At 46.7% G+C, this 57,671-nt stretch carries 47 protein-coding genes; 9 read left to right on the forward strand and 38 right to left on the reverse strand.

What is annotated here, in order from left to right:
* Positions 1-403 precede the first annotated feature (403 nt).
* On the forward strand, positions 404-880 hold the full coding sequence (locus UQ64_RS13995; RefSeq protein WP_060624069.1) for an SRPBCC family protein: 477 nt from the start codon (positions 404-406) through the stop codon (positions 878-880).
* Here the strand turns inward: UQ64_RS13995 and UQ64_RS14000 are convergent.
* The 4 genes from UQ64_RS14000 to UQ64_RS14015 form a co-directional block, all read right to left on the reverse strand.
* Positions 872-1,681, reverse strand: a complete 810-nt coding sequence (locus UQ64_RS14000) for an SDR family oxidoreductase (protein WP_060624070.1) — start codon at positions 1,679-1,681, stop codon at positions 872-874. The two genes, UQ64_RS13995 and UQ64_RS14000, sit on opposite strands and share 9 nt — an antisense overlap.
* 137 nt (positions 1,682-1,818) lie before the next feature.
* Positions 1,819-2,685 (reverse strand): transglutaminase family protein, encoded by an 867-nt coding sequence (locus UQ64_RS14005; RefSeq protein ID WP_060624071.1) that lies wholly within the window; start codon positions 2,683-2,685, stop codon positions 1,819-1,821.
* Entirely contained in the window at positions 2,682-3,635 is a 954-nt protein-coding gene (locus UQ64_RS14010; RefSeq protein ID WP_060624072.1) for an alpha-E domain-containing protein, read from the reverse strand. The genes UQ64_RS14005 and UQ64_RS14010 overlap by 4 nt, the downstream gene beginning before the upstream one ends.
* A 72-nt stretch (positions 3,636-3,707) precedes the next feature.
* Positions 3,708-5,171, reverse strand: coding sequence for a circularly permuted type 2 ATP-grasp protein (locus UQ64_RS14015; RefSeq protein WP_060624073.1), 1,464 nt, complete (start codon positions 5,169-5,171; stop codon positions 3,708-3,710).
* A gap of 352 nt (positions 5,172-5,523) precedes the next feature.
* On the opposite strand from UQ64_RS14015, the gene UQ64_RS14020 reads away from it, so the two are divergent.
* A complete protein-coding gene (locus UQ64_RS14020; protein WP_060624074.1) occupies positions 5,524-6,411 on the forward strand; it encodes a DUF1835 domain-containing protein in 888 nt (295 codons plus the stop codon).
* Positions 6,412-6,532: 121 nt separating this feature from the next.
* Here the strand turns inward: UQ64_RS14020 and ftsY are convergent, their stop codons facing one another.
* The 12 genes from ftsY to UQ64_RS14080 all read right to left on the reverse strand — a co-directional run bounded on the left by ftsY (position 6,533) and on the right by UQ64_RS14080 (position 19,521).
* Positions 6,533-7,528, reverse strand: coding sequence for a signal recognition particle-docking protein FtsY (gene ftsY / locus UQ64_RS14025; protein WP_060624075.1), 996 nt, complete (start codon positions 7,526-7,528; stop codon positions 6,533-6,535).
* A 105-nt stretch (positions 7,529-7,633) separates the two neighbouring features.
* The gene (gene smc / locus UQ64_RS14030) at positions 7,634-11,203 is read right to left on the reverse strand and encodes a chromosome segregation protein SMC (protein WP_060624076.1); all 3,570 of its coding nucleotides are present in this window, start codon (positions 11,201-11,203) and stop codon (positions 7,634-7,636) included.
* A gap of 171 nt (positions 11,204-11,374) precedes the next feature.
* Positions 11,375-12,079, reverse strand: a complete 705-nt coding sequence (gene rnc / locus UQ64_RS14035) for a ribonuclease III (RefSeq protein ID WP_042127220.1) — start codon at positions 12,077-12,079, stop codon at positions 11,375-11,377.
* 12 nt (positions 12,080-12,091) lie between these two features.
* On the reverse strand, positions 12,092-13,330 hold the full coding sequence (fabF, locus tag UQ64_RS14040; RefSeq protein WP_082651126.1) for a beta-ketoacyl-ACP synthase II: 1,239 nt from the start codon (positions 13,328-13,330) through the stop codon (positions 12,092-12,094).
* Between the two features lie 219 nt (positions 13,331-13,549).
* Positions 13,550-13,783, reverse strand: a complete 234-nt coding sequence (locus UQ64_RS14045; RefSeq protein WP_036686493.1) for an acyl carrier protein — start codon at positions 13,781-13,783, stop codon at positions 13,550-13,552.
* Positions 13,784-14,007: 224 nt separating this feature from the next.
* Entirely contained in the window at positions 14,008-14,757 is a 750-nt protein-coding gene (fabG, locus tag UQ64_RS14050; protein WP_060624077.1) for a 3-oxoacyl-[acyl-carrier-protein] reductase, read from the reverse strand.
* A 52-nt stretch (positions 14,758-14,809) separates the two neighbouring features.
* A complete protein-coding gene (fabD, locus tag UQ64_RS14055; protein WP_060624078.1) occupies positions 14,810-15,733 on the reverse strand; it encodes an ACP S-malonyltransferase in 924 nt (307 codons plus the stop codon).
* Positions 15,734-15,770: 37 nt separating this feature from the next.
* Positions 15,771-16,760, reverse strand: a complete 990-nt coding sequence (locus tag UQ64_RS14060) for a beta-ketoacyl-ACP synthase III (protein ID WP_156417552.1) — start codon at positions 16,758-16,760, stop codon at positions 15,771-15,773.
* Between the two features lie 8 nt (positions 16,761-16,768).
* Positions 16,769-17,758, reverse strand: coding sequence for a phosphate acyltransferase PlsX (plsX, locus tag UQ64_RS14065; RefSeq protein ID WP_060624080.1), 990 nt, complete (start codon positions 17,756-17,758; stop codon positions 16,769-16,771).
* Positions 17,742-18,338 carry a transcription factor FapR gene (gene fapR, locus UQ64_RS14070; RefSeq protein ID WP_042127208.1) on the reverse strand — a complete coding sequence of 199 codons (597 nt, stop codon included), beginning with the start codon at positions 18,336-18,338 and terminating at the stop codon, positions 17,742-17,744. The genes plsX and fapR overlap by 17 nt, the downstream gene beginning before the upstream one ends.
* 425 nt (positions 18,339-18,763) lie before the next feature.
* Complete coding sequence (gene rpmF, locus UQ64_RS14075) at positions 18,764-18,937, reverse strand: 50S ribosomal protein L32 (protein WP_019911234.1); 174 nt, start codon at positions 18,935-18,937, stop codon at positions 18,764-18,766.
* Positions 18,938-19,008: 71 nt separating this feature from the next.
* Positions 19,009-19,521, reverse strand: coding sequence for a YceD family protein (locus UQ64_RS14080; RefSeq protein ID WP_060624081.1), 513 nt, complete (start codon positions 19,519-19,521; stop codon positions 19,009-19,011).
* A gap of 309 nt (positions 19,522-19,830) precedes the next feature.
* Between UQ64_RS14080 and UQ64_RS14085 the strand changes: the two genes are divergently transcribed.
* Positions 19,831-21,069: a nucleotidyltransferase gene (locus UQ64_RS14085; protein WP_060624082.1), complete on the forward strand. Its 1,239-nt coding sequence runs from the start codon at positions 19,831-19,833 to the stop codon at positions 21,067-21,069.
* On the opposite strand, the gene UQ64_RS14090 is transcribed toward UQ64_RS14085, so the two are convergent.
* Positions 21,059-22,096 carry a SepM family pheromone-processing serine protease gene (locus UQ64_RS14090; protein WP_060624083.1) on the reverse strand — a complete coding sequence of 346 codons (1,038 nt, stop codon included), beginning with the start codon at positions 22,094-22,096 and terminating at the stop codon, positions 21,059-21,061. The genes UQ64_RS14085 and UQ64_RS14090 overlap by 11 nt on opposite strands.
* A 152-nt stretch (positions 22,097-22,248) precedes the next feature.
* Between UQ64_RS14090 and UQ64_RS14095 the strand changes: the two genes are divergently transcribed.
* The gene (locus tag UQ64_RS14095; protein WP_060624084.1) at positions 22,249-23,475 is read left to right on the forward strand and encodes a nucleoside recognition domain-containing protein; all 1,227 of its coding nucleotides are present in this window, start codon (positions 22,249-22,251) and stop codon (positions 23,473-23,475) included.
* Here UQ64_RS14095 and coaD read toward each other — a convergent pair.
* The 8 genes from coaD to UQ64_RS14130 form a co-directional block, all read right to left on the reverse strand.
* On the reverse strand, positions 23,447-23,965 hold the full coding sequence (gene coaD, locus UQ64_RS14100) for a pantetheine-phosphate adenylyltransferase (protein ID WP_060624085.1): 519 nt from the start codon (positions 23,963-23,965) through the stop codon (positions 23,447-23,449). The two genes, UQ64_RS14095 and coaD, sit on opposite strands and share 29 nt — an antisense overlap.
* Complete coding sequence (gene rsmD, locus UQ64_RS14105; RefSeq protein ID WP_060624086.1) at positions 23,949-24,557, reverse strand: 16S rRNA (guanine(966)-N(2))-methyltransferase RsmD; 609 nt, start codon at positions 24,555-24,557, stop codon at positions 23,949-23,951. Before rsmD ends, coaD begins: the two co-directional genes overlap by 17 nt.
* A 569-nt stretch (positions 24,558-25,126) precedes the next feature.
* Complete coding sequence (locus UQ64_RS14110) at positions 25,127-25,585, reverse strand: DUF6773 family protein (RefSeq protein ID WP_060624087.1); 459 nt, start codon at positions 25,583-25,585, stop codon at positions 25,127-25,129.
* 385 nt (positions 25,586-25,970) lie between these two features.
* Positions 25,971-26,072: a sporulation protein YjcZ gene (gene yjcZ, locus UQ64_RS30860; RefSeq protein ID WP_156417553.1), complete on the reverse strand. Its 102-nt coding sequence runs from the start codon at positions 26,070-26,072 to the stop codon at positions 25,971-25,973.
* Positions 26,073-26,190: 118 nt separating this feature from the next.
* Positions 26,191-26,613 (reverse strand): hypothetical protein, encoded by a 423-nt coding sequence (locus UQ64_RS14115; RefSeq protein WP_060624088.1) that lies wholly within the window; start codon positions 26,611-26,613, stop codon positions 26,191-26,193.
* A 110-nt stretch (positions 26,614-26,723) separates the two neighbouring features.
* Entirely contained in the window at positions 26,724-27,008 is a 285-nt protein-coding gene (locus UQ64_RS14120) for a holin (protein ID WP_042127188.1), read from the reverse strand.
* A gap of 20 nt (positions 27,009-27,028) precedes the next feature.
* The gene (locus tag UQ64_RS14125) at positions 27,029-27,838 is read right to left on the reverse strand and encodes a glycoside hydrolase family 73 protein (protein ID WP_060624089.1); all 810 of its coding nucleotides are present in this window, start codon (positions 27,836-27,838) and stop codon (positions 27,029-27,031) included.
* Positions 27,839-28,418: 580 nt separating this feature from the next.
* Entirely contained in the window at positions 28,419-29,027 is a 609-nt protein-coding gene (locus UQ64_RS14130; protein WP_060624090.1) for a pentapeptide repeat-containing protein, read from the reverse strand.
* A gap of 124 nt (positions 29,028-29,151) precedes the next feature.
* Here UQ64_RS14130 and UQ64_RS14135 point away from each other — a divergent pair, with 124 nt between their 5' ends.
* Complete coding sequence (locus UQ64_RS14135; protein WP_060624091.1) at positions 29,152-29,532, forward strand: PilZ domain-containing protein; 381 nt, start codon at positions 29,152-29,154, stop codon at positions 29,530-29,532.
* Positions 29,533-29,631: 99 nt separating this feature from the next.
* Here the strand turns inward: UQ64_RS14135 and UQ64_RS14140 are convergent, their stop codons facing one another.
* Genes UQ64_RS14140 through UQ64_RS14160 form a run of 5 tightly spaced genes read right to left on the reverse strand, consistent with a single transcriptional unit; the run spans position 29,632 to position 33,141 of the window.
* On the reverse strand, positions 29,632-30,360 hold the full coding sequence (locus UQ64_RS14140; RefSeq protein WP_060624092.1) for a hypothetical protein: 729 nt from the start codon (positions 30,358-30,360) through the stop codon (positions 29,632-29,634).
* Complete coding sequence (locus UQ64_RS14145) at positions 30,354-31,055, reverse strand: ABC transporter ATP-binding protein (RefSeq protein ID WP_060624093.1); 702 nt, start codon at positions 31,053-31,055, stop codon at positions 30,354-30,356. Before UQ64_RS14145 ends, UQ64_RS14140 begins: the two co-directional genes overlap by 7 nt.
* A gap of 13 nt (positions 31,056-31,068) precedes the next feature.
* Entirely contained in the window at positions 31,069-31,443 is a 375-nt protein-coding gene (locus UQ64_RS14150) for a GntR family transcriptional regulator (protein WP_060624094.1), read from the reverse strand.
* Positions 31,444-31,445: 2 nt separating this feature from the next.
* A complete protein-coding gene (locus UQ64_RS14155; protein WP_060624095.1) occupies positions 31,446-32,192 on the reverse strand; it encodes an ABC transporter permease in 747 nt (248 codons plus the stop codon).
* Positions 32,185-33,141: an ABC transporter ATP-binding protein gene (locus UQ64_RS14160; protein ID WP_082651127.1), complete on the reverse strand. Its 957-nt coding sequence runs from the start codon at positions 33,139-33,141 to the stop codon at positions 32,185-32,187. The genes UQ64_RS14155 and UQ64_RS14160 overlap by 8 nt, the downstream gene beginning before the upstream one ends.
* 198 nt (positions 33,142-33,339) lie before the next feature.
* On the opposite strand from UQ64_RS14160, the gene UQ64_RS14165 reads away from it, so the two are divergent.
* Positions 33,340-33,711: a hypothetical protein gene (locus tag UQ64_RS14165; protein WP_060624096.1), complete on the forward strand. Its 372-nt coding sequence runs from the start codon at positions 33,340-33,342 to the stop codon at positions 33,709-33,711.
* Between the two features lie 241 nt (positions 33,712-33,952).
* Positions 33,953-34,162 (forward strand): hypothetical protein, encoded by a 210-nt coding sequence (locus tag UQ64_RS31690; protein ID WP_209445795.1) that lies wholly within the window; start codon positions 33,953-33,955, stop codon positions 34,160-34,162.
* Here the strand turns inward: UQ64_RS31690 and UQ64_RS14170 are convergent.
* The 7 genes from UQ64_RS14170 to UQ64_RS14200 form a co-directional block, all read right to left on the reverse strand.
* Positions 34,139-36,034, reverse strand: coding sequence for an RICIN domain-containing protein (locus tag UQ64_RS14170; protein WP_060624097.1), 1,896 nt, complete (start codon positions 36,032-36,034; stop codon positions 34,139-34,141). The genes UQ64_RS31690 and UQ64_RS14170 overlap by 24 nt on opposite strands.
* Before the next feature lie 409 nt (positions 36,035-36,443).
* Entirely contained in the window at positions 36,444-38,027 is a 1,584-nt protein-coding gene (locus UQ64_RS14175) for an extracellular solute-binding protein (protein ID WP_082651128.1), read from the reverse strand.
* A 99-nt stretch (positions 38,028-38,126) separates the two neighbouring features.
* The gene (locus UQ64_RS14180; RefSeq protein WP_060624098.1) at positions 38,127-39,062 is read right to left on the reverse strand and encodes a carbohydrate ABC transporter permease; all 936 of its coding nucleotides are present in this window, start codon (positions 39,060-39,062) and stop codon (positions 38,127-38,129) included.
* A gap of 15 nt (positions 39,063-39,077) precedes the next feature.
* Positions 39,078-39,998, reverse strand: coding sequence for an ABC transporter permease (locus tag UQ64_RS14185; protein ID WP_060624099.1), 921 nt, complete (start codon positions 39,996-39,998; stop codon positions 39,078-39,080).
* Between the two features lie 227 nt (positions 39,999-40,225).
* Positions 40,226-42,526: a helix-turn-helix domain-containing protein gene (locus UQ64_RS14190; RefSeq protein WP_060624100.1), complete on the reverse strand. Its 2,301-nt coding sequence runs from the start codon at positions 42,524-42,526 to the stop codon at positions 40,226-40,228.
* Positions 42,527-42,578: 52 nt separating this feature from the next.
* Complete coding sequence (locus UQ64_RS14195; RefSeq protein ID WP_060624101.1) at positions 42,579-43,598, reverse strand: LacI family DNA-binding transcriptional regulator; 1,020 nt, start codon at positions 43,596-43,598, stop codon at positions 42,579-42,581.
* Between the two features lie 248 nt (positions 43,599-43,846).
* Complete coding sequence (locus UQ64_RS14200) at positions 43,847-51,919, reverse strand: glycoside hydrolase family 2 (RefSeq protein ID WP_060624102.1); 8,073 nt, start codon at positions 51,917-51,919, stop codon at positions 43,847-43,849.
* An 821-nt stretch (positions 51,920-52,740) separates the two neighbouring features.
* On the opposite strand from UQ64_RS14200, the gene UQ64_RS14205 reads away from it, so the two are divergent.
* Together UQ64_RS14205 and UQ64_RS14210 are read left to right on the forward strand one after the other, a co-directional pair.
* On the forward strand, positions 52,741-53,577 hold the full coding sequence (locus tag UQ64_RS14205; RefSeq protein WP_060624103.1) for a sulfurtransferase: 837 nt from the start codon (positions 52,741-52,743) through the stop codon (positions 53,575-53,577).
* A 759-nt stretch (positions 53,578-54,336) separates the two neighbouring features.
* Positions 54,337-55,020, forward strand: coding sequence for a hypothetical protein (locus tag UQ64_RS14210; protein ID WP_060624104.1), 684 nt, complete (start codon positions 54,337-54,339; stop codon positions 55,018-55,020).
* A gap of 1,222 nt (positions 55,021-56,242) precedes the next feature.
* Here UQ64_RS14210 and UQ64_RS14215 read toward each other — a convergent pair.
* Entirely contained in the window at positions 56,243-56,926 is a 684-nt protein-coding gene (locus tag UQ64_RS14215) for a hypothetical protein (protein ID WP_060624105.1), read from the reverse strand.
* Positions 56,927-57,671: the final 745 nt, after the last annotated feature.

The raw sequence follows: 57,671 nt of genomic DNA on the forward strand, positions 1-57,671 counted from the left end.
GCACATTGTATTCGATTTTTCGCATACATTTGGCTCATTTACGTTACCGGCAGCACATTGTATTCGATTTTTCGCATACATTTGGCTCATTTACGTTACCGTCGGCACATTGTATTCGATTTTTCGCATACATTTGGCTCATTTACGTTACCGGCGGTACATTGTATTCGATTTTTCGCATACATTTATCCGTAGGCTCGACTAAAACATGCATTTCGGAGGATATAAGGTCCGCTTGGTTTTTAGAGTCTGACGGATGACTCCTCGTTTATTTCATGTCTCCTGCTTCTTCACGTTCACCCATCCTTCCTCTTTCTTCGGAGTTATCCACATTTTTTTGTATTGTATAATTTCCTAAACAATAAAAAAGGACTACAACAGTAGTCCAAAGGAGAAATATAACATGATAGCTAACCTCAAAAAAACAGATGATCATTATGTCGCTCATTTCGAACGTCAATTAAAGCATTCCGCATCAGAAATATGGTTCTTTCTGACAGAGAATGAGAAGCTTGCTTTATGGTTCACTGAATTACGTGTTGAAGACTTGCGTGAAGGTGGATTAATCAAGTTTGATATGCAAGACGGAACTTTTGAGGAAATGACGATTACCGCCCTACAACATGAATCTGTTCTTGAATTTACGTGGGCGGAAGATTCTATTCGCTTTGAGCTATATCCTAATTCAGAGGGCTGCTTACTCGTCTTGAAGGAAACGATCCAAACGCTCACTCCGCACACATCCCGAGATTTAGCTGGCTGGCATGTATGTCTGGATGTGATCCAGCATCTTTTGGATGGTACGACGCTGGATTCACGAGAGACTGAATGGAACGTTTGGTATGAACAATATCGGGAAGCAATCTCTAAATTAGGATAATAAGGACTCTGCTCCGTCAATCACAATTTGTGCACCTGTAATATGAATGGATTCATCAGAAGCCAAAAAAGATACTAGATCGGCAACATTATCCGGTTTACCCGGCCCGTCCGCCAGCGGCTGCGCACCATCGGGAAATTCAATCGGAATGACGATCGCTTCTACTTCCTCGTTCATCTCAGTGGTTTCATCTATATTAGTGGCAATCGCTCCAGGGCATATCACATTCACTCGAATCTTAAACTTAGCTAGCTCAAGTGCAGCCATTTTAGCAAAAGCCACCTGTCCAGCTTTGGTAGTGCTATATGTAGACCACCCAAAGCTGGCAAATCTAGTATTCCCATTGATGGAGCTGGTGATGATAATACTTCCTTTTCCTTTATCCTTCAGATGAGGGATCGTATATTTCAAGGTCAAAAAGGTCCCCGTCAAGTTCACCGACATCGTGCGCTCCCAATCACTCAAGCTAAGTTCCTCTATAGGTCCCACAACGCCATTAATTCCCGCGTTAGCGAATACTACATCTAAGCCACCGAAATGTTCGACCGTCCTGCGAACGGCTTCCTCCATCCCTTTTTCATCCGAAGTATCTACCTCTATGGCCAATGCACAATCCTTGCGAAACTTGTTTAGCTTATCCGCCAAAGATGAGGTACGTTCAAGATTCAAATCAAAAAGCGCTACATTAGCACCTTCCCTCGCCAGCTTAATAGCGGTAGCCCGACCAATTCCTGAGCCCGCTCCGGTAATAATTGCTGTCTTTCCAATAAATCTTTGTTTCTTAGCTATGTTTGGACTCATATGTAACTCTCCTTTAGGATCTCTAAGTGATGTACTATGGATCAAGATTACCCAAAACTATGTGCACTGGAATCATCTTCACAAAAAAACTCCCCGTTCAAAAGCTTGAACAGAGAATTTCATCTAGGTTGATCCATTTAATTGTCCAGCTTCCGCACATCCACTTTCACAGTCAGAGTGCCTGCTCCACCGCGATATACACCTTTTACAGGCACGATATCTTTGTAGTCCCGTCCGTGACCTAACTTAATGTAACGCCAATTGACCTCAACATTATTCGTCGGATCGAAACCAAGCCAACCTGTACCCGGAATGTGAGTCTCCACCCAAGCATGTGAGGCTTGCTCAAAATTAGCATTACTCCCTTGCAGATCACCCACAAAATGATATCCACTTACATATCTGGACGGCAGACCGACACTACGGCAGACAGCGATCATTAGATGGGCATAATCCTGACATACGCCGCGTTTAAGCTTCAGTGCTTTTTTTACCGTTGTATTTACGCTTGTGGCCTCAGGGTCATAGGTGAACTGATCATAAATCGTCGCTGATAATTTAACAATCCATTCATACATATCCTCAGCTTCATTAAAAGGGTGCTGTGAGGCAAACTCCACTAATTCAGGGGTCACCTCGGTATAACGAGTTGGCAAAATAAACTCAATATAACGATTCTGAAATCCCTCGTCATTCAACAATCTAATTTGTTCTTCAAGAGATGTTCTCGGGAGATCGGCACCTTGCGCTTTATCCAGCGTAACAACAGTAGCCTTGGTGTGGATGACCATTTCCGTGTGCGGCTTATTGACCGAATAGGCATGGACCCGATTCCCGAAGAAATCCTCGTAGGTTAATAGATTGGCTGGCGGATATATATCCACTTCATGGTGATAACAGGATTGGCGATAATTCGTGCGCGGCGTGAGTCTGATCTCATTGACACTGTCCGTAACCGGCTCTGGATAGCTGTATGTGGTGGTATGATTGATTTGAATCTTCATACAGACACTCCTTCTCGCCGAAAAAAGGCGCCCTCCATTGTTTTACCAAGTTTTTGACAGGATATCACAAGCGATTTAAGTACATCTTCCACCAGCTCGCCGGACATTTCTTCTTTTTCCATATAATCGAGCTCTGCTTTTAGCTTACCCGCTTGACGAATAACCTTCTCATGGCCTGAACCTTTCTCTGAGGAATCTAGTTCAAGCTTTGCTAAATGCTCTTCCAGCTGATGAAAAGAAAAACGAATGGAACGCGGAAATTTGGGATTCGCAATCAAAAAATCTAAAATGCTCTCCGGAGACATAGCATCTGCATAGTAACGGCGAAACGCCTGGTACCCACTAACGGATTTAAGCACCGCCTGCAACTGAGTATAAACCGCGTTAAGCTCCTTAAATCGGCATGAGGCAATGACCGCCTGCAAGATACGAGTTGTATTCTCTGCCCGCTCTAGAAACCGTCCGCTTTCAATGAAATGCCACTCATTCCCTCTAAGCATTACCGACTGCTCTGCTCCGAGAAACATGGCTGTACGCTCCTTAACCTGCTGATAGAACTGATGTGGGCTGCTCATAATATCTGCAACTGACCGCTCACCAAGCCATAGGTTGAAGCTGTTGACAACATCCCATAATTCACTTGGAAGCTGCTGACGGAGTGTTCGCAGATTATTTCTGGCATGATGTACACAAGAGAATAATGAATTTGAATTGCCTAAATCAAGTGTGATGAAAGATAGCACATCCTGCTCGGAAAAGGTTTCGAACTGCTGCATATATTCACCTCGAACGCCTAGCGCATCAATTAACCTTGACCATTTATGTCCTTCTTCATGAAAATCCTCTTCCTGCTGGATATGATAATGAACATTGATTAGCCGCGCATGATTCTCTGCCCTTTCAATATATCTGCCGATCCAGAACAAAGCTTCAGCATTTCGATTCAGCATCTCCAGCCACTCCCTTATTTAACAAATTGATGCTGCATTTTGTTAATCATCAACAAGGCTCACTAGGTTGCATTAAGCCATGACCCAAGTATCTTTTACGCCACCACCTTGCGAGGAGTTTACGACCAAAGACCCTTCTTTCATAGCCACCCGTGTCAATCCCCCAGGGATAACATGAGGCTTACGATCAGCACCCATTAATACAAAAGCTCGAAGGTCGATATGTCTCGGTTCCATTGTTCCACCTGACAATACCGGTGCTCTAGATAGAGACATGATCGGCTGCGCAATATAACGCTCCGGATCTGCAATAATCTTCATTCGGAATTCAGCGAGTTCTTCTTTCGTAGCTTCACTTCCGATCAACATTCCATATCCCCCGGATAAAGAGGTTTCTTTAACAACCATTTCAGATAGGCTCTCAAGAACATATAAACGTTCATCAGGCCTGCTTAGCAAATAGGTCGGGACATTTCCTAGAATCGGTTCTTCATTCAGATAATAACGAATCATATCCGGTACATAGACATACATCGCTTTATCATCAGCAACACCAGTCCCCGGGGCATTAGCAATCGCTACATTCCCTGCCCGATACGCATTCATCAGACCCGCCACCCCTAGAAGTGAATCCGGCTGAAATGCTAACGGATCGATGAAATCATCATCCAAACGGCGATATAGTACATCTACGCGGCGAAGTCCGTTCATCTCTTTCAAATATATTTTGTGATCCTTTGCAACCAAATCTCGTCCTTCAACCAAATGTATACCCATCTGTTGTGCTAGAAAAGCATGCTCATAATAAGCAGAATTGTATTCCCCAGGTGTAAGGAGGGCTATAACAGGGTCTGACTTTCGTGAGGGTGATAGACTTCGCAGAACTGATAAGAAACGATTCAAGCTATGATCAACATCTCGGATGGAGCTGGCAAAGGACAATTCAGGAAACAACTGATTCATCAGGGTTCTACCTTTAAAAAGATATGAAAACCCTGAAGGTGTCCGTAGGTTGTCTTCCAGCACATAATATTGCCCATCATGATGGCGGATCAGATCGATTCCCGAGGTTGTGATATAGGCTCCACCAGGCACTCGAAGACCAGCCATTTCTGGTCGGAAGTAACAGTTAGAGATGATCATACGCCTTGGGACAATACCATCCTTAACGATGTACTGCTCATGATAGATGTCATGAATGAATAAATTCAAAGCCGTGATACGCTGAATAATCCCAGCCTCTAGCCTCTCCCATTCATTCTTAGGAATAATGCGTGGAATCATATCGAAGGGGATCGTTCGCTCCATAGGATGATCCTGAGCCGGATTGTAAAGCGTAAAAGTAATTCCTTCCTCCATCATCCTGCGCTGCATCAAATTCTGCTTACCCTGCAGCTCTTCGGGGCTCATTCCGGAAAACATGCGATTCACATGTCTGTAGTGCGGCCGGACATTTCTCTTATCTGCGTACATTTCATCGAAAAAATGTTGCAGCGGATACGGAGACAGACCTGGCAGAGGATCTAATTTGGACATGAGCCCGACTCCTTTCGATAAATGTTATCTTTACTAACAACATATACGGTAATTTCTGAAAATATCCATGAAATCATTGTTTTGTATTCCCATAATACGTAAATCCTATTGCCGATGTCAATATATATAACAGAGAAATGTAATCTCTGAATATTTCCGCGGTTTGGAATCGCTTCCTTTCTCTCTTATATAGGTTGCCGGAGCTGAAAAGTAGTTTCTTCATTGAATTGTATGCAGGAAGTATGACAAGCATTACTATTATGAATTTTTCATATGTTGTATTTTTTGTATAGTTATCTAGAAGGGTGATTTCATTTTTATGGTATAATTTGGAGCGTTAGGAGAGTGACAAATGGAACACAAATATACTATGTCAATGGAGCAAGAAGAGGTTAGGCGGAATCACATTTATCTGTTATTTGGCTTATCAGAAGCTGGTTCGATGAAGGTAGCACTTAGTCGTTTAGGTTGTCGTCATTTAATAAGAGTACTTTCATTTAATGAGACCTTCACCGCTGGACCGCTGCACAAATTACATAGAGAGGAAGGATATTATACCCGAGAGTTATGGTTTCAGGAACGATTTCCGGATCAGGGTTATCAGCTCAATCCCCAGCATAAACTAGAAGCCATGATTCGGACACTGAAAGAAATTCCTGAGGACAAAAAAATCACTATTTGGTGCGGGGACAACTCCCATGATCAGACCGGCTTACGGTTTGCACTTTTTATTCTCAGTGAGAGGAAGCAACCCATTCATGTTATAAATCCAATCGAAGCTTATGGGGAGATTCCCGAGATTGCCGAACAATTTAGTATTGGCTTATCTCCCCAGTCTCTAGGTCAGCTCCCAAACGAAGCTGTGCAAACTATTATCAAAAACACCGAAAATACGCAACCCCTTACTTCCGCGCAAAGAAAACAGTATGAACTGGAGTGGCAAGAAATCAGCAGCACAGAGGATATGCTTCGAATCTGGTCCAATGGTCAGTTAACAAATGTTCCCGAAACATACTATGACGAAGAAATTCTATCCTTAATTCTGCAACTGCAAAAGAATGAACAGGGTGATCATTACGTAAATGCTGGACTTATTGTAGGAGCAATTATAGAGCAGTGGAATTTATTTATCAGTACCTCATTTATAGAATATCGCTTCTGGAGGCTTATTAGTGAAGGAAAACTGTTATTTAAAGGGATACCTTACGCGATGCATTTGTACTTTTTAAGAATTCCTTAGAGGTTACTACATTAACAACTAACATGCATTTTATAAAAAAGGAATGCCCTCATAAACTAAATATAGCTTCGAGGACATTCCTTGTAAATATGACTTCCTTATAATCATGCGTCGGTATGGATTACACTTGCTCTTCTGATTCTTCCTCGGCAATTAATCCGGCAAAAAGAGCATGCACGAACTGCTGAGAATCAAATGGCTGCAAGTCTTCCATCTTTTCTCCAAGCCCTACGAGCTTCACTGGTAAGTTCATTTCCTGACGAATGGCTACTACAATTCCGCCTTTAGCTGTACCATCCAGCTTCGTCAAGACGAGCCCTGTTACCCCACTCTTTTCACCAAATAGCTTGGCTTGAGTAAGCGCATTTTGACCTGTGGTCGCATCCAGCACCATCAGTACTTCATGCGGAGCACTAGGAATTTCTCTTTGAATGACACGGAAAATCTTGTTGAGCTCTTCCATCAGATTGCTCTTATTCTGAAGTCTGCCTGCCGTATCGCAAATCAAGATATCTACATTCCGCTGCTTAGCCGCTTGAACAGCATCGAACATAACAGCGGCTGGGTCAGAGCCAGCTTGTTGCTTAATTACGTCTACGCCTGCACGTTGACCCCAAACTTCGAGCTGTTCAATCGCTCCGGCACGGAATGTATCCCCTGCGGCCAAAAGAACTTTTTTACCCTCTTGTTTGTAACGATGTGCTAGTTTACCGATCGTAGTCGTCTTGCCTACTCCATTTACCCCAACGAACAAGATAACTGTGATGCCATCCGGATTTTCCTTCAGGCTGTTATCGTCATCGCCGCGCAGCAATTCCATGAGCTTACGGGACAAGATGGGCTGCAGCTCAGCTGCATCTTCAATTCGTTTTTGCTTCACTTCGGCGCGCAGATCCTCGACAAGTGTCATTACTGTATTAACACCTACGTCCGCACCAATCAAGATTTCTTCCAGCTCTTCGTAGAACTCTTCATCTATTTTTTTACGGCGGATAATCAGGTCTGCTACCTTCTCGACAAAGCCTTTACGGGTTTTCTCTAATCCGTCGCGGAATTGTTTGGTTACACTTTCCGTTTTGCCGGAAATGCTTTCTTTTAACTTCCTGAAAAAGCTCATTTGTTTCCTCCTAAAAGTTTTGTATAGGAACTCTTACTTGATTTAACTTCGTACAAAACTTGCCTCGGAAGCAGATACTTACAAAAATCATCATTTCGACAGCTGTTAAGCGATCTCTGCTTCCTCATCCTCTAAACGTACAGAGACAAGCTTGGATACTCCGCCTTCTTCCATCGTCACCCCGTAGAGCACATCTGCCTCTTCCATCGTTCCTTTGCGGTGTGTAACGACGATAAATTGTGTTTGTTCCGAGAACTCACGCAAATACTGAGCAAAACGTACAACATTCGCTTCATCTAGCGCCGCCTCTACCTCATCCAGAACACAGAACGGAACCGGCTTCACTTGCAGAATAGCAAACAACAGAGCCATCGCAGTTAAGGCGCGTTCCCCACCGGAAAGGAGCTGCAGGTTTTGAAGCTTTTTACCTGGTGGCTGGGCCACGATATCTATACCTGTTTCAAGCATATGCTCTGGATCTAGCAGCATGAGATCAGCTCGTCCACCACCGAACAACTTCGAGAACACCGTACCGAATTGTTTACGGATGGCGTCAAAGGTCAGCTTGAAGCGTTTGGACATTTCATCTTCCATCTCACGGATGACTTGATACAGGGTAGTCTTAGCTTCGACCAGGTCATCTTTTTGTCCACTGAGGAAGGTATAACGTTCATGAACACGCTGATATTCTTCAATAGCACCTAAGTTGACTTCACCCAGTGCAGAAATACTGCGTTTCAGACGCTGTACATCCGCTTGTGCCGCAGGTACATCTTCGGGCACAGGATAACGTTGCTTCGCTAGTTCATAGCTTAGCTCGTAGTCATCACTCAGCTTACGAAGAATATTATCAAGCTCAACATCAAGACGACCCACAGAAACTTCAGTGGAACGCAGCTTGTCCTCCACGACTCTAAGTGCCTGACGTTGATCCTTGGTCTTGCCCTCCTCTAGTTCAAGCTTACGGGTTAACGCTGAACGTTCCGCCCGAGCTAAATCCAAAGTACCGGCTGTCTCTTCCTTCTTCAGACGATAACTATTCAAATCTTCTTTCTGTTTCACAGTTTCCAAAGCATTACTAGCCAAATCCTGTTCGATCGTATGTAACAGATTTCGATTCTGGCGCAGCTCTTTATCCTGTGAACCCGCATCTTGTCTTAGACGACGTAATTGCTCCTCCAGGGAGAAGATCTCCTGATCGAGCTTGCCTTCCGAAACTTTCATACTGGTCAGCTTACCTTGCAACTCTTCTTTAGCTGATTCATTCGCTTTACGCGCCGATTCGGCATTACGGATACCCTCATGAGCTTCCTTCTCTTCCTTCTCGAGACGTTCAAGCTCAGCAGAGGCTTGTTTCCGAGTCTCCTCAAGCGTGCGGACCTCACTTTCAAAGCCACTACGTTCCGCGCCTGTGCTCTCCACTTGTTCCAGTACATGCCGAAGCTCTTGTTCAAGTTGCTTCAAATCACCAGAAACGCGTTGCTCTTCCAGTCTTTTCTCATCACCATCACGGCGCAGGTCCTCTAGCTTCACGCTAGCGTTCTCCTGCTCTTCACGAAGTCTGGCTATACCTTGTTTCAGCTTAACAATCTGACGTTCGCTCTCTTCAATCTCACTACTCAGCTGATCCAACTGGCGTTTACGACTAAGCAAGCTATTGTTCTTCTTATGCTGGCTACCACCAGTCATGGAGCCCCCGGCATTTACTACATCACCCTCCAGCGTAACCACACGATAACGGTACTGGCATCTAGCGGCGATACGGTTTGCCTGTTCCAGGCTCTCAGCAATAACTACATTGCCAAGCAAACTGCCAACAATACTTGCATACTTATCATCGTATCCAACGAGTTCGGAACCAATTCCAACAAAACCTTCAGCGTCTTCCACCATTCCACGGTCACTACCGGAAATCTGACGCGGGCGGATAACATCGAGTGGTAGAAAAGTAGCTCGTCCCAGTTGACGTTGCTTTAGAAATGATATCGCTTGACGAGACACGCTCTCATTATCCATAACAACATGTTGCAGCGACGCACCGAGCGCAGTCTCGACAGCCATTTCCAGCTTCTCCGGAACGGAGATGAGTTCAGCAACTGCACCATGCACCCCGTTAAGCTGTCCTTTACGAGCCCCTTTGAGTACTTCTTTAACCCCTAGCATAAAGCCATCGAAATCATCCTGCATTTCTTTCATGGTTTCATGACGAGAGACTTGCGCTTCACGCTTCTGTTCCCACTTCCGCAGGCCTGACTGAGTCTCTTCAATCAGCTTCTGACGTTTACTAAGTTGTTCACTTTCAGTAATATAAGCACCACGAAGATTGCTTAGTTCTTTTCCAAGCTGGGCAATCTTGTCTTTTAGCCCTTTCTGGCTAGCAGACAATTCTTCATGCCGTGCAGTCCATTTGCCGCTTTCTTCTTCACTGCGGCTCATACGGCGTTCCAGATTCTCCTTCTGTTGATCCGCGTAACGAATTTCGTTACGTGCATTCGCCATAAGGTTCATTAACTCCAGGAGAGCACTTTTCAGCTTCTCCTCCTGGCTCTGACTAATACCGTCAGCCACACCTTCAAGCCTTGTTTCTTCCTCTTCGATCTGTTTCCGAAGCTCAACAAGCTTAAGCCGGGACGCTTCGAGCTTAGATTCTAAATCCCCAAGCTCACGCTGGCGATCCGCAGACCGCTCACCTACAGAACCTAATGTGAGCATTAACTGTTCACGGTTGCTCTCTAGATTACGCTTGCGCTCCTTCAGTACTTCCCCATAACCTTCGCTCTTCTCATAAGCTTCACTATAACGGAGCAATTGCTCTTGCTGCTTCTCGATCTGTTCTTCTAACGCGCGCAGTTCAGCACGTCCGCTTTCCAGCTTGGCATCATGGGCAGAGACAACTGTAGATAGCTCCAATTGCTCATCCTTTAAAGTTTCTAGCTTAGCGTTTCCTTCCTGCCAAGCCGTATGAATCCCCTCAATCTGGTGCACATAGACTGAGATCTCCTGATGCTTCAGTTGTTCCCGAAGTTCTTTAAAACGAATGGCCTTCTCCGATTGATCCTTAAGAGGACCAATCTGATCCTCAAGCTCACTAATCAAATCGTGAATCCGAAGCAAATTTTGCTCGGTGTCGTCGAGCTTTCGACTTGCATCTTTTTTACGCGATTTATATTTTACAATACCCGATGCCTCTTCAAAGATGCCTCGCCGATCCTCGGAACGAGTACTCAGAATCTCTTCGATCCGACCCTGTCCGATAATCGAATAAGCCTCACGCCCGATACCGGTATCCATGAACAGCTCTGTGATATCCTTCAGTCGGCAGGATTGCTTATTAATTAAATATTCACTCTCACCGCTACGATGAACACGCCGAGTCACTGTAACTTCGCTAAAATCCAGCGGTAGTGTGTGATCCTCATTATCGAGCGTAAGTGATACCTCGCCATAATTCACAGCTTTACGCGCGTCACTACCGGCAAAAATAATATCTTCCATCTTGCCGCCACGCAGTGATTTAGCACTCTGTTCGCCGAGTACCCAGCGTATGCCGTCAGAAATATTGCTCTTGCCGCTTCCGTTCGGACCCACTACGGCCGTTATTCCGCGCACAAATTCCATTTCTGTTTTGTCGGCAAATGATTTAAAACCAGCTAATTCTATCCGTTTCAAAAACATACTTGCCTATCACCTCTGACCCATTATACCATAGCGTTTATTAGCCTAAAATAGCTTCAAAATGAAGCTTGGACTATTCTTTCGAAAAAGAGCAGCAACGGTCTGAGCTCCGCCTAAACGCCGGTATTCAGACCTTTGCTGCTCTCCTCCGCTTGTCCACATGATGCAAAATCAAGCACCATCTTCTTTCAGATGCAACAGTGCAGCTGCTGCAGCCTGCTGCTCTGCTTCCTTTTTCGAGCGGCCGCTCCCTTTACCAAGTGAACGGTTAGTCATTAACACTTCAGAGACGAATTCACGCTCATGCGCGGGTCCCCGTTCTTCAATGATCCGATATTCCAACGTACCCATATTGTGCTGCTGAATTAGCTCTTGCAGTTCCGTCTTGTAATCGGTCATCTGCATTTGCAGTTTCCCATCCGTCTCCACAAGTGGAAATACGTGATTATCAAGAAAAGACCTTACGGTTTCCAGTCCTTGGTCAAGATAAAGCGCTCCCACGAAGGATTCGAACACATCAGCCAGAAGGGCCGGGCGAGTACGTCCGCCCGTAAGTTCTTCCCCTTTTCCCAGTAGTACATACCGGCCAAAACCTAAACTCTCTGCAAACTTAACCAGCGAAGGCTCGCATACAATAGCAGCACGTAGCTTAGTCAGTTCCCCTTCAGGTCGATCTGGCAACAGATTGTACAAATATTCAGAAACCGTCAGCTCCAGTACAGCATCCCCTAAAAATTCGAGACGCTCATTGTCCTGATGCTGGTTGAAACGGTGTTCATTCACATAGGATGCATGGGTAAAGGCCTGCTTCAGAAGCACAGAATCGTGAAATTGGATTTGAAGTTGCTGTTGTAACTGCTTCAGTTCTCCTTTCACCGCGCTGTCCCCTTACTGATTATATTTTTTTAGAATGACTGTTGCGTTATGTCCCCCGAATCCAAACGAATTCGACATTACAATATCAAGATCCGCTTTACGTGGCACATTTGGTACATAATCCAAATCACATTCTGGGTCCTGGTTGTTCAAATTAATCGTTGGTGCAATCATACCCTTTTGCAAAGAGAGTCCACAGATAATAGCTTCTACACCACCAGCAGCACCTAGAAGATGACCTGTCATGGATTTCGTTGAGCTAATAGCTACTTTATAGGCGTGTTCGCCTAATGCTTTCTTAACAGCCGCCGTTTCTGATCTATCTCCTACAGGCGTTGAAGTACCATGTGCGTTGATGTAATCAATATCTTCAGGAGAGATACCAGCGTCACGGATCGCCATCTTCATGCAACGAGCTGCTCCATCTGGATCTGGTTCAGTCATATGGTGAGCATCAGCACTCAGACCATAGCCGATAACCTCAGCATAAATCTTCGCTCCACGCTTCTCTGCATGTTCAAGGGATTCCAGAATCAATATCCCAGCGCCCTCTCCCATAACAAAGCCATCGCGATCTACATCAAATGGCCGACTAGCCTTCTCAGGCTCGTCATTACGAGTGGACATCGCTCTCATAGCACAGAAACCTGCCATTCCTGTTGGACGAATGGTCGCTTCCGAACCACCGCAGATCATAGCATCTGCATCTCCACGTTGAATCAGACGGAATGATTCCCCAATGGAATGACTTCCTGTAGCACAGGCTGTCACTGTAGTCGTATTTGGTCCCTTTGCACCGAGGTTAATGGACAGCTGTCCAGAACCCATGTTAGCGATCATCATCGGGATAAAGAACGGGCTAACCCGTTTCGGCCCTTTTTCAAGCAACAGATTATGATTGTCTTCCCAAGTACCAAGACCTCCGATACCCGAACCAACAGATACACCGATCCGTTCAGCATCGATATCTTCACCGATCTTAAGTCCGCTGTCTCTCAACGCATCTTCACCGGCAGCCACTGCAAATTGTACAAAACGGTCCATTTTACGGGCTTCCTTGCGGCCAAAAAGCGCCTCAGGATCAAAGTCTTTAACTGAAGAAGCAATTTGCGTAGTATATTCACTGACATCAAAGGCTTCAACCATCGATACACCTGATTTACCGCTCATCAGATTATCCCAGAACGTCTCCAAGTCTTTCCCCAGTGACGTAATTACGCCCATCCCGGTTACAACCACTCTATGACTCAAACACAATCACCCCATCTATAGGCTGTATACATTATATTCAGAACTTATATACTGCGAATTATTACTATATGAACAGCGGTCACCGCATTCATTAATGCTTCTGCGGCTCTGTTATAATCCCTATAAAGCTGCACATGGCAACCTTTAATACATCTTTAATGCTGTATAAATGAGGAGAAGTCCCGCCCAAGTAGGAACGGGACTCTCAATCATATGACTCTAGGTATGAGATTGTATGTACTTCACAACTTCACCCACGGTCGTAATCGTCTCTGCATCTTCATCAGAGATTTCCATGTCGAATTCATCTTCCAATTCCATAACCAATTCTACTACATCAAGAGAATCAGCACCTAAATCATCTTTGAAAGACGCTTCTAATGTTACCTCAGCTTCATCGGCACCTAAGCGGTCGATGACAATGCGTTTTACACGCTCTAATACATCGGACATCCGGTTCACCTCCTCTTTTGGTATTATACGAGATATGAGGTCAAAATACCATAGACCGCAAAAAACGCTTTCCTGATCCCTCACATTTCATCTTTAAAACAGTGTAATTTCTCCCAAGCATAAACGCCTTCGGCGTCCTTATAAGGACGTTAAGTGTTTAAGCGAGAAATATAAGGATAAAGTATAGTGTGAAACTTATACTTTCTTATATTTTTGACGGAGAGTTACATATACATCCCGCCATCCACGTGTAGTGTCTGGCCGGTCATATAAGCGGCGCCTTCAGAAGCCAGGAAAACAACTGCCATAGCTATCTCTTCCGGACGCCCAAGGCGAGCTAGTGGAATGCCCTTCTCTAGCTCACTGCGAACTTCTTCAGAAAGCTCACGCGTCATATCTGTATCAATAAACCCAGGAGCGATACAGTTAACGGTGATGCCACGCGAAGAGAGCTCACGAGCGGCTGCTTTTGTTAGACCGATAACACCGGCCTTAGCTGCAGAGTAATTAGCCTGACCCGGGTTACCTGTCACGCCCACAACCGAGGAAATATTAATGATTCGACCATAGCGCTGTTTCATCATCGGACGTGTAGCTGCCTTAAGGCAATTAAACACACCTTTCAGATTCGTCTCGATCACTTGATCGAACTCTTCCTCTTTCATGCGCATAATCAGGTTGTCCCTAGTAATGCCGGCATTATTGACTACAATGTCAATACGTCCCCAGGTATTAAGAACCTCTTTCACAAGGCTCTCGGCCTGTTCACTATTGCCGACATCTCCACGGAGCGCAATCCCCTCCGAGCCAAGCTCGGCAATACGAGCCACAGTCTCGTGTGCCGCCGCTTCACTCCCTGCATAGTTCACGGCCACCTTTACGCCGTGTTCTGCAAGAGCAAGCGCGATACTACGACCAATGCCGCGTGAGCCGCCAGTTACAAGGGCTGTCTGGCCCCGCAATGCTGAGAACATAGTCTAATCCCCTCTCAATCATGATCCTGTCGTCTAAATGTTAAACCATTTCTTACAAAACAGTTTGGACACTTTCAAGTGTATTAATGTTGATTACTTTGACTGTTTTGTCTATTTTGCGGATAAGACCAGCCAAAACACTGCCAGAACCAATCTCAACAAAAGTGTCTACACCATCTGCAATCAACCATTCAATACTGTCCTGCCATAGCACAGGAGAATACACCTGACGAACAAGCAGTTCGCGAATTTCTTCGGGATCTGTTACCGGTGATGCAGTGACATTAACGATGACAGGTACATTTGGAGTATTGAAGGTTACTTTCTTCAACTCTTCTGCCAAACGATCTGCAGCAGCTCTCATCATAGAAGAGTGAAAGGGTCCACTTACTTCTAGTGGAATCGCCCGCTTACCACCTGCTTCTTTAACACGCTGTACAACACCATTAACGCCTTCCTGAGATCCGGAAACAACGATTTGACCTGGGCAATTGACGTTAGCCAGTTCTACAACACCGCTCTCTTCAGATACAGTTTGGCATAATACTGCCAGTGCTTCACGTTCAGCACCAAGTACTGCCGCCATTGCACCTTGGCCCCCTGGAACAGCTTCTTCCATGAAACGGCCTCTTAAGCGTACAAGTGTTACAGCATCTTCATATGACAATACACCCGCAGCTACTAGTGCGCTGTATTCACCAAGGCTATGTCCAGCAACATAATCCGGCTTCAAACCTTGTTCACGTAGAGCTTCAAGATAGGCTACGCTAGCTGTAAGAAGCGCTGGCTGCGTGTTTACTGTCTGCTTCAACTCACTGTCCGGTCCTTCAAAAACCAGCTTGCTCAGTGGAAATCCGAGAACTTCATCCCCTTTCTCGAACACTGCACGGCTGTTTGGAAGAGCATCATAAACATCCTTGCCCATTCCAACTGCTTGTGCTCCCTGACCGGGAAAGACAAATGCAATTTTACCCATAAGTATGAACTCCTTCCCGTATAACGGTCTTAGCCTATTACCAGATCAATACAGATGCGCCCCAAGTCAAGCCACCGCCGAATCCAACCATCAGGACGGTGTCGCCTTCTTTCATACGTCCTTCTTCCGCTGCTTCAACAAGAGCTAATGGAATGGAGGCAGCCGAAGTATTGGCATATTTATCAACATTGATCACACATTTCTCCGGTGGCAAATCAAGACGCTGCATAGCGGATTGAATGATACGAATATTCGCTTGATGTGGTACGAACAAATCAATATCTTCCTTACCCAGACCAGCTTTAGTAAGCACACGTTCTGTAGCTGAGCCCATCACACGAACTGCAAATTTAAACACTTCACGGCCATTCATATAAATGAAATGCTTCTTATCTTCAACGGTTTGTTGAGATGCAGGCAAGCGTGAACCGCCGGCTTCAAGCTTAAGCAAGCTCCCTCCGGAGCCTTCAGCACCCAGATCAAAGGATTGGAAACCACGACCTTCTGGAACCTCACCAATGATTACCGCACCTGCTCCATCGCCGAACAAGACACAAGTATTACGATCCGTATAATCTGTGATGCGGGATAAAGTATCCGCACCTATAATAAGTGCATTGTTGTACATTCCATTCTGAATGAAGCCAACCGCTGTAGCTAAACTGTATACAAAACCAGAGCAGGCTGCTGACAAATCAAACGCCGCAGCACCTTTAGCACCCAATTTATCCTGCAAAATGCAGGCTGTAGAAGGAAAGGCGCTATCAGGTGTTACTGTTGCAATAATAATAAGATCCAAATCTTCGGCTTTCATTCCCGCGGAATCAAGTGCCTTGAGTGCTGCTTCATACGCTAGATCAGAAGTTGCCTCGTGAGGCGCAGCAATATGTCTCTCCCGGATGCCTGTCCGACTGACGATCCACTCATCGTTAGTCTCCACTATTTTTTCCAGATCGCTATTTGTCAATATTTTCTCAGGTACATATTTCCCAGTTCCTATAATCCCAACCGGTCGCAACTGTCTCATGTCGTCACTCACTTCCCGCTAATTTCCTTGGATATACTTGGCACAAGATCGGCTTGTAGAGCAATCCGCGCTTGTCTTACCGCATTCTTAACCGCATTTCCGTCAGAAGATCCGTGCCCCTTCACTACCAATCCGCTAAGACCGAGTAATGGTGCACCACCGTGCTCTTTATAATCCATCTTACCCTTTAGAGCTCTAAGCTCCGGCATCAGCATAGCCGCGCCAAGCTTAGTCTTCAGAGAACGACTAAATTGCTCCTTGAGTAAAGAGAACAAGGCACCCGCTGTACCCTCTAGAGACTTCAGCAAAATATTACCGGCAAATCCATCGCAGACAAGCACATCGCAGTTCCCTGTCAGTACGTCACGTGCCTCAACATTACCGATAAAATGTATGCCTGGCAAGTTCTCAAGCAGCGGATAAGCTTCTTTCGTCAATTCGTTACCCTTTCCAGGCTCCGTCCCTACATTCAGAAGTCCCACACGCGGCTTAGCTATACCATGCACCTTGTTCCGGTAAATGCTGCCCATCAGCGCATATTGTACCAGATGTTCAGGCTTCGCATCCATGTTAGCACCAAGATCCAGAGCCAATACCCCAACATCGTCAAGCGTTGGAATCATAGGTGCCAGCGCAGGACGTTCAATGCCCTGCATCCGGCCAACTACGAGGAGTCCCGTAGTCATTAACGCACCCGTGTTGCCTGACGAAATCATAGCATCTGCTTCACCTTCGCGCACCATTCGTCCAGCTACAACCATGGATGAATCTTTTTTACGACGAACTGCCTTAACTGGCTCTTCATCAGAACCAATAACGTCTCCTGCATGACGTATTGTCAGATTAGACGGTTTGTCCTTGAGCAGTGGCTTTAATCTGGCTTCGTCACCAACGAGCACGATCTGCGTATCTTTCCATTCCGCGGCCGCGGACAACGCCCCCTCGACATTACATTCAGGAGCGTTGTCCCCGCCCATGGCATCAATGGCGATCAGCACTATGGTTACCCCCTTCACTGTGTTCATCATTTGCGGACCGATACACTATAAAATGGCCCTGAAACACTAGTTCTTCTCCGACATAGGTGAACACATCCACCTCCGCTTTGCCACCTCTACCTGCGAGTGACCGCACCTGTGCTTTGGCAATACACTTCTCACCTAGCTGAACTGTGCGTACAAAACGAATATCGGCTGAAGCGGTCAGAGCAATTTCATCGTTGATTACGGCAACGGCAAGCGAGTTCGCTTGAGCAAACACATAGTGACCTCGAGCGATTCCATTTCTAGAGAACACATGATCTTCGCGAATCTCAAATATCGAAATCCCACTCTTGTCCAGCTGTAAATCCACAATATCTCCGATGACTTCATCCGCAGGCAAAGAGCGCACCTGATCATAGGAGTGCTCTGCCATTTGCTTCATTCGCTCACGCAGTTCCGGTATTCCCAGCTCCATCCGGTCCAACCGAATCGTCTGAATGCTAACTTTCAGCTGACGAGTCAACTCCCGATCCGTTACAAAAGGATTGCCTGCGATTATATGTAGCAGCTGTTGCTGACGTTCTTTCTTGGACATCCGCTCGATTGCGGCTCACCTCCTGGCACGTGCCAAGCATAAACGCCTTCGGCGTCCTTATGGACGATAAGCGTTTAAGCCAGAAATATAAGATGAAAAAGTATAGGTGCATAACTTATACTTTCTTATATTTTAAAGAAAGCATTCGGCCGCTTGAATGGCCGCTGTTATATTAGGTCAAATAACCACAATCATTATTTAGAACCAGGTACTAATATGTAGTATAAAGCATGCCGCACCAAAAATAAAGCATTGACTTCTGGGCGGCTTATGTTTGGTTAAGTATAAGCGCCTTCGGCGTCCCTAATAGACGATAAGCGTTTGTGCGAAAAATACAAGGATTATGTATAGCTTGAAACTTTTACATTCTTAAATTTCAAAAAAAATAGTACCTCACCGATAGTGAAGTACTACTTGTTCTGAAACTATTGTTTGATGATTTCTCTTGCTTTGTAAGTTCCGCAAACTTTACATACGTGATGAGCCAATTTCAACTCTCCGCATTGTTCGCATTTCACCATGCCCGGCACAACCAACTTAAAGTGGGTGCGACGTTTGTCACGGCGTGTTTTAGACGTTCTACGTTGTGGTACTGCCATGTGTTCCACCTCCTTGTGATATTTCTGTCAGCCTGTTCCTCTAGAAGCAGGATGTGTTTTGTTGTAATGTTTCATTTGAAAAAGTCTTTCAACCCAGCGAGTCGAGGATCAATCACTGTGTTGTCGCAACTGCAGGTGCCTTCGTTCAAGTTCTGTCCGCATTTCTGACAAAGACCAAGACAGTCTGCCTTGCACAATACCGAATCCGGTAAGTGCAGTACGAAATTTTCTTCCACATACGGGATAAGATCCACAACCTCATCCTTGACATAAATGAGATCCTCATCTTCGTCATCATCTGGAAGAACTGGCTGCTTAAGCCACTTGAAAGTCTCAGCAAAAGGAATGTTCAAATCACTTTTGACCTCCGTGAGACAACGTGAACATAACATGTCCACATCTCCACTCAGTTTTCCCACCACGTTCACACAATCGGTTCCCGCGGGCAGCGCTTTAAGGTCCACTGAGAGCGGAGCAACAGTTAGAATATCCTTGCGCCCTTTGACTACCTCGCTGACATCCACAACATTGTGAATATGTAACGGTTCGTCGGCATTCGCTAATTTGCGAAAGTGAATCTGCATACTTATCACTCCCAAACAAACAAAATTTATTATACCTAGTATTATATACCTTTGTCAACCATTTTCCCTTTATATTGTTTCAGGAATTGGGGAGAATTATGATATAACTATTAGTGTAAATTAAAACGACAGCTTGTGCGAATAGAGTTTCTAGATATTAACCCTACTAATCTCTACAAGCATAAACGCCTTCGGCGTCCTCATAAGGATGATAAGCGTTTTAGCATCAAATATAAGACGTAAAGGATAGGTGCATAACTTATACCTTCTTATATTTTAAATAATGGTTACATACGGAGGGAAGCAGCAGTGACAACGGTTGGAATCATAGCAGAATACAATCCATTACATAACGGACATGTCCATCACTTCACCGAAGCCAAAAGACTATCAGGCGCTGAGCGCGCCATCGTCGTCATGAGTGGCCCCTTTACTCAGCGCGGCGAGCCGGCGGCAGTGAGCAAGCAGGCCCGGACAGAGATGGCGCTACGAATGGGCGCCGACCTCGTCATTGAACTGCCGGTGGCCTATGCCGTAGGGCCGGCCGAATGGTTCGCCTTCGGAGCAGTTGCACTGCTGGAAGCGACCGGGGTCGTGGACAGCTTATGCTTCGGCTCCGAAGCGGGCACTTTGGGTTCGCTGCTTCCTCTGGCCAGGTATCTGGCAGAGGAAAGCAGCGAACTTCAGAGCGAGATCCGCCGCCGCATGGCGCTCGGAGCGAGCTTCCCCGCCGCGTACAGCGCAGCGGCGGCGGTGGCCTTTGAAGGGACTCTCCATGAAGAGGAGAGTCCCGGCGATGCTGGCGAGCTGCTGCGCCAGCCGAATAACAGCCTTGGCTTGCATTATCTCATCGCCTTGCAGCGGCTAAAAAGCAAGATCGAGCCGCTAACTGTTCCGCGAACGGCAGCCGGATTCCATGATCCTTTGCAAGTTGGCTCATCGATCGCAAGCGCCACTGCTATTCGCAATCTGCTGCAAGAAGGCGGCTCTCCAGCAGCTTATATGCCGGAATATAGCGTGTCCATATTGGAAAGAGAGCATGCAGCCGGTAGAGGTCCTCTGGAATTAGAGCATTTCCGAGGTCCCCTCCGTCATCTGCTCTCTACACGTACCGCTGCCGAGCTACGAACAATCCAAGACATGAATGAAGGGTTGGAGAATAGAATCCTTCGTCTTATGCCCGAGCTGGAGAAATTCACAATTTCGGGTTTACTTCAAGCCCTTAAGAGCAAGCGTTACACACATACACGACTGCAGCGTCTGCTACTACATATTTTGCTAAATCATACAAAGGAAGAAATGACCCCTTCTGTATTAGCAGAGGGGCCCGGTTATATTCGAATCCTTGGATTTAGAGAAAGTGGACGAGCACTGCTTAAAGAGATGAAACAAAAAGCTACTTTACCCATCGTCATGCGGCCGTCACTGTGCTCCCATCCCCAACTTGAGCGAGACCTTCAAGCCGCGTCAGCTTTCGCTGGAGCTTTTCGAGAACCTCACAGAACCGATATGTATCGCGATTATTTGGAACCTCCGGTCATGGTTTGACCGGCAGTTCCGCCATATACTTCAGCGCTTCATCCAGTGTCGATACGGGTACTAACTTCATAGATGTACCGATTTTATCAGCTTTCGCTTTGGCTTCGTCGTAATTCTTAACAGGTACGAAAAAAATCTCCGCCCCTTCTCGATCCGCAGCCACGATCTTGTGTTTCACTCCACCGATAGCACCTACCACCCCCTCAGCGTCGATCGTGCCCGTTCCTGCAACCCTATGACCTTTAGTTAAATCACCAGGCGTAAGACGGTTGTAAATCTCCATAGTGAACATTAGTCCCGCTGAAGGTCCGCCAACATTCGTATCCACAAAGCTGACGGCTTTTCCTTGTTCTTTAGGTTTTACCTTTTGAACTGCGGCTATAGTGACTCCAAAACCAGGTCGAACAGCAGTACCTTCTTTATCCTTGATCTCAACCAGTGTCACTTGCTCCTTAACTTCCTTACCATTTCTTTGCAAAACAACAGCGACCTGATCACCGATTTTTTTTGTTAAAAGTAAAGTAGAAAGCGCTTCTGGATCTGGTACCTTCTGTCCTTCTACACTTATGATTCTGTCACCCGGCTGGAATTGGCCTTTATTACTTGCAACCGGAACTGAAAAAACATACAAATAATCCACTACATCCTCATACGGAATTCCTGCAGCGTGATAAGCCGCTTGAACGGAGTAAGACTGGGAGCTGTTCATATAAAAAACCTGCTCCGCTGCATACTCGTCTTCAGACTTATCTCCTAACCGCATTTCTTTCCGCACAACCTCTGAATTGGAGTTAAAAACAGAGGCGACCAGCAACGCCACATTAGCGTAACTAGCGGATACTGTTGTCATCATGAAGGTTCCTTCTTCGGCTGGATCAGCATTCTCCACTTTAATCATAGGGGCAACCTCAGAAGCACTACCCGGCTGATAAACAATGTACGGGGTGTTCATAAATACAAATACATACACGATAACTACAAACGTAAAGAGGTAAGCTGTGGCGCGGAATCCCGGCCGATGCTTCAGCTGCTTCACTGCTCTTCCCTTCTTTCCCACGGCACATTTAGGATATGAATGTTCGAACTTCACTACCGCTTCGACTAGTGGTTTGGCATGATGGTTGTCTACTCTGCATAAATTGATAACACATCTGCTATGCCTTAAGTTATGAAGAGGTGATTCTAGAAATGAACAATATTAAAATACGCCGGCTAGCTAGTCGCTCCACACCTTTTCTATCCGGGGGGATCGCAATCCTATTAGCCATTGCAATCATCATCTCACCAGAAAGCTCTTTCGAGGCTTCTCTCCAAGGGTTAAAGCTCTGGTGGACACTCGTGTTCCCTGCACTTCTTCCCTTCCTGATGCTGTCTGAGATGCTAACCGCTTCGGGCTTCGTGCATGGTTTCGGAGTGCTCCTGGAACCATTGATGAAAAAGGTCTTTCGACTGCCTGGCGCGAGCGGTTGGACTTTGGCACTTGGAATCACCGCCGGATTCCCCGGCGGGGCCGGAGGTGTAATGCAGCTTCATAAGCAGGGCAGCATTTCGGACAAGGAAGCTGCTCGTCTTGCCTCACTTACGCATTTCGCCAGTCCAGTAACCCTACTTATTGTGATTGGCGTAGCGTTCCTACACAGTCCTACAGCAGGCTACTTTCTTCTTGGTATCCACTGGATTTCAGGACTTCTGGCCAGTTATACCGATGCTCGGTTAAATGGCCGGCAAGACAATCCGCAACCTTCCTTAAAGGAAAGCACGAATACCAAACAGCCTTCTTTATACAGTCGTGTCCAGCTTGCAGCCACTGAAGCCAGATCAAGAGATGGCCGAAGCTTCGGCAAACTTCTTGGGGACTCAGTAGCTACAGCGGTACAAAATTTGATGGTTGTGGGCGGTTACATGATTATGTTCGCGGTAGTCATCAATATCATTATTACTGTACTCCCTGCGTTACCAGCTGCTCTGCCAGCGGGCTTGCTCGAGATTCATTTAGGAGCCGACGCCATAAGCAAAGGGCTCTCCAGCATCGGCGTCGAATCAACAGGCGTATTAGGCCTGGCCTTACTCTCCGCTGCACTTGGCTGGAGTGGACTCTGCGCACAGCTACAAGTGCTGACACTACTTAAAGAAGCAGGCGTCCGATTCCTCCCCTATGCTGCAGTTCGCCTGATGCATGGAGCTTATGCTTTTTTATTAACACTACTGTTATGGAAACCACTGTTGGCTATAACTGAAGCTGCTTTGCCTGCTCTTGCAGATTCACAATCCACACCAAACAGAACCATTAATGTAACTGCCATATGGAGCTCTTTTCCACAGTTGCTTGGTCTGCAATCTCTTCTACTCATCATCCTACTAGCATTATCCGCAGCGATATACTTTGTTAGTGCTTTTCGCCATCGACTCGATTAAATTTAAGCTTCATAGCTTGTTCCACCTCTTGCGTCACGAAGTCGGACACATTTCCACCGAAATGGGCAATTTCTTTTACAACGCTGGAGCTTAAATAGGAATATTTAGGATTAGTCATCATAAAAATCGTCTCCGCTTCCGGATCCAGACTATGGTTGATGGATGCATTTTGCAGTTCATATTCAAAGTCAGTTACGGTACGAATACCACGTACAATGACTTGAGCATCTTTTTGACGAACATAATTGACTAGCAGATCCCTAAAGCTGTCGATTTCCACATTGGGAATATCAGCTGTTGCCTGTCTTAAAAGCTCTGTTCGCTCTTCTACAGTAAACAGCGGGTTCTTACTCAAATTATTAAGCACCGTTACGATTAGACGGTCGAATTGCTTGGATGCGCGCCGAATAATATCCATATGTCCCATAGTCACGGGATCAAAGGTGCCTGGATAGATGGCGACACGTTCTTTTCTAATTTGCTGACTCATTCTCTACCTCCTCACCAGTCTCGCTTTCCACTGAAGGATTAGCTTCATACTGATAAATAGAAATTGTCGTTTCTCCGTATACGGCCTGACGCAGCCTATAAAATCCCGGGATATCCTCAGGATAGGCATAACTTGATTCATGCTCCAGAACAATGATTGCGTCCTCTTGCAGCATTCCTTTTTCTACCATAGACAGCATCAGCTCATCTCCGTGCTTCAATCGGTAGGGAGGATCTAAAAAGACTAAATCAAAAACACGCCCCCGTTTCTCCAACGCACTGAGCGCTCTGCCCGCTTCATTTCGGTACACTTGCGCGCTTGCCTCAAGATTAGTCGCTTTCAAATTGGCACGAATTGTGTCAATACTCTTGGGATCCATATCTACAAATACGGCACTTTCCATTCCTCTGCTTAAAGCCTCGATACCCAGACCACCTGTACCTGCGAACAAGTCCAGCACCGCTCCACCTTCGAAATATGGACCGATCATACTAAACACAGCTTCCTTCACCTTATCGGTTGTAGGTCTTGTTCCACTTCCTGGCACACTTTTTAGCGGCCTTCCTTTTGCACTTCCCGATACCACTCTCACCGTCAATCACCCGCTCTATGTCTCTGTTTGTTATACCCAAAAAGGCATAAGTCCACGCCTATCGTAACACATTTGCGCGATGAAATAAAAAATTTGTCTAGATATGAAAAATGGAAAGAACGAAGACTATTCCGATAAATAAGTCTTCATTATGTATAAGACTGGGCTTCAAGGGACATCATGTAATTATCGACACCACAAATGTCGTAGACAACCGCGGAGCAGGCTTACGTTTCCCCATAAGCTCTTCGTCCGGTTTCTCCTCTCCCATGAAAGGGGCTCTCGAAAGAGGGCCCCGAATTTATGTTTAATGACTCTTTATGGTTAGTTTCGGACCATTCTACTTTTCATAGATAGTCGACCCTTGAATTATAGGGAGAAAAAATGAAGAACTCACATTGTAGCATACATGTTATTGCAGATGCTTATTGACACAACGCATCCTTCGACTAAGCAAAAACCAAAAAAACAGCCCCGCTGACCACTTAAGGTTGACGGGGCTTTAAAATTGTAAATATATAGGAAAATACAAATTCATAATACCTGGGATCCAAACATTGGGTTTTAGTTTAGCATTCAATATCTTCGTCACTGCATAATTCATCATCAATTTGCCTTTGTCTTTTTTTATTTATATTCCGTAACACTAGGTGTACAAGAAAATAAACTATTGTAAACGAAACAAAGGTTAAAATAATACGCCATACATTTCTTTCCCCCGCCAAAAAAATAAGCAACGAAACACTAATCCCGCCTGAAATAATGCTGTTTATAAGGAGCCTTTTGTTAGTGTGCCTTTGGGAATCCCAAATATCAATACCAACAGACAAGTGCCGTATAGTTATATATATTCCAATACCAATTAAACAGAAAACCTCGACTGCAAATTGCGCAAACGGAGCATTCATTATGAATTGTTGAATCAAAATTGAAATCAGTAAACAATATACTAATATTTGATAAGCATCACTTTGAATTGTTCTTCTTTGAGATACAATTCGTTCATCATTAATTTTGCTGTTTTTCATTATTATTCCTCCCTATATTCCGAATTATAATATATTTATTACATAATGCAATTTATATATTGCATTTAGATGTGAATAAAAAGCAAATAATACGCAATAAGTTCACCAAAAGGTGTGTAGAACTCAAAAGGACCGCCTTTCGGCAGCCCTTTGATAAACAACTACTTTACAAATCTTCCAACAAGCTCACTCTTTATCATTAATTTATGTTATCAAATTAAGATAGCATGTATATTTATATATTCAAAATCCTAGTTTTGTAAACTTATGTACTTCAATACGCGATTAGTATCCCGACTATTGTTTTGTAAAACAAAGATCGGCATAATACCATAAAAAAAGTCTGCTTCCAGCATGAATGCCAGAAGCAAACTTTTTTACATCTCTAGAACATACATGCACAAGAAATAATTACTAATAAGATGAACAAAACTAAAATTGCGCTTGTATTAGTAAAAGCGCCGCCGACTTGACCACAACCACTCATGAGAAGACCTCCTCCTTATTTTGAGTACACCACAGGATATGTATTAAGCCCCTTGGAAGATTGGGCGATCAGTTAAAAATAAAACCCCGCCAACTGCGCGAGGTTAGTGTCAAGATGTCTAATCAGAAACTAAAATGCCGTCAAAGCTTTCTGGACCCACGCGAACTGTGCCGAGAAGATTAGAAGATACAAATGCTGTATAAGTGAGTTGAGGTGTGATTGCAGGTAAGAAATCCGCTGCCGAAAAGGTTATCACTTGCGGGGCCAGTATACTAAGGGCAAAAGTTGAAGTAGCAGAATACACTTTAGGATCCGTTGGTAAAGTTCCTCTTACAATCGTAATTGTAATACCTACCAATGCCAGCGGAAGAGTAACAGATACCGTCCCTTTTAGCAGCACACGCGGGTTCGTAGTCACTCCTGCTGTTAGCAAACCAATTTGCCCAAACAACTGCGGCGTGTTAATAACCGTAATCGGGATAGCTATCGAATTGGCGAGACTGGCATTTTGTGATGTTCTAGCGTCAAGATAAGTTCCCATAGTTACACCTCCTTTTTCTTTTCATACCATAATATATTAGTGATCTTGATAGAATGCGTAGTCATTTTAACAGTGTGAAAGGATTGTTTTAAAAAATGAATATTTCTAATCTATTTATCATCTGTTTTCGTACCATCCCTTTTGTTAAAAGCAAGCTCAAATAACCCCGTCGCCGAAAGTCCTGCTAACCCTCCAGCCCATAATCGCAGGATCAGATTCATATCGGTGAACGGATAGGCAACTGCTCCAACCAGCAAGCCTATAGCTAATCCAACAACCGGTACAATGTTCCGCGGAAGTTTCACGCTATTCTTCACAAGTTGTACAAGTGCCATTACAAAGACAGCCAACACGGAAGCGAAGGCAAGCACACTGTTGAGAGCATCATTATACATGGTATTTAATCCTCCTTATTTCATTTTCCACTACCAGGAGCAAGTAATCCTGCACGGTTCAGCACTGTTATTATGCGGTAGAAGTCATAACTGCCACCTGACGGTGTATCTAGCAACCCTGCAGCACTCGCTGCCTTTACTGCCGCTTCAGCCCATGGGGGTACACTCATCACAGCACGGCCTTCAATTAAAGTCACACGATCCGAAAGCTTAGTCATCGACTGACCTTGTTCCTGCACACCTGTTTTTAGCCTATCCTTGCTATCTGTAAGGCTCACTATAAGAGCACGCAGTTCCTTTATTTCCGTTTCCATACTAACTAGCCTTTGTTTATCCTCTGCCGACATTTCGTCATCACCTTCCTTGGCTTCTTCATCATATAGATACAGATTGTAGGTATTCATGATTTGGATTAGCTTTGCTGCATAGTTTGGGTCAGTAGCATAGCCAGCGGCAGCAATCTCTTGTGCGGCTACCTTGCCACTAGTACCAAGAACCTTTCTGTAAAGGTTACGGTTCCACGAAACACCATTCACAATCAACGCGGAATGACCCGCAACAGATTCTCCCCAGTTGTTATAAGCACGAAAAGGTGCTTCTACTTTAACAGCTTTACCATTAACATATTCAGTAGTTTGCACAGTAATACTTCCGGCCGGTCCACTACCTTTAATCCCAAACAAATTGTTTGCTTTTACAGTCAACCCACTGCTACCCCAACCCGATTCCAGTGCTGCTTGAGCTATCGTTAGCGATGCGGGAACCTTACTGATCTGCATGTCCTTCACAGCAAAATTTGCGATCTTCGCAATAAACTCAGTCTCCGTCACTTCATCACTTCCTCTCCTTTTATTAAATGCTCAGCATGATGAAATGATTGTGCATATCCCTACCAATAAAGCGATTATTGCTAGATTCCATTCAAAATAAACGTCAAAACACGCGCCAAAAGAGCGCGTGTTAGGAATTTGATAATTCGAATGTGACATATAACTGTGTAGAAATAAATATGAAGCATGCAACTCACATAGGGCTATTGGTCCTGCTCACTTGAGCATTTCACTTCTGGTAGATTCATAATATGTAATTATAAGTAAAATTATCTTGAAGTTTCATTAAAAATAGCGTAACATATAGTATTAATTGACTATATAGGAGGGTCTAATAGACTATGCCTTCATATTATTTTAGAGAACTATGGACACCCTTGCGCTGGGTAGGCATAAAGTTTTTCCGTGATGACGAAGGTTTTCTTTGGATTAAATGGTGGGCAAAACCCAGAAAAAGACTTCGTTAACCGTTAAGAAAGTAAATATACATAAAAAGTTTCATACAATGGCATAGGTATTTCTTGATAACAAACTAAAGGGGCATCAAACGCTACGACATTCGCAGCTGATGCCCCTATTCCTAATTTCCTACTTTAGCTCCAAATGAGCGTGCTAACAGTACAGCTTGATCTATATCCATGAGAACACCTTGTAGATCTAAACTTTTCAAATCAATTCCCTCAACAATAGCGTCCCGTAGGTCAGCCCCTTTAAGCTTGCATTGAGACAACTGCACTCGGCTCAGATCAGCCCCTCGAAGATCACTTTTTTGCAAATTACAGCCCATTAGATCTGCTTCTGTAAATCGAATCCCGCGCAGATCCTGTTTGCTAAGATTGGTATGTCTCAGGTTCGTGTAGGACCAGTCCCCGCCGATAAGTGTGATCCCGTCCAAATAAGCATTTGAGAAATCCGATCCTACCATTTTACAATCTTCGAATTTCGATACGAACAGATTCGCTCCCGTGAACTTACAGTTAGTAAAAGCCGAGCCTTTATGATGTGATGCATTGAGCATGGCTCCAGTAAAATCGCAATCTATAAATCGGCAACCGATGGAATTCATCTCTTCCATAGAGCTTCCCTTGAAGGAACACTGCTCAAATGTACAGTTATTTAGTTCCCCGTCCTGCAGACTAGCTTGGTCAAAATTGTGTTTTTGGAACGTCTCATTAAGGTATTGGTACATGTTGAGTCTCATCACCTTCATTAGGATTAAATAAATATATTCTTATTTAAAAATAGCACTTTAGTAGATTGTTCTCAACAATCCCTTTCGATATAATAGCAAATAAACAACATGGAGGGAAATTATGGATGTATCCAGCAGGAAAGAACCATTCCGATATGTAATGAACCAGCCGCTTGAATGCTGGATTGAAGTTCCAATAAGTAGTAGCGGTCCGGGTGCCGGAAAGTTAACAGAAGCTGTGTTGCTTGATCTTAGCCGATCTGGCTGTAAAGTGCGCACCCCTTTAAATCTTCGATTCACAGCGAACGATACAAAGCTAGTGATTCATCTTCAATTAAATAAAGAAAAGCTTAAACTCGTGGGTAGCGTCCGGTGGGGCTGGATGTTCGGACTCGGCCAATACCAATATGGAGTTAAACTTAAATTGAACGAAGACGAAGAAGAACGGCTACATAGAGAACTCGATATATGGACAGCCTCTCTAAATGTAGAGGGCCTATAGAATTCAACATAACAGATGCCCTTCTCATGGAAAGGTGTCTTCTTTTTTTGCATAAAAACGAAGGCAGAGCTAATTAGCTCTGCCTTCGTACTATTGTGGTTAGGACTCTACTCTTCTCGTAATAAGTTTGATAATCACAAATATTAGTAATGCTGCAATGGTTGCTTCGAATAGGATTGGAAGTAAACCAAAGAAATACTGAGGGATTTCAATTTCATTTAAATTAGCTGCACTATCAGTCACTTCAAACCGGAATGCACTTTTCATAGGGATATACTTATGATCGAACATCCAAGTCTCTAAAAATGAAATTATATACTGAACTATAAAAAAAGTTACTAACCCTATCCATACTTTCCCTTTCACTCTCACACTCCGTGCAACAGTGATGGAGAACATCACGAGCAGCATGGTGAAGACGGATGTCCAAAAGATTATTAGCACTGCATACAAAGAAACCTCCCAGAATTTAACCGGTAAAAATGAAGTTGAAAACATCATTATATATACGCCTAAATGAATATAAGCGATTATAAATAATCCGAGCAACAACCCTAGAAATAGTAGCACCGGTGATAGAGCCATATACAGAACTGGTATAGGTACAAGTCTCCGATTGTATAAACTCAAGTTCTGATTAAAGGTACGTAATGTAAGAAAAAGAAGCACTACTCCTGCTACGACATAGGTAATGATGTTCATCACAAACATGTCCTGATCTGAATTAATTGTAAATCCTATCACAAACTGCAAAATGACGGTAATTACAAAAACAGCAAGAAACTTATCCCTATCTCGTCTAAAATCATACTTCACTAGCTTTAGCATTCCGCGTACACCTCTCTGAACAATTCATCTATGCTTTTACCTTGGCGCAGCCGGATATCCTCTACCGCCGTATGCATCACCATTTCTCCCTCTTTTATAAAAATCACATCATCGAAGATCCGCTCAATATCCGATACTAAATGGGTTGAAATGAGAATGGTGCTATCCTCTTCATAAAACTCTACTAACGCGTTAAGAATTTTAGTTCTTGCTACCGGATCTACACCACCAATTGGCTCATCAAGTAAATAAAGGCTAGCTCGGCGTGACAAGGCAAGTGTAAGCTGTAAACGTTCATTCATCCCTTTGGACAGATCCTTTACCTTATCTTTCTCGCTTAGCTTCATAAATTCTAACATTCTTGTAGCCTTAGTCTGATCAAAATCAGGGTAAAAGTCCTGTTGAAAACTAAGCGCATCACCAACATTCATCCACGTCTCCGTCAGAGGTTTGTCTGGCATAAAGGATACTACGGCCTTACTATTTCTACCCACGGCTTCTCCAATAACTGATATGCGTCCGGTGGTAGGCTGCGTAAGCCCAGCAATGATTTTCATTAGTGTACTTTTACCACTGCCGTTACTACCCAGAAGTCCTGTGATCTTACCCGCACTCAGATTAAAGGACACCCCACGGAGAGCATGCTTGGATCTATATTTTTTTGTAACATCATGAACCTCAAGTATATTTTCCAACTCGCTAATCCCCCTATTTTACATCCTTGGTCTGGATATTCTCCGCTACCGCTGCCAAAATATCTTCATCTTGAAAACCAAGATCCTGCATGCCACGAATGAAACGATCCAGTACATCTTTTGCCATTTCTTTTTTGATGGTCAAAATAGTTCCTTCATTATTAGTGACGTATCTTCCCATTCCACGCCGGGTTTCCACGATTTCTTCACGCTCCAGTTCCTGAAAAGTTCTTTGCACCGTATTCGGATTAATTTGCAACTCACTGGCAAGTTCACGTACCGAGAGAATTTTATCTCCCGGTTTTAGCTTGCCGGTGACGATTTCTCCTTTGATGTAATTCATGATCTGAATATAAATCGGCAGGTTGTTATCGAATTCGATTGTCATGATTAAGCAACATCCCTTCGTCTAAAGACGGAAAAGCCTATGAGTAGAAAGACAATTGTGTATAAGGCTAGCATAACGATGGAAAAGGTCAGCGTCATTCCAGGTATAGGTGCTCCTCCACCTTCGTAAGCAGATAGATTCAGGTTCGGGAATAATACATATTTATAGAACTCACGGGAAATGATCAATTTGTCTATCATTAACATAAACATAGTGACCCCGATCGTTACCCCCGTCGAAGTCGTCAATATCCCAATCATAAAAGCAAGTGTTACATAAACAACTGTACTAACAGAGTTATACATTAAACTGGTTAGCATCTCACGAATGCCGTCCTCACCACCACTTAAACCAAACCATAAGGCTCCTGATACAAAAACCGCCAACATGCCAACTACAGCCACTGTGAATGCATAAATCAGCACAACAGCATATTTGGATGCAAGTATTGCTGTACGACTTCTTGCACGAATTAGAAGGAATTTAATGGTGCCCTGACTATATTCTTTTGAGACAATACCCGCTGTTCCGATGATTGCGAGAATGGTTATAACTTGCCCAATCCCTTGAGAAAGCAACATTACGGATGAGTATTCATACGCTGATTCGAATATGTCTGGTGACACGGAATGCACAATGTAACCCAACAGCAGGGATAATAGGATTAACACTAAATAGGGTACGAAAAACGTACGTTTCTTCGAGATCTTGAGCCATTCATTAACAATCAGATTATTAAAGCTACGCAATGCGGTTCCCTCCTGTCCATTTCAAGAAATCTTCCTCTAAACTTTGTTTATTCTCTGTAATGCGGAAAATACCTACCCCTTTATTACTAAAAGTCGATACTAGCTCGGGCACTCTACTGTCATGCAGACTTACCGTCACCTCAGATCGAGCACTATCCATTGATAATAACTCTGCGTATTCCATCCCTTCCAAGTGGGTAATCGCTGATTCAACTGAACCCACACGAATTGTTAGCTTTACTTCTGTAGTTGTCTCCTGCTCCCCACCAATGGCTGTCACAGTCACTAATTTGCCGTTCTGAATCACGATGGCGCGATGGCAAATTTGTTCAATTTCAGCCAGTAAGTGGCTGGAGATTAGAATAGAAATCCCTTCAACCTCTGTAATCCTACGCATATAATCACGCATTTCTCTGATTCCAGCAGGATCTAGTCCGTTCGTAGGTTCATCTAGAATCAATAGCTTTGGTCGGTTCAGTAAAGCCTGAGCAATCCCAAGACGTTGACGCATCCCCAGCGAATAGGCCTTCACTTTTTTATTCATTGCTTCCTGAAGCCCTACCAATTCCACAACCTCTTCAATTCTACCGGCCTCAAAATGATCCGTCATTCTCTGGTATTGCTTTAGATTATCAAGCCCTGTCATATACGGATAGAACTCTGGATTTTCAATAATCGCTCCGATATGGCCAATAGCCTTGTTAAAATCACTCTTTACACTGTGACCTTGAACGATCACATCGCCTTCACTCATCCGTATTAGTCCCGTCATCATCCGTATCGTCGTTGTTTTTCCCGCACCGTTTGGACCCAGTAGCCCGATAATTTCTCCCTTACGAATATCAAATGTCAGTTTATCCACAATGGATTTCCCTTTAATGATCTTACTTACCCCGTTCATTTGCAGCACGATTGAATCTTGCATATGTTCGTTACTCCCCTGTTTCATAATTATCCTCCCTGCCATCTAGTCAGTATTGATGAGTTCATTTCATTGTATCGGTGTCATAGTTGAATAGTACACTAATGCATTGTTGATGTAAAGCCCGAATTTTTGAATTACAAAAAATAAGGGTTTTCTATTAGACTATCTGCCAAACCAAAAAATGAAATGAACATAGATTAGATAACAAAGGAGGAATGACAAATGAAAAAAGAAGTTCATGTATCCCAGACTTATCCACGTTTAACTGTTTACGATGAAGAAAACTTTAGGGGTAGAAGTAGAATCTATACTGGCAACCTAGGCATTCGTAATACGGACAACATCCTCGATGGTATTGAGAGTCTTCGTTTCTTCTCTACCAGCAGCAATGCAACACTGGTACTGTTCACAAGAACTAGGTTTAGAGGGAACTTCCGCGTGCTCCGTGGAAACCGCAGCATCCGTGATTTGGACGATTTCATTTCCGGCAATGATGTGGAATCCATTATTTCAACCAATCAGAGATTAACTCTCGAACAGATTCGCAATATCCGTAGAACCGGCAACTTACCTTCAGGATATCGTTTGATCTAACAACTTCATACAACAAAAAGGAGTAATCTATGGCCTAGTGCCTAGGTTTCTCCTTTTTTAGATTAATTCCCTAAAAGGTAATATACATAGATACCACAATTGAGGTGTCTCATTTAACTGATGCTACAAAAAATAGGATGGAAAAAGTTTTTTTCATAACTGTTAAATCGACTTTGAAAATCAAGGCGATCTTGCATTATCTGTTTGTTGAGCACTTACAACAATAAACTATTCATTGCCAATGGAAGTTAATGTACAGAATGCACTTCAAGTGCTGATAGAAAAAGGCCAAGCCATCCTTCGCAAAGCAGCCGGAAATCCTGATGAGCTCAAGCCTGGGAATGGCAGTCTTAAACTGATTATCCAGTCTTCATACACACACCAAAAAGCCCGCGCTTGTCGGGCTTTTTGGCATTCAAATCAAACCTTACGGTGCTACAAAGAAGAATAACTGATTGTCCGCTCCGGTATAAGACCACTGCTGGATTTTGGTACCGTTCATGGTTGAAGTGCCTGGAATATCCAGCACATTGCCGCTATTCTTATTAACAATCTTATAATAGCCCCCACCTGCAGCTTCAAGCTTCCACTGCTGATTATTTCCTCCCGTACCGGTAAGCGCCCACTGCTGAACGCCCGCACCGTCCGTGGTCGAACCGTTTATCACATCCAGAGCTTTGCCGCTTGCTGTATTAACGATGTTGACATAGCCGCTTCCTGCATCGAGGATCGTCCACCGCTGGTTATTTCCGCCTGTATACTCCCATTGCTGGATAAGTGCTCCATTCGCCGTAGAAAAGCCAGTCACATCCAGGGCCATTTCACTTGCTTTGTTTAAGATCTTATAGGTGCCGCCGGTCACCGGTGCCGAGGTGGACGACCATTTGAACGTGATCGCGCCTCCGGCAGGAACCGTGTACGTGAATGACCGCGAATTCCACTGAATCTTGACGGTCTTAGCGCTGGAGAGCCGGTTGGACAGCACAAGCGCAATGGTGCCGTCCGGATTTTTATAGGCTACGTCCTCCATGCTGTCCTGAAACGTGTTCGAATCGATGCGGGACGCATTCGGGTCGACAAATTTGCTGCTGTGCCCCAGACCGTAAAATTGCGGATTGTAGGTCACTGAGTCCGTAGTGTCAGAGCGGATGGTCAGCAGGCCGCGGTTGGCAACATCAATTCCGGCGAGCGCGGGGCCGCCATTCTGATCCAGCGCGACATTCCACATGATATAGGACTTTGCCCAGTTTCTGGGGAAGCGGACCATATGCATCATCAGATCCTGGAACATTCCCATGTTCGTGCCGCCGCCAATCCACGTTCCGCTGCCGCCTTCCGTGAACCAGATCCGTTTGGTCGGATATTGGTTATGCAGCGTGGTCAGGTTAGAATGGCTGAGGGCCGAATAATAATGAAAAGCACTGCCCTGCGTATAGTCAGATGCGCTAGATCCTAGCACCGACGAGGCGTAGCTGATATCGTCATAGTTGTGGTCATAGGCCATAATTTGAGTGTTAAGCCCGTTCTGTGCCAGCTTCGGGCCCAGCACATTGATCAAATTGCTTTGTTCACTGGCCGACATTAGCAGTCCGGGATAGTGTGGGGCAAATTTTGGTTCATTCTGAAGGGAAAGGGCATAGATTGGTGTTCCAAGTGCGGCATACTGCTGCAGATATTTCACCAGATAATTGGCATAGGCATCATAGCTATCGGTACGCAGTGTGCCGCCAGTGTCGCCATAGAGGCTTCTTTGCGTCTTCATCCAGGCCGGCGGACTCCACGGGGCGGCGAACATTTTGATCCGGCCCGGATTAACATTGTAGGCCTGATTAAGCATAGGGCGGATATAGGCATCTTCCCGCCAGAGCGAGAAAGCGCTCAGGTTCATATCATCACTGTTCCCGCTCGTATCATCATAGGTCCACATCTCCCAGTTGAAGTCACTCGCGCCGATCGGCTGGCGGAGGGCGCTGATGTTGATGCCGCTGGCGCTGAACAGCTGATTCATGACCTCGGTTCTTTTGGCTGCAGACAGTTTATTTTGCAGCAGCCAGCTGGATGAATCTGTGAGTGAAGCTCCAAAACCGTCCATCGTCTGATAGGTGCTTCCTTCATTGACAGTAATCGTATAGTCTGCACCTGCGCTGGACGCTGAGAACTCGACATCCGATTGTCTTGCCAACCAAGTATTTGTGTTGGGGTTGGATAGCCATACCTGTACGGTTTCCCCTGCAGCCTGCGCCTGTTGCGGTGCGGACACCGCCCCCATGGGCACGTTAATGGCCAGAACAGCTGCCAGAGTCAGCATTTTTTTGATTGCCATAACAGTTCACTCTCCCTGAATAATATGAACTTCTCAAAATGCCCTTATAGTGTTAACAGCAAATGTGACGACAACGTGGGATTAGTTCAGTACAGCCACCCAGCAATAGGTCCCAGCTATCCCCGCTGGCAGAGACGCTGTGAACTGCCAGTCTTCGTAGAGCAGTCGGAAGTCCTGATCACGGTCTGGACAGTGAATCCCGTTGTCTGCTTAGCCTGTAGGCAATCCCCTGCGGCCCCTCTGAACCAGGAGGTCTGACCGGGCTACTCTTCCGAGCTGAGCCACACGCTCACAGAACCCGCCGTGCTTACAGCCGCTGTGTTCATGAAGACATTCCCATTTCTTTTCTGAATAGGAACCGGAAAAACGGCGAAATCACCTTCGCCGCTTTTCCTCATAATTTCAAGCTCTATTGAATTCCTTTTTCGTCAAAATACTGATTCGATTGTTCCTGCACATAAGACAGCAGTTTTTCGATCCCGGCACTTTTCAGCTTATCGCGGTAGGTCTTGAGTGAAGCGTCCACATCGGATGTCAGGCCGAGCATTAGCGGCTTGCCGTATTGCTCAAACACCTGGTTGACCGCTGCAAGCTCTGTTTTGACCGGATCATAGTCCATATAAATCGGTCCGAAAATATCAGGCTTGCTGATCGGCTTGAATTCTTCCTTCAGCTTATCGAGGCCGTCCCAGCCACCCTCTTCTTTCAGCATGTTGGGCTCATAGCGCCAGCCCCAGCTTGCGATATCGAAACGCGGCGTCACATTAAGATCGACACCTGGTGCCGGAATGACAATCGTTTTGGTGTCCTTGCCCTTGGCCCAGTGCTTGCCTTCGATCCCGTAGGTCATCAGATCAAAGTAAGCAGGGTCGTTGCGCAGCTTATCGAGCACCATCAGCGAGCGCTCCGGATTATCCGAGCTCTTCGGAATGGCCATCGCGTTCGAACTTGGCAGCGTCGGCAGCACATAATTGTGGAACCGGGTGAACGGGAAGTAGCTGATTTCCATATTCAGATTTTTAGACTTCACTTCATTGATAAAGCCTCCGGCGCTGGATGGGTTGCGCCAGTAGATCGCTCCTTGTCCGGTCTTGATGAAATCGCCTGCTTCCTGCTTCGAGGACAGCGAGTTTTTGTTCCAATAGCCCTTGTCTGCCCACTCCTTCATCTTCTTGACCCAAGCTTCGTACTTATCGGTAAACGGTACGATTTGAATGTCACGCGGAGTATCGTAAGAAGTGGCCGCGATCAGCTCGTTTCCGCCAATCATCTGAAAATCATTCCATGATTTGAACAGGACGTTCACGTTATCATAAACCATGCCATTGATCGGGGTAACATGCTTCTTCGTCTTAACGGCATCCATGTAAGCCTCAATCGAATTCAGGTCGCTGAACTCCGACAGGCCCAATTCCTTGCGCCAGTCCTCCCGGTAGACGTAGCCGGATGGCGTGTATTCCGGATTCGTATTCGGCACCGCGAAAATACCGCCGCTGACCGTAACGGAGCCCCAGTCATCCTTCGGCACATTGCCCCAGGTTTCCAGAGCATATTCAGGAAGCAGGTCCTTCAGATCCAGGAACGCCCCCTGCTTGGACAGCTTGTAGAAATCTGCCCAGCTCGATGCGAAGATCAAGTCGATCTTCTCACCGGAGGTCAGCAGCAGATTATATTTGGTCTGCCAGTCGTTCCAGGTGGTAAACTTGAGATCGACCGTAGTGTTCAAGTCTTTTTCCAGCATTTTATTCCATTCGGCCATCACCTTGTCCATATCCTTATGCGTATCGCCGACCAGATACCAGGTCAGCTTTACCTTTTTGAGCGGTTCCTTCGTCGCTGTGGCCTCACTTACGGATGGGCTGGCATTGCCTCCGGACGTAGCCGGATTGTTCTTTTCCGCCGCACCGTTATTCGATCCGCCACAGCCTGCCAGCAGTGATGCCAGCATGGAGAGCGAAACGAGCAGCGTCCATCTTTTTTTGATTTTTCTCAACTTAATTCCTCCTCAATAATGTGCTAGATGCTTCGAGCATGTCTGACCTTGCCCCTGATTCCTTATAAAAAGAACACTATGTTAGCCGGCAAGCCGGTTCTAACCTTTGACCGCTCCAACAGTAAGCCCTTTCACGAAGTAGCGTTGGACGAAAGGATACAGCAGGATAATTGGCCCTGTCGCCACCACTGCAACGGCCATTTTGAGTGTTTCCGTCGGTGGCACGACATTAGCGGCCAGATAAGCCCCATTGTTCGTCTGCAGCACCGCTGCGCTGGACAGGATTTTATAGAGCAGGAATTGCAGCGGATATTTACTATCTGTTGTAATAAACATATTGGCATTGAACCAGTCGTTCCAGTAACCGAGTGCCAAAAACAGCCCGATTGTGGCGAGTCCCGGCGTCGACAGCGGTAGAATCAGCCTCTGGTAGATCTTGAAATCACCTGCGCCATCCATTTTGGCGGATTCTACAATAGATTCAGGGATTGACTTCATGAAGCTACGCATCAGGATAATGTTCCAGGCACTCAGCAGCGGAGGCAGAATCAGCGCCCAATAGCTGTCTTTGAGCCCCAAATTTTTGGTCATGAGAATATACCAGGGAATTAGGCCGCCGCTGAACAGCGTCGTGAAGTAAATAAAGAACGAAATGCCATTGCGAATCGCGAAATCCTTGCGGGAGAGGACATACCCTGCCATCGAGGTCAGGAAAATGCCCAGCAGCGAGCCGGCGAGGGTCACACCGATCGTTACAGCATAAGCCCGGTAAATTTGCTCCGGCGTACTGAATACGGACTTATAAGCCTCGAACGAGACCGTGTTCGGGAACAATTGAAAGCCTTTTGAGATAATCTCCAGCTCATCGGTAAAAGAACCGGCGACGATCAGCCAGAAGGGGATGAGACAGATCAGGGAAACGAATGTCAACAGTGTGTAACCAATGATATTAAAAACGATGGTTTCCTTATCCTGCTTGATCCGGCTGCCCTTGAAGGCATCCGCTTTGGCCAGTTGTTTGACTTGGATACTCATGCGTATACCTCCTTTCTAAAACAAGGAGTAGTCCTTGTTCGTCTTACGGATGATGAAATTGACGATCATAATCAAGGCGAAGCCGAAAAAGGATTGATACAGGCCTGCTGCCGTACCCATACCGATGTCAAAATTGACCGTCAGGGAACGGAACACATACGTGTCGATAATGTCTGTGGCATCGTACAGCATACCGTTGCTTCCGATAATCTGATAGAACAGATCGAATTGCCCCTTCATAATGCCGCCTAGACTGAATAGAATCAGCAGAATGAAGGTAGGCTTCAGCAACGGCAGCGTGATATTGCGGATTTGCTGAAAAATAGTCGCGCCGTCGATTTTCGCCGCCTCGTAATATTCATCGCTGATCGCCATAATGGCTGCCAAATAAATGACAGTGCCGTAGCCAAGCCCTTTCCAGACACTAAAGAACACAATAATGAACTTCCACGGCGCCGTATGCAGGTAGAAATCATAGGAATGAAGTCCAATCTGCTTAAGTACGCTGTTGACTACCCCGAGGTCTGAGAACAGGTTATAGACGAACGCGCCTACCAGCACCCAGGACAGAAAATAGGGAAGAAACATCAGCGACTGGGCCGTCTTCTTAAACAGCTTGCCGGACAGCTGAGCAAGGAATACGGCACAAATAATCTGCATGATATTGCCCAGTAAAATGAACGCCAGATTATACAGTACGGTATTCTTGGTCAGATTCCACAGTACTCCTGTCTTAAGCAGGAAATTGAAATTCTCCATCCCGACAAACTGGCTTCCAAAAAGCCCCCCGTCAAAATCAAACTTCGTAAAGGCGTAATACACGCCAATCATCGGGATGTAACTAAACACAATGAAAAACAAAATTGTTGGTGCAATCATCAGCAGAAGCGTCTTGCTCTGACGCAGTTCCCGGATGATCCCGCCCTTTCCGGACATCGAATCAGCCTCCTTCTCCTTCTGTTTGGAATATTTCGCCGGTACTTCCGGCTTCAAGGTCCATACTAGGAGACAGCATCTTTCCGGGCAACTTACCATATGCGATATGACTCACTTTTTGCTTAAAAAGCAGACTAATTTTTTCCGAACTGACTGCTTATTTGCTACCTCTGTACGTTAAAAAAGGCGATCCTGCGCGATTTTACCGCCATGGATCGCCTTCTCTTCTAATCAGCTGCAATGCCTGCTTCTACGCCGTCATCATCTGTTCGCCCCCGGCCCGTTCTGCGGTATTCCGCAGGCGTTACACCGTTGTACTTCTTGAACGCTTTGAAAAAGTACGGGCTGTTCGAGAAGCCCGCGCGTTCTGCGATTTCTCCGACGGGGGCATCCGTATGCAGCAGCAGCTCGCGCACTCTGCTCATCCGCACCTTCTGGATATAACCTAGTATCGTCTGCAGCGTATGCTGTTTGAACACGCGCCCGATATAGGTGGCGGACATGCCAAGCTCCTCTGCCAGCATGTCCAGAGACAGATTCGGATCGGCATAACGTTCATCGAGAATTTTTTTGATCCGGCCAGGCAATTCATCCTGCCGGCTCTTCTTCCGTTCATTCATCTGATTCTCCAACTGATCAAATAGGAACATACAACGTTCAATGAACTGCTCCATCGTCTCAGTCCGGGAGTGCGGCATATACAGCTGCAGATTAATGAACTCCCAGTCCTCGTTCGACGGTGAATGTGACCGGATAATCCGCAACGCGTTCTGCAGCGCAAAGATCAGATGTGAAACGGCAAACTGGTAGGAAATATAGGTATAAGCAGCCGTATCTACAATGATCTCGCGGAACAGCTGCCTTACATCAGCTATCCGCCCCAGCATTAGCTCATCAATCATCTGCTTCTCTTTATGCAGTGGATATTCATAACGTTTGGTCTTGTTCTGTTCCACTTCCTCGGCTTCGATATGGCTGCCGGCTCCGCTGAACACCCAGCTGTATGAGGCTTCCACCGCCTGCTGATACAAGGCGTGCACCGCTTCAACACCCGGACCGCTCAGGCTCGAGGAAACAGTGACTGACAGCTTCAAATATTCGCTGACCGCTGTCTGAATCCAGGAAGCAGACTCCTTGCACCGCTCCCGGTCACCTTCGGCATCGCCGGACATCTGAAGCAGCACCGCCGCCTGTTCATCCCCGATATCCGCCGCGGTGGCGGGAATGCCAGCGGCAGCGAACAGCTCTTGGGCAATGTTGAGCACTCCGTAGATCAACAGCTTGCGGTCCTCCGCTTTGTATCGGTTCACGAACAGCAGGTGGTCGTCTACCATGATCAGCAGGACACGGACCGGCTGTAAAGGATCCAGCGGAATGCTGTACCGTTCAAACCGGTCGGCTGCATGCCGAGCGTTCATCTGTGTATATCCCTTCAACAGGCTGCGGAGATAATCCATGCGCATGGCCTGGACACTCTCCCGCTGCTCTGTCTCCAGCTTACCTAGCCGGGAGAGCTTGTGGTTCAGCCCGCTGAAAATCCGACGGGACAGCAGAGAAGACAGCGCAAGTCCGGCGAGCAGGATGCCTCCGGCAACGATCATTGTCTTGGTCCGCATACTGTCGATATTCTGGCTGATTACTGAATAAGGCACAATGCGTATATACCTCCAGCCTAGATAGTCAGACCTGCTGTAGGTGATCAGAGATTTGACATGATCGACCTCAGCGGCAAAATACCCGGAACCCTCCGGATCTCGCAATATCCGGTCTATATACGTCGTGCCCTTAAGGCTGCTCAGCATCGGCGTCTTCCAGCTGTTCGTGACAAGTGTGCCGTTTTCGTCGATCAGAAAGGTATTCGTCGGAGCATTCGTCAGAGAACCGTCGATATGCTTATGCAGCTGCGTCTCCTTGATGTTGACGACGACCGCATTCTTCCGCGACTTCTTGCTGAGCGTGTCATATAGCAAAAAAGTATACGTATCGCGTTCCCGCTCAGCGATGTTTCCGACGAGCCCATCGATCCTCAACTTGCGAGGAATCGGCATCAGCGTGTTGTAATCGTTTACATGTTGGAGCATGCTGCGCAACTCCTGGTCGTAAAATTCCGGCTCACTGAACACAGAAGGTACGTTCATATCAGAACTGACATAGAAGGTGCGTGCCTCGGCATTGTAAACATAGATAGACTCGATAAAGGGCGAGGTTTCACGGTAATTGGTCAGCTGCCGGATAGAAACAGCAATGTCCAGCGCACTGACGTCGGGAAAATTAAGCAGATTGGCGACATTCTGATCGCTGTGAATCTGCTTGGCGAACGTGGCGGCGGTCACAGCCATCACAGAGGCTTCCTGAGTCGTCTGCGCCAGACTACCCATCGTCTGATCATAGGATTGGCGGAGCGCAATTTTCTCAAAATTCATATACAAAATGATGGACAGGATGGAAATTGTCAGAAAAATCGTGACTACCATTACGGAAAAAAACTTCCCGAAGTAGCGTTCTACCTTTCTATGCGGCATTTTCATGCATGATTCCCCCACCAAAGGATAGTGTTATTCCAGCCCCGTAGGTGGGCATTCATTTCGAATCCGCCCCTTTTTGCGAAGAACCTTTGACAACCAGCCTGGAATCGACCATAAAATTTCTTTGACCCTGCTGGAGATTGCCATTGATCTGATCGATAACCTTGTCCGCCAGCAGCGCCCCCAACTCGTACAGCGGCTGTTCAACTGAGCTGATCTTAGGCGATACATAATTGGTAATCCGGATATTGTCGACGCCCACCACCGCCATTCGGTCCGGAATCGCAATGCCATACTCAAAGCAAGCTTTGTACACACCTAATGCCATCTCGTCATTGGCGGCAAAAACCGCTGTAAAATCGCCGCTTTCTTCCCATAACCGACAGAAAGCTGCATATCCTCCATCTTCGGAGAATTCTCCTTTCTCAACCAGAGTTGACAGAAAAGGAAGTCCCGCCGCAGCCAGCCCCTCCTTAAACCCTTGCAGCCGCTCGATGCTGTCGAGCGCCTCCTCGTAGCCGTTCAAAAAAGCAATCCTCCGGTGCCCGTTTGCCGCCAGATGAGTAACCACATCACGGCCGATTTTCCAGTTATCCGTAGTGGAGCAGGGAATATTAGGATGTCCAAGCCGGCGTCCGATAACCCCAATCGTGTACCCTTCACCAGCGAAGGCCGCGATCTCTTCGTCGCTCAGCATCGGCGCCACCAGGATAATGCCGTCTACTGTCCGGTTCTGAAGCAGTGACAAATACTCCAGTTCCTTCTTCTTCTCATTTTGTGAATTGCAGATGAGAATTTTGTAATTCATTGCGTTCGCCCTTTGTTCAATTCCCTTGATAATCTCGGCATGATAGGATACCCCGATATCGAGTACGACGACGCCCAGCGTCATGGTCTTCCTGGATCGGAGTTGCTTGCCCATGGCGTTCGGTGTATAGTTCAATTCCTGAATGGCCTTCAATACCTTACTTTGCGTTTCCTTAGTTACCAGCGGACTGTCGTTCAATACGCGTGATACCGTCGCGGGCGAGACATTGGCAATCCGGGCAACATCGATAATTTTGCTATTCTTCATCAGATCACATACTTTCGAGGGTTAATAAATCCATTATAACTATCAATGAAATCGATTTCAATATCCTTTCGTTTCCTGCCTCAGATCTACTTGTTTTCTCAACAAACATTTCTAGCCTCCATTTCTTTTCGGTTTCAGGCAAAACAAAATCAGGCACCGCACAAGCTATGCCTGATCTTTGCTCTTCTTTTCGAAGGATCGGGCCGTCTTCGGCAATAAACGTTCACCGAAACGGCCCGCCATTTCAACTAATACATTATTCCGTACAACCGGTAAAGCGTAACAGCAGCTTCCGCCCTGGTGATCGGCGAAACGGGCTGCAAGTAACCGTTATAGCCCTTGAACAAACCGGCCGAAACCGCACGGGCCACACTTTCCCTGGCATAAGCGGATACCTGCGAAGCATCCCTGAATTCCGGCAATGCCTCTCCGCTGACCACGGAGCGTTCTTTGCCTGCCGCAAGCATGGCGCTGTCCAGCATCATCATCATTTCCTGACGGGTTACCGGCTGCTCCGGCCGGAACTCACCACTGCCCGAACCGCGCACAATGCCCAGCGTCCGCGCAGCATTCACATCTTCATAGTAATAATCAGCCTGCGCTATATCCGTAAAGGAATGGGAGGCTTGCGCCCGCAGATCAAACAACCGCATAATCATGACTACCGCATCCGCGCGGTTAATAGTTTGCGCAGGCGAATACGAATGCTGCGAGACTCCCCGGATGGCGCCCTTAGATGCAAGAGCTTCCACCGCTGCCTGCGCCCAGCCGTAGCGGCCCAGATCGCTGAAACTCTTGGCTACAGAGACAACTGCATAACGGCTGAAGTGATGTGTGGTGAATAGCATCTCACCACCTATGCTGTCATATCGTCCGCTGACTACCGGCTGTCCATTTCCGTCTTTACCGATCTGCCAGAACGTCAGCTGAGACGGGTTGAGCGCTTCAGCGGAGGAAAGCTGGTAAGGCGTGCGGAACGTAACGGTCGCTAGATTGTTCTGCCAGCTGACAGGATTTCCGTCCACGGCAGCGCCCAGTTCGACAGCCGGACGGCTGCCCACAGCCTGCTTGACGTCCTCATCCGCACCGGACAGATCCGCGAGCTTAACGGACACAGCAATCTGCTTTGCTTCTTTAGCCATGCCCGCAAACATATCGCCCGGAAGTAGCAGGCTACCTGCAGGGGTAATAAATTGGATCCGCACCTGCTTCATTGAAGCCAGATATGAGGCAGGCAGCTGCAATTCGAATATTGTCTTACCCGCAGCTGATCCGGCCTTAAACGTAAGCGTCCGCACTCCATTGGTATCCGCCGGAGCGGCGGCGAGCGCCTTCGCTAGCTCCGCTGTGCCGGGAGCAAGAACAGACTTCGCACCGTCTGTTGCGCCTGCGGAGACGGAAGAGGCCGGTGTGCCGGTTCCGGTATCAGGGCTGGTAACAGAAGTTCCCTTCTTACTGATAACCAGCAGTTGCGTTCCAGGTACGGCTTCGTAATAGACAAATGCACCTTCACCCTCACGGACCGGCTTCAGGTTATAAGAAGTGGCTCCCCGTGTGAGAGTAACCTCACTCCATTCTGCCGGAACCTTCGTTCTCAGTGTCAGCGGCTCATTATAAATTGCTGGGTCCAGTGCGCTCTCCAGCTTAACCTCAATTGCACCGGAAGCGGTTTTAGTAGCCTTAACTGTGGCGTTCTGTCTTTCACGCAAATATTTGCCCACCTCGGCAAAGGTACCGTTCCAAAGAGCATCTATCCGCTGGGCTACATATCCGTAATGATTGTCATACAGGCTGAGCGGAGGTGAAGACCAGCCTTCACCATCATTGCCATGGCCGGTCAGAATCAGCCAGTTGCCCTTGGCGATGCCAAAGTCGGTCCACTCATCCAGTTGGACGGCCGTTGTCGTGCTTTCAACCATTGTGCTGCTCAGATTGTAATACTGCTCTGTACTGCTGGCATTGCCGGCATTGTTGCCTCCCTGGCGCGCGGCAACGAAATACTTGGCTGCTTCTGCCGCAACCGCCGCATTGCTCGTATTGTACGGGAGCGCCAGCGATTCCGGCTTATAACCGGTCTTCTCCTTGATCCGGGCGACAGAATCCTTGAACTCGGAGGACACATTTGACGCGCTGAGCGTGGTCAGATTCCGGTGAGTAACCGTATGGCTCGCTATATCGAAAATCCCTTTATCCAGCAGTGCTTTCCACTGATCCCACGTGCCCGTGGAAGCGCCAGTGTCATTATAACCATCGTCGATCCAGCCGCTGATGAGCGCCAGCGTTCCCTTCAGACTGTATTTTTCATGCAATCCGGCAAACCGTAAAACGGATTTGTAGATACCATCATCGTACATTATCGAATACGCGCCGGCCTTGCCGTCTTTCCAGGTGGTGACCTCCGTATCCCCGATGCTGTAAAGTGTGCCCCGGATGGCTTTGGCCACTGTATCGGCTAAAGTCCAGGCTCCCTTCGGATTCGGATGAATCTTATCTGGAAAGTCGCTGCGGCTTCCGGCTGTGGCCGCGTTCACGTCGATCAGGGTTGCGCCTGTCGCTTCAGCCGCCTGCCGGATCAGAGGAATGACCCCGTTTTGCAGGACGGAGTTGACAATGCCATAAGCCTGGTTCGGATCGTCGTTGAACACTGCCGGTGGCAGATTGACAAAGACCTTCGGATGACTTGGCAGTGCCTGATACAATTGAATCAGCTCTTTATAATTGCTCAGAAACTGGTTCTGCCCCTCCTTCCAGTTCCAGGATTTCGTGTCATTGGTACCAAGCTGGATAACCACAACGTCTGGAGCATAAGTCTGGCTGGCCGCAAATGCTGCTTCGTTCCAGTATGGATCGTCGCCGTCCTTTAGCAGCGTACGGCCGCTGACGCCGAAGTTCTTGACGGCAAAGTTGCTCCCGAGCAGCGACTGGAGCTGTGCCGGATAACTCGTTACCCCGGCATATTTCAGCCCGGCTCCTGCTGTGATGCTATCGCCGACCGCTGCCACCTTGATTTGACCTTCCGGACGGTTCTTCTCCGGAATTTTTTCCGTATACGTGGCGGGAATTTCATCCGACGGATATTCAGCGAAGTACAGATCATCAAAATAATAAGTGCCGGGATTCCACTCCGACAACCGGATTTCCTTCAGACGGCTGATATCTGCAGAGGTCTTCATCAGTGGAAGAAACACTTTCGTCCACTGCCCCTTGACTGAACCCACATCGGTCCAGTTATTCACGGAGACCGTGCCGTCTGTATCCACAAAGGTAACGTGGACGGTGTTCGATCCCTGCATATCCTTAACATAGAAGGCCAGATAATTGAAGCTGGAAGCATCTATAGAAGCTGCGCCGCCCTGGGGCTTAATGATGACAGATTGCTTATCCGCTCCCGGTGAGCCGCCGTCTCCAGTGACTTCCAGCTTCACACTTCCCATTCCTTCAGGATTGACCCCAAATGTCCGGTCCACTGCCGCGACGGCATTCACACCCTGGCCAACCTGCACGTCTGTCTCCTCAAAAGACTGGAACCAGCCGCTAGCACCTACAGGATACGAAGCGGGCTCCGCGCCGGTCTTGTAGGTTGCCGCGAAGAAGTTGTCGACCCCTAGCTGCTCAGAAGCGTTCATGCCGATCCTGATCTGGGTAATCGCCAGCGTATTCAACTTCCGGCCGGACAGTGGAACGCCCTGCGCCTTCAGAAGCGGAATACTCAGCCGCGTCCATGCATCTTTCACCGTCTTCCCTTCCGTTTCCGTTGTCCAGGAACGCCCCTCGGCATCCACGAGCGTAATGGAAAGAGGTCTGTCCCCCACGCTGTCCTTGGCGTAGAAGTTCAGGTAATTGTAGCCTGTCAGATCGCTATTGATCGCGCCGCCCTGCGGAACAAATGCGGCATAAGTCCCGTCCGCTCCGGAACCGGCTGTGATCTTGAGACTCTTCGTGCCGTTGCCTGCCGCGCTGTCTGCTGCTGATTCCAGCTGCAGCTGAGCGGATGAAGATAAATAACCCCGGCCAGACTCAAAGCTCTGGAACCAAGTCGAAATACCGGCCGGCTGCGGCTGCGTTCCGGCTGAAATCCGGTTATACCGGTTATAACGCTCGGCCAGAATATCCTTCACCTGCTTCGGCGTTGTCCGGTCCATATGATACAGGCCCATCGTCTGCATGCCCGTAATATTGGTATACCAGTTATATGCAGTCCACCAGGCTGCACCGCTCAGCAGTCCGCCAGGGTTCGGCGTTCCGTCCTCCGCCCGGGTAGCTGTGCGGGCAAAGGCATTGAAGGTGCCGGAGAACAGCGCCGTCTGCCTTGTGTCCGAGGCGGTTTCGTCACCCGACCAGTAGCCGTACTCTGTGGCAATAATCGGCTTACCCGGATGCAGCGCATGTATGTCCTCAATTTCCTCCTGTGTCTCCAAGTCAGTATTCGCGCCGTAGAAGGCGCCGAAATACATAGTCATTCCGATGATATCCGCCGGGGAATGCGAATGGTCGCTCACGCCTTTGTACGGATTCGCCACGGCCGACTGGCCAACCAGTCTTGTTCCGTCGATAGCATGTGCAGCGTCGCGCAGCTCTTGGATAAAGTTGACACGCTCCAGCTGCCCGCCTGACTCATTGCTGACTCCGTCAAACCAGACGGAAGGACGGTTGTAATTACTGAAGATCATTTCCTCCATCATTTGCTTGGCCTGGCCCCGCTGACGCTGCAGGTCGAAGGCTTCTCCACTGAACCAATAGGCCGGAATTTCCTGCCATATGGCCAAGCCGATCCGGTCGGCATACTGATAGGTTGGCAGGCTGTGCGGAAAATGCCCAGTTCGGACGAAATTGGCTTTCAGCTCCTCCCTGATCTTCAGCAGGTCGCTATACCGGGTAGCATTATCAAGCGAAGGTCCTTTGTCACTACTGTCCTCCGTATAACCGACCCCAGTGAGGAATGGTGCCAACTCTCCATTCAGCTTAAGCTGTACACCTTCCGCTTCCAATGTACGGATACCGAACTGGGTATAGAAGGTGTCCGTTACTGCTCCACCGGTCTTCTGCTCTACCTTTAAAATATACAGATTCGGTTCAGACGGACTCCACAGCTTCGGCTCAGGTACTTTCACCTCGATTGTTTGTACCGCCTGCCCGTTGACCGGAACCGTAAATGTGCTTCCTTGTGCCGCGACAGCTTCCGTACCCGTCAGGTCCTGCGCATATTCGCTGAGCTGGTTACCCTCTCCGATCTCCGCTTCATAGACTGTATAGGACAGCTGAACCTGCTTCAGCGTTTTTCCCGTATGATTCAGAAAGGTGCGGACCGACAGTTGTCCATCCGTATCCAGCGTACGCACATCACTGCGCACCACATAGGTTTCCGGCATAAATTCAACATAGGCGTCCCGCAGAATTCCTGTGTAGTTGAACCAGTCGGACGTCGCGTACGGCAGTATTTCCCCGTTATTGAACGTGTCCCATTTCGGATTGTCGACCCGCACAGCGATTACATTGTCGCCGCCGTAGTTCAATAGACCGGAAACGTCTAATGCGAATGGCGTGTAGCCACCCTGATGCCCGCCCGCATATTGTCCATTGATCCACACATCCGCAAAATAGTTGACGCCGAGGAAAGTAAGCTGTGCTGGCTGCCCCTTAAGAGAGTTACTCACCTCAAAATGTTTGCGGTACCATACACCTCCCTGATAACCCGATTTGTCACTCTTGTTTTCCGGACCACTCAGTGATTCGTAAACCACACCCTCATCCTCCGGGAGAGGCAGCGTCTTGCCGGTCCAGCTAGAGTCATTGTAACCAATCTCCTGTCTGCCGCCCGCCTCTTCCTCAAGACCGGCAGTTCTAGCGCTGTCCCGGGGTGCTGCTGACAGCTGGGAATCCAGGGTGGTTCTTTCTTTTTTCCAGTCCCCGTTTAAAGAGAGGTACGTTCTGTCCTGCTGCTTCTCGAAAGAACCCAGCGGCAGACTACTAGAATAGGGCATCGCTTCGCCGTTCACATCCTTCAGTACCAATTGCGTAAAACCGGCATTCGGGAAGCCTGCGCTTTCGTTTTTACCGAAATAAAATTCATCCAAATAATAGATCCCCGCTTTCACCGGTGTCACCGTCACTGCACTAAGGCGTGCAAATTGGAAATTCGCGCCCTTATCCAAAGGTATAACGATCCGATTCCACCCACCTGCTATCGTCCCTCCGGTCTGCCAGTCTACTGTTTTGCCGCTAGCATCCCTCAACTGTACGGACAGTGTCTGACCGCCCTGCTCATCCCATACATAAAAGATCAGATGGCTGAAATTTGTTGCATCAAACTCAGGCTGATAGTCGTATGGCAGGTTCTTGTCCGGGGATTCCTCGAGTGCCTGTGGCCTGACGACTATGCCATTCACGCCAAGTTTTGACGAATCCTGGGACAGCACAGCCCGAATGCTAGCAGAGTTGTATGCACTCGCCGACTTCTCCATGCTGAGCGCGGTACTCACCCCGGTACCGGCCGTAATCCCGTACCGTCCGTCCTGCCCTCTCGTCTCGAAATTCTGATACCAGACCGCTCCGATATTCTGGGTTCCGCTGATGAAGCCGGCCAGTACATCGTCTTCGGCCATGGCAAAATACATATCATCGAGATAATACACTCCGGCATTGTAAAATCCGACGTCGACCGATACAATTTTTGTCAGGTCAATCTTCGAGGCACCTTCCAGCGAAAGCTGCATTTTTACCCATTTATTCTTGGTCGATTTGGAGGTTCCCCACGTATCCCAGACGCCCCCATTGGCGTCCTTGATGCGGAATTCCACTCCATTGCTGCCCTGGGTGTCCTTCAGATAGAAAGCAAGATATGAATAAGCCGACGCATCGAACGTATCACCTTTTTTGGGCTGTACGCTCAAATAACTCCCGGCCGTATAAGGCCAGTCATTTTTGCCCGTCGTGACCATTACACCGGCCATGCCCGCTGCGTTGGCTATATCACCTGAGGATACGGCGGTGGCAGCGCTGCCTGCGGAGTAGCCGGTTCCGCTCTCGAAATCATTGAACAAGGCCGTGCGCTCTGGCTCAAAGGCAGGCGAAGCATCCGTTTCGTTCTGGGCCAGATAAAGATCATCGTAGTAGTACACATTACCGTAACCCCAGTAGGTTCCGAGTTCAATCTGCTGCAGTCTGGTCAAATCAATTTTCGATTTGTCCAACTTTACGGTCATTTTCACCCATTGCTTCGACTCCGTCTTGACCGCTGCGTTTGTTTCCGTATCCCAGACCCCGCCTTCGGCATCCTTGAATACAACATGAATACTGGATCCGGCTGCCGCTGTCGTATCCTTGACGTAGAACAACAGATAACTGAAGGGGGAAGCATCCATATACGTCGCACCGGATACGGTCAAGCCGCCCTCAGGTTTAATTCCGGCTCCATAAACGCCGGTGTTCCAGGCTTCGTTCCGTTCCTTCCCTTCCCCGTCCGTATAGGTATTCTGCACCATTTTAAGACTGCCGGAGCTTGAGGAATAAGCAGCAGCCGCAGTGACACGCTGGGCGACCGTCGCGGTTCCCTGACCTGACAAGCCATAGCTGCCATCACTGCCGGGTTGTTCGAAGCTCTGGTACATGACAGGCGCCGACGGCTCTATGCCATCATCCGGATAAGCGGGCGGCAAAGCGGCAGCAGATTTGGCAAAGTACATCTCGTCAAAATAATAGATGTTGCCCCAGCCCCAATACTCGCCCAGCGAAATGGAGACAATCCGCGAAAAATCGAGTTTTGTCTTATCGAGCGGAATCGAAAGCCTCGTCCACTCATCCTTCACGGACAGCGCCTGGTCCGTATTGGCATTCCATTCTTTCCCGTCTGCATCCCGGATGACAACATTCGGGTTATGAACATCGGCGTCCAGAATGTAAAAATTTAAATAGTTATAGGCAGAAGCATCATAATAGGTTGCTTCTGTAACTGTATCCTTCTGCGGCGATACCGTGAATCCGTAAATATCGGTGTTCCAGGCTCCGCCGCCGGGATTATTGTCGTTCGTCTGGATCAGGCGCACACTTCCCCGACTTCCGCCTCCCGGTGTCCGGTCTGTAACCGACGCCGTTGATGAGGTGCCGACGGCAGAAATTCCATAGGTCCCCCCCTCCCCGGCATGCTCAAAGTTCTGATACCACTTGCTGTCTGTCTGCATCTGCGGTGGTGTCTCCTGCGCGTAAGCGATTTCTCGTGCCATTCCCCCGAACACGACTGGGAACAGCAAAACCAGTGCCATGGCCGCCGCGAAATATTTGTTATGCCCCCGCTTGCACTTTACCGATGTGCTTATGGACTGCATTACATGACTCCTTTCGACTCTCTTTATTTGAAATCGATTTCATTTTTAGATAAAAAAAGAAAACAGAATTATGTTTCATTCCTTCCTCTTTCAAATATATAAAATAGTTTGATCGAATAAGGCATCCAATGCAATATGACTCATTCTTATATCATTCTTGAAATCGATTTCATTTTCAAATAAAAAAAAGAAATCCTCCCTTCCACTTCCTTCCATCACTTCCCAACTCTCTAACCCGTATAACAGGTTGAAGCGAATAAGCAATAATTGTAATCGATTTCAAATCTATTATAAGAATGCTCCAATAAAAATGTCAACGCTTTCTTTGATATTTTCATACTTACACTTTTCAAGCCAAGTGTATCGTTAGATCTGGTTCTCCTCTTCACTCATTGGTAAACTATTATCTCCATGATATCGTCTTCTATAAACCAGAAGACGATATTTTTTATTCTCTTACGATCAGCTTCCTATATGAAATTCCAATATTTACACCCGGAGTAATGGACTACTTTCGGCAACTTCTTTTAGCACTGAGTTATTCTTCGTTTTATAGTTCTGAAAAATCTAAGCATTATCGAAATCAGCTTTATCTACAGACGAACAGCGATTTGATTTTGTTCAGAATCTAGCACAGAACCCAACCACGACTATCACCCCGGCGCAAGTTCGCGCCATACAATGCACTGGTAGCTTGCCTTCGTGATATCGATGGATCTAATCACTTGAGGACACAGTTTAAGCTATAAGCTACAGATGCGTCCTCATTTATTTTCCGCTATAATGACTCCATACATATTATATAGAAAGAAGGAATCTTTATGGAACCAATCGTTTCTACCCGATGGCTGCTTGCTCGGTTATACGAACCTGAACTGGTTATAGTCGATTGCCGTTTTTTACTCACGGATCCGGAAGCTGGACGCAAAGCCTATACAGAAGATCATATTCCCGGCGCAATCTATCTACATCTGGAAGAACAACTCTCAGCTCCAGTAGGCGAACACGGGGGACGCCACCCACTGCCTGAAATTTCAAAGTTAACCGCTGCACTTAGTAAGGTTGGCATTAATAGAGACAGTATTGTCGTTGCTTATGATGATCAAGGCGGAGCCAACGCTTCCCGTCTATGGTGGATGCTTCGTTATTTAGGGCATGAACGTGCGTTTGTAATGGACGAAGGATACTCTTCATGGAAAAATACCTCCTTCCCAGTGAGTGATCACCAAGCCGTACGAATTCCGAGTCATTATGAAGCTGATGTTCAGAAGGACATGCTTGTAAGCATGGAAGATGTGCAAAACGTGGTTAACGACGGTAGTGCGTTGTTGATCGATTCACGGGAATCCCGCCGCTATAAAGGACTTGAAGAACCCATTGATCCTAAGGCAGGTCATATTCCCGGAGCTATCAATAAGTTCTGGAAGGAAGTTCTCGATGATCAAGGACGCTGGAAATCAACTGAGGTGCTGAAAGAGCATTATGAGGGAATTGATCCTGAGCAAGAGATTATCGTCTACTGCGGTTCAGGTGTAAGCGCCTGCCCGAATGTGCTCTCGCTTAGAAAAGCCGGATATAAGAATGTGAAGCTGTATGCGGGTAGTTGGAGTGACTGGATTTCGTATGAGGAGAATCCGGTGGCGACGGGGGAAGAGTAAGAGCTGCGAAGCCGTTCCGGACACGGGCTTGTGGGTTGTGACAGGTTATGGACAAGTAACCTGTTACAGTCCTCTTTTGGTTGTTCTGCAAACAGCTTGCAAACAAGAAGTCAGAGCTTGGGGTTCATGGGGTTAACCTAGTTCTGTGGCTCACCCCTTGGTGTGTTGGTTCTTCCCATTTGTTTTGTTCTTTTAAAATTTAAATATTTACTGTACCCCCTGACCCCCTTGTAAGCCGTAGCCTTTCAGAGCGACTGGGGATAAACCTTTTGCGTTGTAGTGGGCTTGCAACGTGGGTTGTCCATTGTACAGAGTCTGTTCGGTCAACATGTGCTGTAAGTACTGGCGAAAGGTGGTCGGCGGTCAGTTCTTCTAGCTTGAGCGTCGGGTAACGTTCTGTCAGCCAGCGTTTCAGGTAGCGTTAGTGGCTTTTGTGGTCGTTTATCGACCGTGGCTTCAAACCTTCTGTTTGTTTGGCTCGTAGAAAACGTTGAAGTAGTAGTCAAGCGAATGATGCAAGTTAACCGCAGTGGAAGTCAATCGTTCACGTATTGCTGTGGATAGTATCAAATGAATCGCTCCTCTCAAAATGGGTGCAAAAATCCGCCAAAGCTATGGCGGCAACGTACTAGTTCATATATAATAATTATAAAATCTGGAAATCCAAGCGGACAAGCCATACATAATTTATTCAGTCAATCCACACTGCGCTAAGGGCAGCAATCTTCAACAAACGTCACAAGAGGAGGTGTTGATTCCATGGACTTGGAAGAACAAAGGGTTTGGAGTGAGAATCTTAAGGCTTTAAATGAAATGATGTTAAATCCCCAAGAACATGCCCAAGCCGTTCAATCATTTCTTTCTCTGCATGCTTGGTTACATTCTTCATCCGTTGGGAATTTATCCGAACTAACATTACATGATGCCGTAATAAAAAAATTGGACGAACAAACCTTCAGAAAGTACCCAGTGAACCTTTCGGATACGAAAAACTCGATTGCATGGCATCTTTGGCATAGTGCCCGACTTGAGGATATGGCCATGAGTATTCTAGTTGCGGATGATCAACAAGCTCTTTATTCTGGAAATTGGTTCGAAAAAATGAATACTAGATTTACTCACTCTGGTAATGAGATGAGTGAAGAAGAAATTGCCGAGTTAAGTTCAAGTATAAATTTCGAATCATTATTGGCTTACAAAACTGTCGTTGGTAAGCAAACAAGACAAATCATATCGATGTTGAAGCCAGGACAATTTGTAGACAAGGTTGAACAAAGCAGAATCAAACGATTGTTCGATGAAAATGCTGTTACTCAAAAGGCAAGTAGTCTAGCAGATTACTGGAGTAAAAGAAATATAGCTTGGCTAGTACTGATGCCTGCAACAGAACATATCTTTATACACTTGAAAAAATGCATCCATATAAAGGAAGAACTTAATTGACCAATGAAGAAGTCACTCCAAAGAGCAGAAGTGACATTGTTAGTGAGAAACGATAAATCAATGTGAAGACTTGCAAACAACAGGCTGCAAACAACAACGTTGCGGCCTGTTCTTGTCCCATCCACACCTTCCGGGTGCTACTTTACTTCGCATAGCTTTCCTTGGCGTTCCTTTTACCTCACTAGATTACCTTGGGTTACCTTGCCTTGGCATTGACCCCACTACTGTACAAGCCCCGTCGGTTATGAGCTTTTTGCTCCCTAAGTCCTCCTAAGCGTAGCCAAGGTGGCTCGTTGCACATGTTCGTTGGTATATCTTCCAAGGCATTCCCACCGCGCTTCTCCGAACCCCTACCTTTTGGTGTTGGAACCCTCTGAATATGGGGTTTTGTGGGGGGATAAGAAGTTGGAGTGACTGGATTTCGTATGAGGAGAATCCGGTGGCGATAGTAGAAGAATAGAATAAAGAACCTGCGGCGCGGATTCTTGTGATTCCCTGGAAATCAGAGGCCCGATTTACCATACTGGAAAAATATTGTATTCGATTTTTCCATTGTATTCGGTTTTTCGCATAGATCTGCCTTCTCTACGTTACCGGTGGCACATTGTATTCGATTTTTCGCATACATTTGGCTCGTTTACCTACCGTCGGCACATTGTATTCGGTTTTTCGCATACATCTGCTCGTTTACATTACCGGTGGCACATTGTGTTCGGTTTTCCGCATACATTTGGCTCGTTTACGTTACCGACGACATATTGTATTCGATTTTTCGCATACATTTGGCTCGTTTGGCTCGTTCAGCCTGCCGGTGGCACATTGTATTCGGTTTTTCGCATACATTTGCCTCGTTTACGTTACCGTCGGCACATTGTATTCGGTTTTTCGCATACATTTGGCTCGTTTAGCTTGCCGGCGGCACATTGTATTCGATTTTTCGCATACATTTGCCTCGTTTACGTTACCGGCGGCACATTGTATCCGGTTTTTCGCATACATTTGGCTCGTTCAGCTTGCCGGCGATACATTGTAATCGGCTTTCCGCATACATTTGGCTCGTTTACCTACCGTCGGCACATTGTATTCGATTTTTCGCATACACATGTCTCCTTCACCTTCCCGGTGGCACATTGTATTCGATTTTTCGCATACACATGCCTCCTTCAATCGGCGGCACATTGTGTTCGGTTTTTCATTCACATTCTCACGACGGCTTTCATCTTCAAACCAAATCTGGACTTTGTAGCGTACCTATATATTCATAGTAAATGATCCGCTGAGATGAACCTCTTGCCACCGGGCGAAATTTACCTTTATCCACCAGCTGACGGCAGTATTTAATGATCGTCATCGTGTGCAATTCCAGCTCTCTCGCGGCATCAGCTGGGCGAAGGACACGATGGTGCCGGATGGCTGCCCGCATCAGATCGCGCTCGATTCTGGAATAGGCTCTCTCAGCGGTTGTCTTCGCAGACTTTTCTGCTAACAAATAAGAAAAGAGAATGTTCCGCAGCGAGGAGAGAATGAAGGATGAATTTTCTTTTAGCTCATCCAGCGAGATATAGAGCACCGTGCAGTCTTGAGACTGTAGAAAAAGCCCGCGGTTCAAGTCCATCCGGTATTTACTACGATCCGTTCCATGTGAGCCATAGTCCATGATCTCAAATGCAATACGCGAGGCTCCGATCTCCCACAAAATATCCACAAAATAGGACCTGCTGCGCCAGTCCTTAACTTCATATTCTGGGTGTAATCCGTGAAAATGTCCGGCTAGAGGCCACCACACCTGCTCGACAAACAAGCGGTTTCCGTAACCATGACCGCGTTTAAGTGCATCGAGCCGCTCTCCCTTCCTTTGTTTAAGATGATTACATAACCATTCATTATGCTCCCTCTCGAAACCCATTACCTATCCCCTCGCTCTGCAACGAAATATGTTTCTAATCATACAAAACCCCGCCTCTATTCCAAAAGGAAAGGAGACGGGGCATTCTTTGCCTCGTTTGGTTTTATCTATACATAGTGTGCCACATTATCATTTGAATGCACAATAGGAAATCGGCAGGATCATTCAAAACAAGGCTATAAAGAAGGTTTACGAGGTGATCCAGAGTCTGTGCTGTCGTTTATTTTTGTGAATAATTCTTGTTTGCAATCAAAAAAAAGAAGACACCGTAACAGCTCGCAAACATGCGGCGCAAACGGCTTGATCCCAGAAAACACACATATAAGAATATGAGAGGCTGCCCGGGAAGTTTGGGCGGCTTTTTACGTCCAATCCGTTCGCCGCCGGCCTTCGAAGCCAATCGCTCTAAAATCCAGCGTTCGTATAATCCAACAACCTGTGAATATCGTTCTATGACGTTGACCTTGTCTGTGCCAAGTAAACCATTAGCGTACAGAGCTGGCTCCTGCGCGTCAAGACTGCTCGAATGTGCTGGCGATGCTGGAGTTGTCCTGTATATCTTACACTGGAATTTCTCAGATGGGTTCTATTTTCATGATAAATGGAAGACCAATACAATAGTTTGTTAATTCTTTTAAGATAACGGTTCGCAATATATGGATTCATTTCTTTCTTTTTTGACCACACGCTTTTATATTCTAAATAGGTATTATAGCCTGATGTAACTACCACCCTTCTGGACAAT

The sequence above is a fragment of the Paenibacillus etheri genome (genome assembly GCF_001012825.1).
GTDB classification, from domain to species: Bacteria; Bacillota; Bacilli; order Paenibacillales; family Paenibacillaceae; genus Paenibacillus_AQ; species Paenibacillus_AQ etheri.

What these genes read in the sequence shown, in the direction of transcription:
- UQ64_RS13995 (WP_060624069.1), top strand. Translation starts at nt 404, where the DNA reads ATGATAGCTAACCTCAAAAAAACAGATGATCATTATGTCGCTCATTTC.
- UQ64_RS14000 (WP_060624070.1), bottom strand. Translation starts at nt 1,681, where the DNA reads ATGAGTCCAAACATAGCTAAGAAACAAAGATTTATTGGAAAGACAGCA.
- UQ64_RS14005 (WP_060624071.1), bottom strand. Translation starts at nt 2,685, where the DNA reads ATGAAGATTCAAATCAATCATACCACCACATACAGCTATCCAGAGCCG.
- UQ64_RS14010 (WP_060624072.1), bottom strand. Translation starts at nt 3,635, where the DNA reads ATGCTGAATCGAAATGCTGAAGCTTTGTTCTGGATCGGCAGATATATT.
- UQ64_RS14015 (WP_060624073.1), bottom strand. Translation starts at nt 5,171, where the DNA reads ATGTCCAAATTAGATCCTCTGCCAGGTCTGTCTCCGTATCCGCTGCAA.
- UQ64_RS14020 (WP_060624074.1), top strand. Translation starts at nt 5,524, where the DNA reads ATGGAACACAAATATACTATGTCAATGGAGCAAGAAGAGGTTAGGCGG.
- ftsY (WP_060624075.1), bottom strand. Translation starts at nt 7,528, where the DNA reads ATGAGCTTTTTCAGGAAGTTAAAAGAAAGCATTTCCGGCAAAACGGAA.
- smc (WP_060624076.1), bottom strand. Translation starts at nt 11,203, where the DNA reads ATGTTTTTGAAACGGATAGAATTAGCTGGTTTTAAATCATTTGCCGAC.
- UQ64_RS14045 (WP_036686493.1), bottom strand. Translation starts at nt 13,783, where the DNA reads ATGTCCGATGTATTAGAGCGTGTAAAACGCATTGTCATCGACCGCTTA.
- fabG (WP_060624077.1), bottom strand. Translation starts at nt 14,757, where the DNA reads ATGTTCTCAGCATTGCGGGGCCAGACAGCCCTTGTAACTGGCGGCTCA.
- fabD (WP_060624078.1), bottom strand. Translation starts at nt 15,733, where the DNA reads ATGGGTAAAATTGCATTTGTCTTTCCCGGTCAGGGAGCACAAGCAGTT.
- UQ64_RS14060 (WP_156417552.1), bottom strand. Translation starts at nt 16,760, where the DNA reads ATGAGACAGTTGCGACCGGTTGGGATTATAGGAACTGGGAAATATGTA.
- fapR (WP_042127208.1), bottom strand. Translation starts at nt 18,338, where the DNA reads ATGTCCAAGAAAGAACGTCAGCAACAGCTGCTACATATAATCGCAGGC.
- rpmF (WP_019911234.1), bottom strand. Translation starts at nt 18,937, where the DNA reads ATGGCAGTACCACAACGTAGAACGTCTAAAACACGCCGTGACAAACGT.
- UQ64_RS14080 (WP_060624081.1), bottom strand. Translation starts at nt 19,521, where the DNA reads ATGCAGATTCACTTTCGCAAATTAGCGAATGCCGACGAACCGTTACAT.
- UQ64_RS14095 (WP_060624084.1), top strand. Translation starts at nt 22,249, where the DNA reads ATGAACAATATTAAAATACGCCGGCTAGCTAGTCGCTCCACACCTTTT.
- coaD (WP_060624085.1), bottom strand. Translation starts at nt 23,965, where the DNA reads ATGAGTCAGCAAATTAGAAAAGAACGTGTCGCCATCTATCCAGGCACC.
- UQ64_RS14110 (WP_060624087.1), bottom strand. Translation starts at nt 25,585, where the DNA reads ATGAAAAACAGCAAAATTAATGATGAACGAATTGTATCTCAAAGAAGA.
- yjcZ (WP_156417553.1), bottom strand. Translation starts at nt 26,072, where the DNA reads ATGAGTGGTTGTGGTCAAGTCGGCGGCGCTTTTACTAATACAAGCGCA.
- UQ64_RS14115 (WP_060624088.1), bottom strand. Translation starts at nt 26,613, where the DNA reads ATGGGAACTTATCTTGACGCTAGAACATCACAAAATGCCAGTCTCGCC.
- UQ64_RS14120 (WP_042127188.1), bottom strand. Translation starts at nt 27,008, where the DNA reads ATGTATAATGATGCTCTCAACAGTGTGCTTGCCTTCGCTTCCGTGTTG.
- UQ64_RS14130 (WP_060624090.1), bottom strand. Translation starts at nt 29,027, where the DNA reads ATGTACCAATACCTTAATGAGACGTTCCAAAAACACAATTTTGACCAA.
- UQ64_RS14135 (WP_060624091.1), top strand. Translation starts at nt 29,152, where the DNA reads ATGGATGTATCCAGCAGGAAAGAACCATTCCGATATGTAATGAACCAG.
- UQ64_RS14140 (WP_060624092.1), bottom strand. Translation starts at nt 30,360, where the DNA reads ATGCTAAAGCTAGTGAAGTATGATTTTAGACGAGATAGGGATAAGTTT.
- UQ64_RS14150 (WP_060624094.1), bottom strand. Translation starts at nt 31,443, where the DNA reads ATGACAATCGAATTCGATAACAACCTGCCGATTTATATTCAGATCATG.
- UQ64_RS14160 (WP_082651127.1), bottom strand. Translation starts at nt 33,141, where the DNA reads ATGAAACAGGGGAGTAACGAACATATGCAAGATTCAATCGTGCTGCAA.
- UQ64_RS14165 (WP_060624096.1), top strand. Translation starts at nt 33,340, where the DNA reads ATGAAAAAAGAAGTTCATGTATCCCAGACTTATCCACGTTTAACTGTT.
- UQ64_RS31690 (WP_209445795.1), top strand. Translation starts at nt 33,953, where the DNA reads ATGGAAGTTAATGTACAGAATGCACTTCAAGTGCTGATAGAAAAAGGC.
- UQ64_RS14170 (WP_060624097.1), bottom strand. Translation starts at nt 36,034, where the DNA reads ATGGCAATCAAAAAAATGCTGACTCTGGCAGCTGTTCTGGCCATTAAC.
- UQ64_RS14180 (WP_060624098.1), bottom strand. Translation starts at nt 39,062, where the DNA reads ATGAGTATCCAAGTCAAACAACTGGCCAAAGCGGATGCCTTCAAGGGC.
- UQ64_RS14185 (WP_060624099.1), bottom strand. Translation starts at nt 39,998, where the DNA reads ATGTCCGGAAAGGGCGGGATCATCCGGGAACTGCGTCAGAGCAAGACG.
- UQ64_RS14190 (WP_060624100.1), bottom strand. Translation starts at nt 42,526, where the DNA reads ATGAAAATGCCGCATAGAAAGGTAGAACGCTACTTCGGGAAGTTTTTT.
- UQ64_RS14195 (WP_060624101.1), bottom strand. Translation starts at nt 43,598, where the DNA reads ATGAAGAATAGCAAAATTATCGATGTTGCCCGGATTGCCAATGTCTCG.
- UQ64_RS14200 (WP_060624102.1), bottom strand. Translation starts at nt 51,919, where the DNA reads ATGCAGTCCATAAGCACATCGGTAAAGTGCAAGCGGGGGCATAACAAA.
- UQ64_RS14205 (WP_060624103.1), top strand. Translation starts at nt 52,741, where the DNA reads ATGGAACCAATCGTTTCTACCCGATGGCTGCTTGCTCGGTTATACGAA.
- UQ64_RS14210 (WP_060624104.1), top strand. Translation starts at nt 54,337, where the DNA reads ATGGACTTGGAAGAACAAAGGGTTTGGAGTGAGAATCTTAAGGCTTTA.
- UQ64_RS14215 (WP_060624105.1), bottom strand. Translation starts at nt 56,926, where the DNA reads ATGGGTTTCGAGAGGGAGCATAATGAATGGTTATGTAATCATCTTAAA.